The following is a 56,599-nucleotide window of genomic DNA, read 5'->3' on the forward strand; positions in this document are numbered from 1 at the left end:
CGATGCGCCGAGCCGGCCACCAGGCCGGCGGCGATGGGCCGGCTCAGCTCCGGACGCTTCAGGTAATAGGAAAACGCGAAGCTCTGCTGGGAGAAGGTGCGACCGCAGCTGAGGCAGCGGAACCGGGGCACGACCCGGCCGTCGCATCGGCGTCGGTAGGTGCCGTGCGAAAGACAGCGCAAGATCCCATTGCGTCGATGGTGCTCGGCGCACGCGGGCCAGGGACAGAAGGCAGGAACGAAGGATTCCGGGCGCACCAACTCGACGATGACGGCGCGGTCCATGACCGGCATCTATCAAGATGCAGGCCAGAATCGAGCTTACACCGGAACCTGGAGCCGCACCCGAGTATGGCCATTACCCCGTTCGCGGGTGAACACCCAAGACAGGACAGTTCCCGCCCGTGAACGTTTCCCGCTACCATCCCGCTACCACACTCTCGGCACCACTATGTGAGAGATGCTATGATGTGCGGCCCTTGGCGGGTGGTCCCTCTGCCGGAGGCGCGCCCGACGGCGGATGGGGAGAAGGGAAGTGGCATGAAGGCCAGAGATGTGGTGATTCTCGGATCCGGATGCGCCGGGCTGACGGCGGCGGTCTATGCCGCGCGGGCCAACCTGAAACCCCTGCTCGTCGACGGCCACGAGTCGGGCGGGCAGCTGAGCCTGACGACCGACGTCGAGAATTTCCCGGGGTTCCCGGACGGAGTCCTCGGCCCGGAGCTGATCGAAAAAATGCGCCAGCAGGCGGCGCGTTTCGGCACGGAGTACCTGAGCGGGGCGGCCACCGCCGCCGACCTGTCTCAGCGGCCCTTCCGCCTGACGGTCGCCGGCCACGGTGACACGCTCTGCAGGACCCTCATCGTGGCGACCGGAGCGTCGGCGCGGATGCTCGGGCTCGAGTCCGAGCGACGGCTCCTGGGACACGGGGTGTCGACCTGCGCCACCTGCGACGGGTACTTCTTCAAGGAGAAGGACCTGATGGTGGTCGGCGGGGGGGATTCGGCGATCGAGGAAGGGACCTTCCTGACCAAGTTCGCGCGCCGGGTGACCATCGTGCACCGTCGCGACGCGCTGCGCGCCTCCAAGATCATGCAGGACCGGGCCCGCAAGAATCCCAAGGTTGATTTTCTCTGGGACACCGCGGTGGAGGAGGTCCTCGGCAAGGACAAGGTCGAGGGAGCGCGGGTGCGCAACCTGAAATCGGGCGAGGAAACCGTGAAGAAGATCGACGGCCTGTTCGTCGCGATCGGCCACACACCCAACACCCGCCTGTTCGAGGGGCAGCTCGAGCTCGACAAGGCCGGCTACATCGTCACGCACGAGGGGAGCCGGACCAGCATTCCCGGCGTGTTCGCCGCGGGGGACTGCCAGGACCACGTCTACCGCCAGGCGGTCACGGCCGCCGGCAGCGGCTGCATGGCCGCGATCGACGCGGAGCGCTTCCTCGAAGCCGAGGGCCACTGACCCGTGGGCGATCTGATGGAAGAGCTGCTCGAATCGATCGAACGGGCGGTGGTGGTCCTCAAGGCCCGCCCGGAGGCGCGCTACGCCTCGGACGTCGAGAACCTCTTGCGGATCAAGCGCATCCTCCAGGGGCTGGACCCGGAGGAGATCGAAGCCCTTCTGGAAGACGACGACGAGGAAGAGTAGACCCCCGCGGGGGTGAAGTTGGTGCCGGAGGCGGGATTTGAACCCGCATGCCTTTTGGGCGCCACCCCCTCAAGATGGTGTGTCTGCCAGTTCCACCACTCCGGCACGACGGAGCGGCGGCCGCCGCTCCGGGTCATTTCCTATTTCGGGGCCGGGCTGGCCGCCGGCTGAGGCGCCGCGCCGGCGTCGGCCGGGGCCTCGGGCTGGGGCGTCGGACTGGCCGGCGCCGCCTGGGTCGAGGGTGCCGCCTCGTCGAGCACCGAGCCTCCGCCCCGCCGCGACCCGATCAGGGCCAGGCCGAGGGAGGTCATCATGAACAGGATGGCCGCAATGGTCGTCGCCTTGGTGAGGACCGTGGCGGCCCCGCGGCTGCCGAGGGCGGTCTGGCTGCCGCCGCCCCCGAAGGCGCCGGCCAGATCGGCCGCCTTGCCGCTCTGCAGGAGGACCACCATGATCAGGATGAAGCAGACGATGACGTGCAGGACGATCAGCGCGATTTCCATGCTCTTCGACGTGCCTCCCAGAAGAAGACGCTAACCCTAGCACACCGTGCCACAGGCGTTCAATCCCTCAGCGATACGCGGTGATACGGGCAAATTCGTCGGCTTTCAACGACGCGCCGCCGACGAGCGCTCCGTCCACTCCCGGCGTGCGCATCAGCTCGTCGACGTTCGACGAGGTCACGCTTCCGCCGTAGAGGATGCGCACTCCCGAGCCCGCCTCGCCGAACAGTCCCGCCAGCTCCCTGCGAATCAGATCATGCATCTCGGCCGCCTGGGCGGGGGTCGCCGACTTGCCCGTGCCGATGGCCCAGACCGGCTCATAGGCGATCTGCAGGCGGGGAGCGGCGCCCGGTGCCACCCCCTCCAGGCCGCGGGCCAGCTGCGTCTGCACCACCGTGGCCGCCTTGCCCGATGTCCGCTCCATCTCGTCCTCTCCCACGCAGAGCACCGGCGACAGGCCGCAGCGCAGGGCGGCGGCGATCTTGCGGGAGGCTGCGCGATCCGATTCCTCGAGATGGCGTCGTCTCTCGGAGTGCGCCACCAGGACGTAGGTCACGCCCGCCTCCTGGAGCATCGGACCCGAAATCTCCCCCGTATAAGGCCCCTCGTCCTCCCAGAACAGGTTTTGCGCCGCCAGGCGCACCGGACTCCCCTCGAGGAGGCGGGCGATCGCGCTCAGGGCGACGAACGGCGGGGCGAGGGCGATCTCGCGGTCGCCGGCGACTTTCAGGAGGGGCAGGAGCGTCCGCACGTACGCCTGGGCGTCCGAGACCGTCAGGTGCATCTTCCAGTTGCCGATCAGGAGGCGGAGCATGGGCCCCCTCACCGGGCCCGAGCCGCGTCCGGGGCGGCATCGGCCAGCGCCAGGATGCCGGGCAGGTCGACCCCGGACAGGAACTCGAGCGACGCGCCGCCGCCGGTCGACAGGTGCGAGAAGCCCGAGACGAGCCCCAGGCGGTTCACGGCGGCGATCGAATCGCCCCCTCCCACGACCGAGAAGGCCCCCGTCGCCGCGATGGCCCGGGCCAGGGCCCCGGTCCCCTCGTCATAAGGGGGCACTTCGCACAATCCGACCGGGCCGTTCCAGAACACGGTGCGCGCCCTCTCGATCTCCGCGGCGTAAGCGGCGCGCGTCTGCGGCCCGATGTCCAGCCCGACGAACCCGTCCTCGATCTCCGGGCCCGAGGTGGTCCGGCACGGACTGCCGGGCTCGGGGGAGCGGGCGACGACGTGGTCCAGGGGCAGCCGGATGCGCACGCCCGAGTTCATGCCGCGGGTCAAGATGGCGTTCGCGTGGTCGAGGCGATCATCCTCCGATCGCGAGCCGCCGATCGGCACCCCCCGCGCCTTCATGAACGTGTAGGCCATGGCGCCGCCGATCAGGATCGCCTCCACCTTGTCGATCAGGTTGAGCATGAGATCGATCTTGTCCGAAACCTTGGCCCCACCGAGGATCGCCACGTACGGCTTGTCGGGATTCTCCCGCAGGCGGGTCAGGGCCTTGATCTCGCCGTCCATCAGGAGGCCCGAGGCGGGGGTGGCGAGGTGCCGCGTGATGCCGACCACGGAGGCGTGCGCGCGGTGGGCCGTGCCGAACGCGTCATTGACGTACAGATTGGCCAGGGAGGCCAGGCGGCGCGAGAACTCGGCGTCGTTCGCCTCCTCCTCGGGGTGGAAGCGGAGGTTCTCGAGGACCAGCGCCTCTCCGGCGCGCAGCGCCCCGGCCATCTGAGCGGCCCGTTCCCCGACGCAGTCGTCCGCCATCCGCACCTCCGTTCCAAGGAGCGCCCCGAGGCGCAGGGCCACGGGCTTCAGGCTCATCCCGGGCACGATCCGGCCCTTCGGCCGGCCAAGGTGCGAGGCGACGACCGGCAGCCCGCCACGATCGAGGAGCAGCTTCAGGGTGGGGAGGGAGGCGCGGATGCGCGTGTCGTCCGCCACCCCGCCGTCCTTGAGCGGCACGTTGAAATCGGCCCGGACGAACACCCTCCGGCCGCGGACGTCCAGGTCGCGCACCGACACCTTGCGGATCGTCATCCCGACATCCGCGCGCCGCGATCCCCGCGATGCATGTGGCGCACCAGATCGGCCAGGCGCTGCACGTAGCCGCGCTCGTTATCGTACCAGGCGAAGACCTTCAGGAACGTCCCGCCGTCGAGCGACAGGAGCGGCACGTCGATCACCGCGGAGCGCGTGTCCCCCAGGTAGTCGATCGACACCAGCTCCTCGTCGGAGAGCCCGAGGATGCCCCGGAGATCTCCTTCCGCGGCCTGCCGGAACGCGGCGCGCGCCGCCACGAGGTCGGCCGCCTTCTTCAGGACGATGGTCAGGTCGATGATCGACACGGCCGCGGTCGGGACGCGCACCGCCAGGCAGTGCACCCGCCCGGCCAGCTCGGGGAGGACCTGGCCGATGGCGTCGGCCGCCGTGGTCGAGGTCGGGATCATCGACATCCCGGCGGCCCGGGCCCGGCGCGGATCGGCGTGGGGCGCGTCGACCAGCACCTGGTTGTTGGTGTAGCAGTGCACCGTGGTCATCGCCGCCCGCTCGACACCGAAGCTCCGCTGGCTCACCGACAGGATCGCCGCCATGGCGTTCGTGGTACAGGAGGCGTTCGACAGGACGAGATGACGCGCCGGATCGAACAGGTGGTGGTTCACGCCGTAGCACACGGTCAGGTCGGCGTCGGGGGAAGGGGAGGTGATGATGACCCGCCGGGCGCCGGACTCGAGATGCCCGGATGCGGCGGCGCGTGACACGAACCGGCCGGTCGCCTCGAGCACCACGTCCACGCCGTCCCATGGGATGGCGGCCGGATCGGCGACGCGGGTGCAGCGGATGGTGCGGCCGCCCGCGACGATCGCCCCGTCCCGGGCGACCGTTTCGACCTCGAGCCGTCCCGCCAGGGAGTCGTGCCGCAGGGGGTGCGCCAGGATCCCGGGCGCGGCCAGATCGTTCACCGCGACGACCTCCAGGTCGTCGCGCCCCAGCGCCAGGCGCAGGAAGCCACGCCCGATGCGGCCCAGGCCGTTGATGCCGATGCGGATCGCCACGCGCTCCTCCGGAACGCCCCAGTATATCCCGCGCGGTTCTTGACGTGTTGCGCGGGCGGCGTGTAGGATGCGCGGCATCCCCGACAAGTCGAGCCGTAGCGTGGTTATGGAGGTGAATTGATAAGGGACCCTCTGATGACCCTTGGACGCTCCGTTCTGGCGATCGCCGTCGCGGCCGGCGCGCCCTCGGGAGGATGCACCGCGGCGCCGCCGGGGAATGCGGGACCAAGCGCGGCGCCGCAGCAGGCCGGCGGGGCGCCCGCGGAGCCTCGGCGGGACGCACGGCGCGCCGAAGTGCGGTTCCCGAAAGGGCGCGTGCTCAAGGCCGAGATCGCCGACACGCCGGAGCGCTGGGCGCGCGGCTACATGTTCCGCCGCGAGGTGGGGGAGAACGACGCCATGGTGTTCGTTTTTCCCGAGCCGGGCTTTCACCCGTTCTGGATGAAGAACACGCTCGTCCCGCTCGACATCATCTGGATGGACGACAAGGGCGCGATCGTCCACATCGAAGCGGGCACACCGCCCTGCAAGGCGGATCCGTGTCCCAGCTACGGCCCGCTGCGCATGGTGTCGTCCGTTCTCGAGGTGCGAGCCGGGACGGCGGCCGCGGAAGCCCTTCGGACGGGGGATCGTCTGGCGATCACCGTTCCGCAATCCGGCGACTGAAAATCGTCGGTGCGTCAGGAGGCCAACAGCGCGAATAAGCGGACCGTTTCGCCTTGACCCTCCGGCGGATTCGTCGTAAAGGACAGGATACGACTCGGGGTTTCAGGAGGTGACGATGAAGTTTTTCGCGCAAACGCTCTTCGCGATCGCGTCCCTGGTTTTCGGGTTCTTCATGGGAGTGCGGTACCAGGTGCGCATCCACAGCTTGAATGAGGTCAGCGCCCTCGTCCAGGCGCAGAAGGGGAAGATCGACAGCCTGCGGGACCAGAATCAACGCCTGCAGACCGTCATGCTCCTGCGTGACTTCCTCGAGAACGAGCGCATCCGGCTGCCGCAGGAGACGGTGAACGACATTGCCGGCTCCATCCACCAGGCGTCCGTGCGGTACAGCCTGCCGCCGGAGATGATCCTGGCGGTCATCCGGATCGAGAGCGCATTCAACATCAACGCCCTGTCGAACAAGGGGGCGGTCGGCCTGATGCAGATCCTCCCTTCGACCGCCCAGGAAATTGCCCACGATCTGCGCATGGAATGGAGCGGCGAGGATCTCCTGCGCAATCCGCAGGCGAATATCGAAATGGGCGCCTATTACCTCACAAAGATGATCTCCCAGTTCAACGACCTGTCGGTCGCCCTGGCCGCCTACAACCACGGCCCCGGGCGCATCGCCGAGCTCAACGAGGCGAAAGCCGATCTGCCGATGGACTACGCCGAGAAGGTGCTCTCCCACTACACCCCCTGAGGCTCGCCCCTCCCGCGCTGCGGATCGGGCAGTTCTCAGTCACGGGTGGCGGGGCGGGGCGCGGTGCGGCTCATGGCTCGCCGCGTGTACCCTCAGCGACCTTCTCGTCCGGGCAACCGCGTCTCGAAATCGCCACACCGCGCCGCGCCCGCCACCTGAGCCTGACACGCCCCGTCCGCCGCCGTGAAGCGCCCCTCTTGGTGTGTCGTGGAGACACCCTCGCGTGCCGCTCGCGCGCTTCGGCCGCAGGCAGCAGATGAGAAGAGTGACGCCGCGATCCGCCGGGGGAACGCCGGTGTTGGCTGGGAGGCCGGGGCGGGCGTCCGAAACAGGCGTTGTCTCGGCGGGTCGCGGCGTTGACACTTTCCGGCCCGTGGTGCTACCTTACGCCCTCCGTAGCGCCCGCGGCCACGCAAGCGGGCGGTGTGTGTGCCGGGGAGGCGCCGCGTGGTCGAGTACGCTCCCATCCTGATCTTCCTCGCCGTGGCCACGGTCTTCCCGGTGGTCACCCTGGTGGTCGCGCGCCTGCTCCGGCCGGCCCGGTACAACCCGGTCAAGGCCGAGGCCTACGAGTGCGGCGTGCCTCCGAGCGGCGAGGCGCGGGCCCGCTATCCGGTCCGGTTCTACGTCATCGCCGTGCTGTTCGTGGTGTTCGACGTCGAGACGATATTCCTGTTCCCGTGGGCGGTGAAGTTCCGTGCCCTGGGGATGTTCGGGTTCCTGGAGATGCTCGTCTTCCTCGGCATCCTGATCGTCGGGTACGCCTATGTCTGGAAGAAAGGAGCCCTGGAGTGGGTCTGATTGAAGGTGCCTTCGAGCACCCCAACATCATCACGACGACGGTGGACAAGCTCTTCAACTGGGCGCGCAAGTCTGCCCTGTGGCCGATGTCCTTCGGACTGGCCTGCTGCGCCATCGAGATGATGGCGACGGTGGCCTCGCGCTACGACATCGACCGGTTCGGGGCCGGCGTGTTTCGCGCCACCCCGCGCCAGTCGGACGTGATGATTGTCGCCGGCACGGTCTGCGAGAAGATGGCCCCCGTCATCAAAAGGCTCTATGAGCAGATGCCGGATCCGAAGTGGGTCATCTCGATGGGCGCCTGCGCCACCTGCGGGGGGCCGTTCCCGACCTACAGCGTCGTGCAGGGGGTCGACCGAATCGTCCCGGTGGACGTGTACATCCCGGGCTGCCCGCCGCGCCCGGAAGCCCTCCTCTATGGCTTCCTCAAATTGCAGGACAAGATCGACAGGATGACTGTCGCGGGGCGGGCGACCGCCTAGAACAGCTGGCCCTTACGAACACAAGAGCGGCGCGGCCGGCGGGCCGCGGGCGCTTGTGAAAAAAAGCGCGAGCGACGGGGGGCTCGGGCGGACATGAGCGACGAGAAGGACGACAAGCCGCAGCCACCTGCCACCCCTGGGGACGAGCCCGCACAGGCGCCCCAGCCGGCGCCGCCGGCGACCGCCCCCGCATCGCCCGAGGCAGCGCCGTCCGCGCCGGCACCTGCCGCGCCCGCGCCGGCATCTGCCGCTCCCGCACCGGCACCTGCCGCGCCCGCACCGGCTCCTGCCGCCCCCGCGCCGCCCGTCCCCGCGGCGGCGGCTCCCGCGAAGGCGACTCCCGCAGCCCCGCCGCCACCGGCGCCGCCCAAGCCGAACCCCCTCCTGGCCGCGGTGCCGTCGGTTGCGCTCGACCGGCTGAAGGAGCGATTCGCCGATGAGATCATCGAGACGGTGTTCTACGCGGGCGAGGTGACGGTGAAGCTGAAGCAGGAGCGCGCCGAGACGATCTGGCGCTTCCTGCGCGACGAACCCGACCTGCGCTTCGACTACCTGAGCAATCTGACGGCGGTGCACTGGCCGGAGAGGCCGAAGCCGTTCGAGGTCGTCTATCATCTGTTCTCGCTGACCAGGCGCCACAGGCTCAATTTGAAAGTCGACGTCGGAGAAGGGGAGCAGCCGCCGACCGCCTGCCGCGTCTGGCCGACGGCCAACTGGCACGAGCGCGAGGTCTTCGACCTGTTCGGCATCCGTTTCCATGGCCACCCGGACATGACCCGCATCCTGATGACCGACGAGTGGGTGGGGCACCCCCTGCGCAAGGACTACCCTCTCGAGGGGAAGCCCGAAGATCACATGCAGTTCCGGCAGGTGACCACGGCGGAGCACGTCTACACCTACGACAAGTCGCCCATCAAGGGCTTCGGCTGGAAGAAGGAAGTCGAAAAGACCGGGGAGGGCCGGGGCTGATGTTTCGCACCGAGGAGATGGACATCAACATGGGGCCGCAGCACCCTTCGACCCACGGGGTGCTCCGCCTCAAGCTGACCCTCGACGGCGAAGAGGTGGCCGACATGCGCCCGGTGATCGGCTACCTGCACCGCGGGGTCGAGAAGCTCTGCGAGCACCGCACCTACCCGATGATCGAGCCTCTGACCGATCGGCTCGATTACGTGGCGGCGATCTCCGAGAACCTGGGGTACTGCGGGGCGGTGGAGAAGCTGATGGGGCTGACCGTCCCGCCGCGCGCCCAGTACATCCGGGTGATCCTCGCCGAGCTGCAGCGGATCGCCTCGCATCTCCTGTGGCTCGGGACGCACGCCCTCGACCTCGGGGCGATGACCGTCTTCTTCTACACCTTCCGCGAGCGGGAGATGATCCTCGACCTGTTCGAGGCATTCTGCGGCGCGCGCCTGACCTACAACTCGATGCGCATCGGCGGGCTCTACGAGGACCTGCCGGCGGGCTGGACCGGCCGGGTGCGCCAGTTCATCGACATCTTCCCGTCCCGCGAGAAGGAGTACGAGGACCTCCTGACGGTCAACCGGATCTGGCTCGGCCGCACCCGCGGCGTCGGCATCCTCAAGCCCGAGGACGCCGTGGCCCTGGGGGCCAGCGGGCCGACGCTGCGCGGCTCCGGGGTGGACTACGACGTCCGCCGGGCGCAGCCGTACTCCTCCTACGACCAGTTCGAGTTCGACGTGCCGGTCGGGAGGAACGGCGACACCTACGACCGCTACATCGTGCGCATGGAGGAGATGCGGCAGTCCTGCCGCATCATCCGGCAGGCCCTGGACAAGCTGCCCGAAGGGGAAGTGCGCGCCAAGGTGCCGAAGTACATCAAGCCGCCGACCGGCGAGGTGTACCACGTGGTGGAGAGCCCGCGTGGCGAGCAGGGGTTCTACATCGTCCACAAGAGCGGCGAGATGCCGTACCGCATGCGCTTCCGGGCCCCGTCGTTCGTCAATCTGCAGGCGCTGCCGCTCATGTGCAAGGGACTGCTCATCGCCGACATCGTCGCGGTCATCGGCTCGATCGACATCGTCCTCGGCGACGTGGACCGGTAGAAGGGGACCATGGACCAGAACGCGCTCATCCAGACGCTGGTGATCCCGGCCGCCCAGATCCTGGTCGTCGTCATGGTCCTGCCGCTCCTCATCGCCTACCTGCAGCTGGTGGAGCGCAAGGTCCTCGGGTTCATGCAGGTGCGCCTGGCGCCGCGCCGCGTCGGCTGGCACGGGATCCTGCAGCCGATCGCCGACGCCGTGAAGCTCCTGATCAAGGAAGACACGATCCCGGAGAAATCGGACCGCTTCCTGTTCACCCTGGCGCCGGTCGTCACCGTGATCCCGGCGCTGGCCGCGCTGGCGGTCATTCCGTTCGCCTCCGAGCCGTTCACGGTGTTGGGCTACACGGTGCAGCCGTTCATCACCGACATCAACATCGCGCTGGTCTACCTCCTGGCCATCTCGTCCCTCGGGATCTACGGCGTCATCCTGGGGGGCTGGGCGTCGAACAGCAAGTACTCGCTCCTGGGGGCGCTGCGCTCGTCGGCGCAGATGATCTCGTACGAGGTGCCGCTCGGCTTCGCCATCATCGGGGTCATGATGCTGACGGGCACGGCCTCGATGGTCGGGATCGTGAACGCCCAGAAGGCGGCCGGCGTCTGGTACGTCGTCCCGCAGATCTTCGGGTTCTTCTGCTACTTCATCGCGGCGGTGGCCGAGACGAACCGCGTGCCGTTCGACCTGCCCGAAGCGGAGGCCGAGCTGGTGGCCGGCTTCCACACGGAGTACTCTGGGATGAAGTTCGCCCTGTTCTTCCTGGCCGAATACACCAACATGATCGTGGTGTCGTCGATCGCGACCATCCTCTTCTTCGGCGGCTGGCTGCGGCCGTTCCCGAACGTCGCGGCGCTGGACTTCCTCGAGAACGGCTGGCTGGTGCTGGGGCCCCTGGTCGCCGGCGCCTTCCTCGGCTGGCTCCTCGACCAGCGGCTGGGCGGGGGGCTGCGGCTGATGTTCGCGGGAGGGATCGCCGGGGCCGCCCTCGGCTTCCTGATCGCCCGGAACGACGTGCTGGGTCTCGCCAGCTGGCACATGGCGGCGGTGTCCGGGATGTTCTGGTTCTCGCTCAAGGTGTCGTTCTTCCTGTTCATGTACATCTGGTTCCGAGGCACCTACCCGCGCTACCGCTACGACCAGCTGATGGCGCTCGGCTGGAAGTGGCTCATTCCCCTGTCGGTCGTGAACGTCATCGGCACGGGGCTGGCGATCCTGATCACGGGGTGAGCTCGTGGCGAAAATCATGGACGTGAAGCCCGGCTCCGATCTGCGGGAATTCCTGAAGATGTTTCTCCTCCTGGAGCTCTGGGTCGGGCTCTGGGTGACCCTCAAGAACCAGTTCCGGCCGCACATCACGGTCGAGTACCCCAAGGAGCGGGTGGAGCTCTCGCCGCGCTTCCGGGGCGTGCCGCGCCTGCGCTTCCACCCGGAGAACGGCGAGGAGCTGTGCATCGCCTGCCACCTGTGCGAGACCGTCTGCCCGGACGACTGCATCCACATCGTGTCGGAGAAGAAGCCGGACGGGAAGGGGAAGCGGCTGGTGTCGTTCGAGATCAACTACGAGCGCTGCTGCTTCTGCGGGCTGTGCGTCGATCCCTGCCCGACGAAGCCGCTGACGGCCATCTACATGTCCCACGACTACGAAATGGCGGATTTCAAGCGCGAGGGGTTCGTGGCCCCTCTCAAGACCCTCCTGAACGGCGTCGATCCGAAGGACTACAAGGAGTAGGGCGGTGGAACCGGCGGCGGTGATCTTCTACATCCTGGCCTCGATCGCGCTGGTGTCGGCGGTCATGGTGATCGCCGGCCGCAACGTCGTCCACTCCGCCATCTACCTGGTCCTGACCTTCCTGTGCGTGGCGGCCGTGTACATCCTCCTGCGCGCCGAGTTCGTGGCGGCGGTCCAGGTCCTGGTCTATGCCGGCGGGATCGTGGTCCTGTTCCTGTTCGTCATCATGCTGGTCAACCTCAAGGACCTCCGGAGTCCGGGCGTCCGCGTGCACGCGGCCGTCTCGGGGACCCTCGGGGCCGTGGCGATCGGGCTGATCCTGTACCTCTACTCCCGGGCCCCGCTGGCCGCCGACCTGCCGATGCCGGGGCCGCAGGCGGAACCGGCGGGCAACCTCCAGTCGATCGGCATGGCGCTGTACCGGGACTTTCTCCTGCCCTTCGAGATCGCTTCGGTCCTGCTGCTCGTGGCGATGATCGGCGCCATCGTCCTGGCGCGCCAGAAGTACTGAGACGAGGAGGCCATGCCGGTCCCGCCGAATCACGTGCTGGTGTTCAGCCTGCTGCTCTTCGCCGTCGGGGTCCTGGGCGTCCTGACGCGCCGGAACGCCATCATCATCCTGATGTCGATCGAGCTGATCATGAACGCGGCGAACATCAACTTCATCATGTTCAGCCAGAGGCTGCAGAACCTGATGGGTCAGGTGTTCAGCGTGTTCACCATCGCCGTGGCGGCCGGCGAGGTGGCCGTCGGCCTGGCCATCGTCCTGGCCCTGTTCCGGAACCGCGACACCATCTACGTGGACGAAGTCCACATCATGAAAGGCTGAGGGGGACGGGCGTGGCGTGTCTCGGATGGCTCTTCATGATCCCGCTCTTCCCCGCGGCGGGCTTCGTCCTCAACGGACTGCTCGGGCCGCGCATCCTGCCGCGCCAGGCGGTCGGGTACGTCGCCTGCGGCGCGGTGCTGCTGTCGTTCCTGGTCTCCCTGGGAGCCGTCCTCGCGCTGGGGGACGTGGCGCATCTCGCCTCCGTGCCGGGCCTCGCGGTGGACGCGCACGCCCATCGCGTGACCCAGGTGCTCGGCTCGTGGATGCCGATGGGGCGCTCGGAGGGCGGGCAGGAGCTGAGCGTCGACTGGGCCTTCGCCCTCGACCCGCTGTCCGCGGTCATGCTGCTGGTCGTCACGGGCGTCGGCTTCCTGATCCACGTCTACTCGATCGGCTACATGGGGCACGAGCCGCGTCCGGCCCACGCGCGGTTCTTCGCCTACCTCAACCTGTTCATGGCGATGATGCTGACCCTCGTCCTCGGGGCCTCACTCCCGGTGGTGTTCGTCGGCTGGGAGGGGGTCGGGCTCTGCTCGTACCTGCTCATCGGTTTCTACTACGACCGGATGTTCGACGAGAAGACCCGCATGTCGTGCGCCGACGCCGGGCGCAAGGCGTTCATCACCAACCGGATCGGGGACGTCGGATTCGTCCTGGGGATGCTGACGCTGTTCGGGGCCACGGGGACCCTCGACATCCAGGGGATCCTGTCGAGAGTCGGGGGCCTGACCACGGGCGTGTGCACGGCGGCGGCCCTGCTCCTGTTCGTGGGGGCGTGCGGCAAGTCGGCGCAGATTCCGCTGTACGTCTGGCTGCCGGACGCCATGGCCGGCCCGACGCCGGTCTCCGCGCTCATCCACGCCGCGACCATGGTGACGGCGGGCGTCTACGTCACCTGCCGCATGGCGCCGCTGTACCTGCACGCGCCGAATGCGATGCTCACCGTGGCGATCGTCGGCGCCCTGACCGCTCTCTTCGCGGCGAGCATCGGGCTCGTGCAGACCGACATCAAGAAGGTGCTGGCCTACTCGACCGTGTCGCAGCTCGGTTACATGATGCTGGCCGCCGGGGTGGGGGCGTTCTCGGCCGCCGTCTTCCACCTCATGACGCACGCCTTTTTCAAGGCGCTCCTGTTCCTCGGGGCCGGCTCGGTCATTCACGCCCTGTCCGGCGAGCAGGACATCCGCAAGATGGGGGGCCTGAGCAAGCACACCCCCTGGACGCACGCCACGTTCGCCACTGCGACGCTGGCGATAGCCGGAATCGTTCCGTTCGCGGGGTTTTTCTCCAAGGACGAGATCCTCTGGGCGGCGTTCAACGGGAGCCCGATCCTCTGGCTCGTGGGGGCCGTCACCGCCGGCCTGACCGCCTTCTACATGTGCCGGCTCTATATCCTGGTTTTCTGGGGCGAGGAGCGCTTCTCCGAGGAGGCGCGGCATCACCTGCACGAGTCGCCGCGCACGATGACCGTGCCGCTGGCGGCCCTGGCGGTCCTGTCCGTGGTCGGCGGGTGGGTCGGGATCCCGAGAGCGGTCGCCTTGACGGAGGGCATGGCGGATCGCTTCGGACGCTATCTCGCGCCGGTCTTCGAGGCGGGGGAGGGGACGCACGCGCACGTCGCCGCACACTCGCCGGGACTCGAGATCACCCTCATGTTCGTCTCATTGGGCATCGCAATCTTCGGGCTGTTCCTCGGCTGGGTCTTCTACGAGCGCCGCCCGGACACGCCGGCGCGGCTGGCCGAGCGCGCGCGCGGCCTGTACCGCCTCCTGGCCAACAAGTACTACGTCGACGAGCTGTACGGGAAGATCATCCTGGCGCCCTACGACGCCCTCTGCCGATGGGCCTTCCTGTTCGACAAGTGGGCGGTGGACGGTATCGTGAACGCGGCGGGCTACGTCACGCTCGCCACGTCCTACATCTCGGTCGGCTTCGACACGTACGTGGTCGACGGCCTGGTCAACACGGCCGGCTACATCGTGCGCGGGTTCTCCTGGACGTTCAAAAAGCTCCAGACCGGACTCGTGCAATCGTACGCCACGGCCATGGTCTTCGGGATCTTCGTCCTGGTGAGCGTCTACCTGCTCTCCACGGGCCACTGAACGCGGGGGATTGAAAGATGCCTCACTGGTATGTCGACAACGTCCTGAACATCGTCACCTTCCTGCCGCTCGTCGGGGCCCTGGCGCTCCTGGTGGTCGACAAGGAGAAGAAGGGCCCGATCATGCACGCGGCGACCTGGATCGCCCTCGCGGACTTTCTCCTGTCGGTGCCGCTGTTCTTCCTGTACGACGCCGACCGCGGCGGCTTCCAGTTCGAGCAGCGCCTCTCGTGGATCCCCTCGATCGGCGTCCAGTACTACATCGGCATCGACGGCATCTCGCTCCTTCTCCTGCTCCTGACCACGTTCCTGGGCTTCCTCTCCATCCTGTCGTCCTGGACGGCGGTCACCGAGCGCGTCAAGGAGTACTACATCTTCATGCTGCTCCTGCAGACCGGCATGATGGGCGTGTTCATCTCCCTGGATTTCTTCCTGTTCTACATCTTCTGGGAGGCGATGCTGGTGCCGATGTACTTCCTGATCGGCATCTGGGGCGGTCCGCGGAAGCTGTACGCCGCCATCAAGTTCTTCCTGTACACGCTGCTCGGCTCGGTCCTGATGCTCCTCGGGATCCTGGCGGTCTATTTCTACTATCCCCAGATCACCGGCGGCGGGTACTCCTTCGACATCACCGAGTTCATCCGCGTCCTGGGCCCGCTGAACCAGCCGGAGTGGCTCGAGATGCAGAAGTGGATCTTCCTGGCGTTCTTCATCGGGTTCGCCATCAAGGTGCCGATGTTCCCGTTCCACACCTGGCTGCCCGACGCGCATGTCGAGGCGCCGACCGCCGGCTCGGTCATCCTGGCCGGCGTGCTCCTGAAGATGGGCACCTACGGGTTCGTCCGCTTCTCCCTGCCGATGCTGCCCAGCGCCACGCGGCACTACCTGCCGCACATGCTGGCGCTCTCGGTGATCGGCATCCTGTACGGGGCGCTGGTCGCGATGGTCCAGAAGGACTGGAAGAAGCTGGTGGCCTACTCCTCGGTCAGCCATCTCGGCTTCTGCATGCTGGGGGTGTTCGCCCTCAACCAGCCCGGCCTGAACGGCGGCATCCTGCAGATGATCAACCACGGCCTCTCCACCGGGGCGCTCTTCCTGCTCGTCGGCCTGATCTACGAGCGGCGCCACACTCGGATGATCAGTGAATTCGGCGGGCTGTCGAAGCAGATGCCGATCTACGCCACCCTGTTCATGATCATCACTCTGTCCTCGATCGGCCTGCCGACGCTGAACGGCTTCATCGGCGAGTTCACCATCCTGGTGGGCGCCTACGGCATCCCGGCGGGCTACGGGTTCGAGGTTCTGGGCCTGCATGTGGGGGGCAAGTTCTGGGTGGTGTGCGGCGCCCTGGGAATCGTCCTGGGGGCGGCCTACATGCTGTGGCTGTACCAGCGCACCATGTTCGGGAAGCTCGACAACCCCGAGAACGCCACGCTCAAGGACCTCGACTTCCGCGAGATCATGACCCTCGCGCCGATCGTGGTCTGCTGCTTCTGGATCGGGCTGTATCCGAAGCCGCTGTTCCGGATCCTGGAGAAGCCGGTGGCCGAGATCGCCGCACGGGTCTCCTCCGCGGAGGCCGCCGGGCAGACCGCGGCGGCCACGACGGTCGAGGGGGGGACGCCGGGCCGATGACGCCGTTCGACCCGAACCAGCTGCGCCTGATCGGCCCGGAGATCGTGCTCATCCTGAGCGCCTTCCTGGTGCTCGTCCTCTCGACGATCTCCGACAAGGCGAGGACGATCTGGGCGCCGGCGCTCTCGTTTCTGGCCTGCCTCACGACGCTCGTCACGGTCCTGGCCTTCGTCTGGAGCTTCGGTCTCGAGGCCCTGCGCGAGCCGGGGATGACCATCGGCTTCAACGGCATGTACGTCATCGACGCCTTCAGCATCTTCTTCAAGGTGGTGTTCCTCCTCTCGGCGATGCTCACCATCCTGGTGTCGAGCCGCTACCTGGATTTCGAGGGCGCCAACGTGGGGGAGTACTACGCCCTGATCCTGTTCGCCGTCGCCGGCATGATGTTCCTGGCGTCCGCAACCGACCTGATCACGATCTTCGTGTCGATCGAGACGATGGCCCTGGCGTTCTACATCCTCGTGGGGTTCCTGAAGGCCAACCGGAAATCCAACGAAGCGGCGCTCAAGTACTTCCTGCTCGGGTCGTTCTCAACGGGCGTGTTCCTGTACGGCCTGTCCCTCATCTACGGCACGACCGGGACGACGGTCCTCTCGATCATCGGGTATTCCCGCGCGAAGATGGCCCTGGCCTCCGCCGAGGCCCCGATCTTCATCCTGGGCGTGATCCTGGTGATCGTGGGGCTGGGATTCAAGGTCGCGGCGGTCCCCTTCCACATGTGGGCGCCGGACGCGTACGAGGGGGCGCCGACGCCGGTGACGGCGTTCCTGTCCACCGGATCCAAGGCGGCGGCCTTCGTGGTGCTGGCCCGCATGTGCTCCATGAGCTTCCTGCCGCTGGGAGATCGCTGGGCGACGCTCCTGGCGATCCTGGCGGTGGCCAGCATGACGCTGGGCAACGTCGCCGCCATCCTGCAGGACAACATGAAGAGGATGCTCGCCTATTCGTCGATCGCGCACGCCGGCTACGTCCTTCTGGGAATGATCGCGTTGGGGCTCAAGGGCACGGTCGCGACGCGCGAGTACGGGCTGACGGCCGTCCTGCTGTACCTGCTCATCTACACCTTCGTGAACATCGGGGCCTTCACCCTGGTGATCGCGCTGCGGCGCGAGCAGGTGGCGGGGGACCGGGTGGCGGACTTCGCGGGGCTGTCGCGGCGGGCCCCCTGGGCCGCGTTCGCGATGCTGGTCTTCATGCTGTCGCTCGCCGGCATTCCGGCGACGGCCGGCTTCATCGGCAAGTGGTTCCTGTTCGGGGCCGCGATCAAGGCCGGCTACGCGTGGCTGGCGGTGGTGGCGGTGATCAACAGCGCGATCTCGCTCTACTATTACATCCGGGTCGTCGTGAACATGTACATCCGGGCGCCGGAGGATGCCGAGCGCTTCGCGCCGTCCTGGGGACAGCGCGCGGCGCTCGTGGCCTGCATCGCGTTCACGCTGCTGTTCGGCATCTATCCGCAGCCGATCATCGCCTTCGCATCGAAGTCGATCCTGGCCCTGGCGCCCTGGGCCTCGTGAGCCCGGGGCCCGTCGACGATGTGCGGAAGTACGGACAGATCGGCACGATGCTGATCGCCCCGATGGTGGCCTTCGGGGCGATCGGCTGGTGGCTCGATCGGCGGTTCGGGACGAAGCCGTGGTGGATGCTGGCCGGGCTGATCCTGGGGATGATCGGCGGCTTCGTGAATTTCTTCCGGCTGGTCCTCCCGCCAAAGGATCACGGTCCGGGCCGGGGGAAGGGGGCGCCGTGATCGCGCGGTACGCCCTGGGGGTGGCGGCTCTGGCCGCGATCGGGTCGGCCCTCGTCGCCGCCTGGGGCGAAGGCCTGGGCGAGGCGGCGGTGCGCGGGGCGCTCCTGGGCGCCGCGGTGGCCTCGTTGGGGGCGATCGGCGGGATGGCGCTTCTGGCCGGCTCGCTCGAGCGTGGTCCGCGTCGGTTTCTCGGGGCGGTGATGCTGGGCATCCTGGGGCGGATGCTGCTGTTCGGCGCCGTTCTGATCTACATCGGCCTGCGACGGCCGGCGGACTGCAGCCTGGCGGCGGCGGCGCTGTCGATCGTCGGGTTCTTTTTCGCGTTCCAGGCGCTGGAGGTCCGGTTCGTGCTGAAGGGAACGAAAGGGAAGGCGGCATGAGCGTGCCGGCCCACGATGCGGTCGAACAAGCCGGAGAGGCGTGGAAGTTCAACGCCGCGGAGCTGATCGCCCACCACGTCCTCGACTCGCAGACGCTGGAGCTGCCGTTCGTCGGAGAGGTCCACCTGCCGACGCTTCATCTGCTCGGCCGCGATCTGCCGATCACCCGATCCGTCGTGATGATGTGGATCGCGTCGGCCCTGCTCCTCCTCGTCGCCTGGCTCGCGACGCGGCGGCGGACCCTGGCCCCCCGGGGCATGCACAACCTCATGGAGGCGGTCGTGGTGTTCGTGCGGGACGAGCTGGCCCGCAAGAACATCGGTCATCACGGCGACCGCTACGTGCCGTACCTGCTGAGCACCTTCGTGTTCATCCTGTTCTGCAACGGGCTGGGGCTTCTCCCGTACGGCGCCACCGCCACCTCGAACATCGGCGTGACCGCCGGTCTCGCAGGGCTGGCATTTGTGGTGATCCAGATCGGCGGCGTGCGCGAGTATGGACTGGTCGGCCACTTCAAGAATCTGGTGCCGCACGGCATGCCGTTCTGGCTGCTGCCGATCATGATCCCGGTCGAGATCGTCAGCATGTTCACCAAGCCGTTCGCCCTGTGCGTGCGTCTGTTCGCGAACATGACCGCGGGGCACGTGGCGATCCTGTCCCTGTTCAGCCTGGTGTTCATCCTGAAGTCCGTGTGGGTGGGTGTCATACTTTCGGTTCCCCTGGCCCTGTTCATCAGCGGGATCGAGCTTCTGGTCGTCTTCCTGCAGGCATACATTTTCACGATGTTGACGTCGCTTTTCATCGGCATGGCGGTGCATTCACAACACTGAGGGGGGGATCGGGCATGGAGATGGGCAACTCACTGGCGTATTTCGCGGCGGGCATCGGTGCGGGCCTCGCCGTCATCGGCGGTGCGGCGGGGATCGGAAGGCTGGCTGCGGCCGCGATGGAAGGGAGCGCGCGGCAGCCGCAGGCGGCGGGCGACATCCGCACGGGGATGATCATCGCCGCGGCGCTCATCGAGGGGGCGACGCTGTTCGCGCTGGTCATCTGCGTCCTCCTCGCCTTCAAGTAGAGAGGCGGCCGCCATGGGCTCGCAGCTGATCACCCCGGACCCGGGGACCATTATCTGGACGATCATCACCTTCGCCGTCCTGGCGTTCCTCCTGGGCAAGTTCGCCTGGAAGCCTCTCTTGCTGACCCTCGAGGAGCGGGAGAAGACGATCAAGGAGTCGCTCGATCAGGCCCAGAAGGCCCGGGCCGAGGCCGAGGAGTCCGCGCGCCGGCACCAGGAGACCCTGGCGCAGGCGCGGCGCGAGGTCGCGGCGCTCATCGAGCAGGGCAAGCGCGAATCCGAGATCGTGCGCGCCGAGATCCTGGCCAAGTCCCGCAAGGAGGCCCAGGATCTCGTGGAGCAGGGGAAGAAGCAGGTCCAGTACGAGCAGAAGAAGGCGATGGAGGATCTCAGGCGTCAGGTGGCCGATCTGGCGATCCAGGCGGCGGAGCGCCTCATCTCGCGCTCCCTGGACGACAGCCACCAGCGCGAACTCGTGGACGGCTACGTCCGGGACCTCAGCGCCATCGGGCAGGGAGAAACGCGGTAGGATCCCTCCTGTGATCCGCGTCCCGATCCATCTGCGCCGCGTGGCGGACGAGTCGTACGACGTCCGCATCGGGCGGGGCCTCGCGCCCCGGCTGACCGTCGCCCTGCGCAAGCGCCCTCTGGGACAGCGCTACATCATCGTCACCGATTCCCACCTGCACCGCCAGGGTGAATCGCTCCTCGCGGCGTTCCGGCGGCGCGGCCTCTCCGCCGATCTGGTCTCCTTCCCCGCCGGGGAGGGGAGCAAGTCGCGCCGGGTTCGCGACGAGATCGAGGACGGCATCATCCGCCTGGGGGCCGGACGCGACACGGCGCTGGTGGCCCTGGGCGGGGGCGTCGTCGGCGACCTGGTCGGTTTCGTGGCGGCCACGTTCAAGCGCGGCGTCCCCTGCGTCCAGATCCCGACGACCCTGCTCGGCATGGTCGACTCGGCGATCGGCGGGAAGACCGGCATCAACCACCCGGCGGGGAAGAACCTGATCGGCGCGTTCCACCAGCCGGCCGCCGTGTACATCGACGTCGATTACCTGAAGACCCTTCCCGCGCGGCAGTACACCTCCGGCCTGGCCGAGGTGATCAAGTACGGCGTCATCGCCGACCGCGGCTTGTTCGCGTCCCTGGAGTCGCACCTCGATCGGATCCTGAAGCGCGAGCCGGACGTGATGGCGCGCGTCATCGAGGCCTGCTGCCGGATCAAGGCCCGGGTCGTCAGCACGGACCCGCGCGAGTCGAACCGGCGCAAGATCCTGAATTTCGGCCACACCATCGGCCACGCCGTCGAGACCCTGTCCGGCTTCCGCCTGGCCCACGGCGAGGCGGTGTCGATCGGCATGGTGGCGGAAGCGCGCCTCGCCGCGCGCGCCAGGATCCTGGCCCCCGCCGCCGCCAGGCGGATCCAGACGCTGTGCGAGAGGGCGGGGCTGCCGACCGCGATCCCGCCCGCGTTCTCGCCGGCCGCCCTCCTCGAGGTGGCCCGTCACGACAAGAAGAACCGGCAGGGCCGGATCGCCTACGCTCTTCCAGGGCGGATTGGCAGCATGACCAGCGTCCGGGGGGATTATGCCGTCCAGGTGGACGACGCTCTGGTGATGGAGATCCTCACGGACCTCAGGCGGGTGCGGTCGCGGCCGCGTCCCCTCATCGCGGCCGAGGCCTGAGATGACATTCTCCGGTCGCCCCAGCGGGCCGGGCTCCGCCGTGTGGCCGATCACCTTCCAGGACGTCCTGGCCGCGCGCGAGCGCCTGAGCCCGTTCCTGCCGAAGACCCCCCTCCGCTCGTACCCGGCGCTCGACGAGGCCGTCGGCGGCGGCATCCGGGTCCTCGTCAAGCATGAGAACCACAACCCGACCAATTCCTTCAAGGCGCGCAACGGTCTGTCCCTGGTGAGCGCCTTGCCCGAGGCGACGCGGCGGCGCGGCCTCGTGGCCGCCACGCGCGGCAATCACGGGCTGGGGCTGGCCTGGGCGGGGAGCCTCCTCGGCGCCCGGGTCACGATCTGCGTCCCCAAGGGGAACAATCCCGAGAAGAACGAGGCGATGCGCGGCTTCGGGGTCGAGCTGATCGAAGGAGGGCGCGACTACGACGAGGTGGTGCGCACCGCCGACGCGCTCCGGGCCGAACGGGGCCTGCACCTGGCCCATTCCACCAACGACCCGACGGTCATCGCCGGGGCCGCCACCCTGACGCTCGAGATCCTGGAGGAGACCCGGCGGATCGACGCCCTAGTCATCGGGGTCGGGGGGGGATCGCAGGCGGTCGGCGCCATGGTCGCGGCGCGCGAGCTGCGCCCGAACCTGAAGGTCTACGGGGTCCAGGCGGAGAGGGCCTCCGCCATCCATGACTCCTGGCACCAGGGGCACCCGGTCTCCCGGGACTCGGCCGACACGTTCGCGGACGGGCTGGCGACGCGCAACGCGTACGAGATGACGTTCCCGGCCTTGCGGGCCGGGCTGGAAGGGTTCGTGACCGTCTCGGAGGCCGAGATCGCCGCCGCCCTCCGGCTCCTGCTGCGGACCACGCACAACCTCGCCGAGGGAGCCGGCGCCGCCGGCCTGGCCGGCCTGATCCGCCTGCGGGAGGCGCTCGCGGGACGGACCGTCGGCGTCGTCCTGTCGGGAGGGAATATCGACTCCGGCACCCTCCGCCGCGTTCTCACCGGGGAGCTGTAGGCGAACCGGTCCCGCACCGACCCGCCCCGTGTCAATTCCTTGGCGGCGTAGACCCTCCTTGCGATGCGCCGCGGCAATCCTATATTGCCCGAGGGAACTTTCGTCTGCCGTAGCAGGCCCGCAAGAGGGCCGGAGGCTCGATCGCATGGCCAGGAAAACTTCCGGAGCGAACACGGACGAGAAGGATCGGGAGAAGGGGCGCGCGAACATGGCGCGCGGCGGCGAGTTCCGCGCCGCGCGGGCCCGCGCAGCGCGCGCCTCTGCTGAGCCCCCTGCCGAGGGGGCGACGGAGCCGGGCCTCGAGAAGTTCGATCTCGGCGCCGCGCTCCTGGTGGTCGATCGATCCGGATGGGTCGTGCGCTCGAGCGGCTGGGAGGCGGCGCTGCGCCGGCCGGTTCCGGCGCGCGTCCCGCCGGACGAAGAGGATCTCGACGTCCTGCTCGAGGGGATCGCCGCCGCCATCGACGACGCGCGGCGCCTGTCCGCCCGGGCCCATCGTCTCGTCTCGGTCGTCCTGGAACGGCAGCGCTTCTACTCGGTCTCCGTCGTCCCGATCGGGGCGGCGCGCGACGGGAGCATGGCCGTCCTGGTGATGGAGATCACCGAGGTGTTCGGTCTCGGGCCGCGCGAGGGGGACGCCATTCGCCAGCTGTCGCACGACCTGCGGACGCCTTTGACTTCGATGAGCGGCGCGGTCGAGCTCCTGGAGTCGGGGCGGCTCGGCAGGCTCACGGACGAGCAGGTGCGCCTCCTCGACATGCTCGGCAAGGGCCTGCAAATGATGCTCTCTCTTCTCGACGACGCCTCGGCGCGCGCCAGGGCGGCGCAGGCGGCCGAAGGCCGCGGTCGGGCGACAGCCTGATGCGGAGACTCGATCATGCCCTCTAAGATCCTCATCGCCGACGATTCCCCGAACATCCGCGAGATCCTGAGGATGAGTCTCGAGACCGACGGCTACGCCGTGGTGCTGGCGGAGGACGGCGAGCAGGCCCTGGCCATGGTCCGCGACGAAAAGCCCGACCTGGTGATCATCGACGTCATGATGCCGAAGGTGAACGGCTTCCAGGTCTGCCGCCGGGTCAAGACCGATCCCGCCACCCATGGCGTACCGGTCATCATGCTCACCGCCAAGAGCGGCCAGCAGGATGTCTTCTGGGGGAAGGACTGCGGCGCGGACGAGTACATCACCAAGCCGTTCAGCACCAAGGACCTTGCCAGGTCGATCGCCCGGCTGCTGGAGCTCCGGAAGGAGCGCCAGGGCCACGCCCAGGGGGTCCTGGAAGAGCAGCGGCAGAGACGCGCCCGCGGCGAGGAGAGCCAGATCGTGAACCTCGAGTGGAACCCGCGCGCCATGGACGTCTTCCGGAAGAAGTACGGCGAGTTCAAGGTCAGCGAGGCGTACAGGCAGTTCACCAGCACGGTCGAGGAGTACCTGCGCGACCACAAGGATCCGGGGCCGGTCGAGCTGCACGACGTGATCGGCCTGACCTTCGTCCTGCACGGAACGGTCGCCGAGGCGCGCCAGGAGGCCGCGAAGATCGCCGGCCGGCTGAACCAGATCGCCGCGACCCTCTACGCCAAGGAAGATCGCGACCGCGGCTTCATCCCCTTCCGCGATCCCCGCACCTCCCAGGAAGAGAAGCTTCCGCTCCTGACGTTCAGCCCGACCGTGCTTCCGGAAAAAGCGGCCTGAATGCATGAAGGAGGCGCGCCCTTCCGCCGGCCCCGAATCGGGCGGATTCTCGGCTGTTGTGCTCTTCTCTCCCTGGGCCTTCCGGGCGTGGGGCTCCCCCAGTCCGACCTCCCCCCGGCCGTCGAGAGCGAGATCAAGGCGCACTTCATCTACACGCTCGCGAAGTTCGTCAAGTGGCCTCCGCGCTCCTTCCCCGGCATCGGCTCGCCGATGATTTTCTGCGCTCTCGGGGAGGACCCGCTCATCGACGCGTTTCAGGGCACCGTGGAGGGGAAGACGGTCAACGGACGGAAAGTCGCGTTCCGGAAGATCGCCAGGGCGTCCGATGCGGAAGCCTGTCACGTGCTCGTCGTCGGCTCCTCGGAGGCCGCGCACCTGGCGGAGGTGCTGGGCCGGCTTCGAGGGTCGAGCGTCCTGACCGTCGGAGAGGCGGCGGGCTTCACGGGTCTCGGGGGGATCGTTCGCCTTCGCCTCCAGGAGGGCATGGTCCAGTCGGAGATCAACGTGCCGATGGCGCGGCGTGCCGGGTTGCAGATCAGCTCCGAATTCCTGAAGCTGTCCGGAATTGTCAAGATCAAGAACCAGGGAGGCTCCTAGCATGCCGAGCCTGCGGGACCTCTCCATCAGGAAGAAGCTGACGGTCATCATCCTGCTCAGCACGAGCGTCGCCTTGCTGCTCGCCTGCGGGCTGTTCCTGGCCTACGACCTGTACAACCGTCGCGAGGCGATGCGGCACCGTCTCGTGATGCTGTCGGGCGTCGTGGAGGCCAACAGCCGGGCCAGCCTGGCCTTCCAGGATCGGTCCTCCGAGGAGGAAACGCTCGCGACCCTGCGGGCGCAGGAGCCGATCATCTGCGCGGCGATCTACCGCGCTGACGGCAGCCTGTTCGCCTGGTACAGCCGCGAGGGAGGCGGTTGCGAGGCGCCGCCTGCGTCCCCCGGACAAGCCGACGGAGCCCGGTTCGAGCAGGGGCGCCTGATCCAGTTCAGCCCGATCGTCCTGGACGGGCAGCGTATCGGCACCGTCTTCCTCGCTTCCAACCTGGATGAGCTGAGCCACAGCATCCGCGTCAATGCGGGCATCGCCCTGCCTCTGATGGCGGGCGCGCTCGGCGTGGCCCTGCTCCTGGCGTCGAGGCTGCAGCGCGTGATCTCCGGTCCACTCGCCCGCGTGGCGCAGACCGCCCGGCTCGTCGCCATGGAGAAGAGCTTCACCGTGCGCGTGGAGAAGGAGGGGAAGGACGACATCGGCCTGCTGATCGACGCCTTCAACGAGATGCTCTCCCAGCTTCAGGAGCGGGACGAAGCCCTGAAGACGATGCACGCGGAGCTCGAACAGCGCGTGCAGCAGCGCACCCGGGAGCTGTCCGAGGAGATCGCGCAGCACAAGCGCGCCAAGGCGGAGCTCGTGTCGGCGAAGGAGGCGGCCGAGGCTGCGAATCGCGCCAAGAGCGAGTTCCTGGCCAACATGAGCCACGAGATCCGGACTCCCATGAACGGCATCATGGGAATGACGGACCTGATCCTGGACTCGAAGCTGGGGTCCGAGCAGCGGCGCAATCTGCTGGTGGTGAAGGGTTCCGCCGACGCCCTGCTCACCGTCATCAACGACATTCTCGACTTCTCGAAAATCGAGGCGGGGAGGCTGGATCTCGACCCGATCGATTTCCGGCTCCGGGATGCGCTTGGGGAGACGTTCAAGGCGCACTCCCAGAAGGCGCACGCCAAGGGGATCGAGCTGGCCTACCACGTGGCCTCCGACGTGCCGGACGCGCTCGTGGGCGACCCGGGCCGGCTGCGGCAGGTGCTCACGAACCTCGTCGGCAATGCGATCAAGTTCACCGAGCGGGGAGAGGTCGTGATCCGGGTGGTCCGCGAATCCAAAGGCGAACCTGAGGACCTGCTGCATTTCACGGTCCGCGACACCGGGATCGGCATCTCCGCGGCCAAGCAGGAGCTCATCTTCCAGCCCTTCACGCAGGCCGACGGATCCATGACCCGTCGGTACGGGGGGACCGGGCTGGGCCTGACGATCTCCGCTCAGCTCGTCGGGTTGATGGGGGGGCGCATCTGGGTGGAGAGCGAGCCGGGAAAGGGGAGCGCCTTCCAGTTCACGGCCCGCTTCGGCCGGGGCGCGGTGCAGGAGCGTGACTCGGACCAGCCCGTGCCCGCCCTGCGCGGCATGGACGCTCTCATCGTGGACGACAATGCCACCAACCGGATGATCCTGACCGAAATGCTCTCGAACTGGGGTGTCAAGCCGACCGCGGTCGACGGAGGACCGGCGGCCCTCGAGGCGGTGGAGGCTGCCACGCGGACCGGACGGGGCTATCGCCTGGTCCTGCTCGATGCGTGCATGCCCGACATGGACGGGTTCTCCGTCGCCGGGAAGATCAAGCGCAATCCCAGGCTCGGGGGACCGTCCCTCATGATGCTGACCTCCGGCGGCCAGCGAGGGGACGCCAGCCGCTGCCGCGAGCTCGGGATCGCCGCCTACCTGACCAAGCCGATCAGCCAGTCGGAGCTCCTGGACGCCATCATGACGACCCTGGGGAAGCAGGTCGCCAAAGGCCCGGAGGCGCCGCTGATCACGCGCCACTCGCTGCGCGAGAAGCGGCCCCGGTTCCGGGTCCTCCTGGCGGAGGACAACGAGGTGAACCAGCAGGTCGCCACGAAAATCCTCGAGAAGGCCGGCCACACCGTCGCCATTGCGGGGAACGGGAAGGAGGCCCTGGCGCTGCTCGACAACGAGGCGTTCGACGTCGTCCTGATGGACGTCCAGATGCCCGTGATGGGGGGTTTCGAGGCGACCGCGAGGATTCGCGAACGGGAGAAGGCCGGGGGGACCCGGGTGCCGATCATCGCCATGACGGCCCACGCCATGAAGGGAGATCGCGAGCAGTGCCTGAAGGCCGGAATGGACGACTATGTGTCCAAGCCGATCCGGACGCAGGAGCTGTTCGCGGCGATCGGTCGCCGCCTGGGCTCCAGGGCGAAGGCTTCGCCGGACGACCGGGGGAAGGCGCGACCCGATGGCGCCTTCGACAGGGAGGAGGCCCTGGCGCGATTCGACGGCGACCAGGAGATCCTCATGAGCGCCGTGGTGGGGTTCCTCGCGGAGTCTCCCAAGTGGTTGCAGGAGATCCGGGCGGCGGTGAAGGCGCGCGACTCGGGCCGGATAGGGAAGGGGGCGCACTCCCTGCGAGGCGCCGCGATGAACGTGAGCGCCCCGCACGTGGCCCGCGCGGCGATGGTCCTGGAGGACATGGGTCAGGGCGACTCCGTGGACCGGGCCGACGAGGCCATGGCGGTTCTGGAGAAGGAGATGGCGCGCCTCGAACCGGTCCTGCAGTCCTTCTCCAAGGCCCACGCCGCGTAAGCCTCCGCCGCGCAATAGCCCGCATCTCGCGCTTCTGCTATCCTCGGCAGCCCGCGGACGCGGTCCGGCCCGTCCGTGAGGCTCGACCATGAAGCTCATCGCCCTGGGTGACATCCACGGAAACCTGCCCGCCCTCGAGGTCGTCCTGCGCGAGTGCCGGGCCGAGGGGTACGACCTGATCGTGCACACGGGAGACCTGGTCGGGTTCGCCCCGTTCCCGAACGAGACGGTCGAGCTGGTGAGAGTCGAGAAGATCGAGGGCGTGCGCGGCAACCTCGACGAGAGCGTGTCGGCCGGGGCGGAGGACTTCGGCGGCCACGGCGAAGACGCACGCACCCGCAGGCTGGAGAATCTCGCCTATGCCTGGACGCTGGAGCGCACCGAACGGCGGGCGCGCGCCTTCCTGGCCGACCTGCCGTTCGAGCAGCGGCACGAGCCGGCGGGCCGGCGGACCGTGGTGGTGCACGCCAACCCGATCGATCTGTCGGCCTGCATGTGGGAGGACCGGGACCCGGACTATTTCCGCGAGATGGGGGAGGCGGCCGACGCCGACGTCCTCGTCTTCGGCCACACGCACCGGCCGTACCATCGCATCGTGGACGGCCGCCACTTCGTGAACGCGGGCAGCGTCGGCTACCCGAAGGCGGACGACCCGCGGACCGGCTACGTGGTGATCAACGTCAACGGCAGCGTCGAGGTGCAGTACCGCCGGTTCCCTTACGACGTCGAGCGGCTGATCCGCGCGATGCGCGATCGCCGCTTTCCGCACGACGCGGAGCACCTGTTCAAGGGGTAGCGACCGTCCGCGTCTGTCCGTCCCGCCAGATCGTGAAGGACTTGATCTCCCGCCCGCTGCTGCCGCGGAATTCCGCCAGGTGGGGGACCGGCTGCCCGTCGAGCGCCTCGAGGATGTCGCCGCGCTGCAGCCCGGCGCGCTCGGCGACGCCCCCCTTGAGGACGCTGGCGACGAGGACGCCCCGGACCGCCTCGGCCCCCAGGGACGCCGCCAGATCGCGGTCCAGCTCCTGCACGGTCAGCCCGAGACGCTTTTCGGCGTGAATCGTCCGTTCCGGATCGGAGCCGTCGAGAGGCTTCAGGAGAGCGGCCGCCGAGAACATCGGCGCGTTCAGGCGCACGGCGAGCGCGATGGCGTCGGAGGGGCGCGCGTCGATCGGATGGACCTTGCCCCCCGCCCGCAGCGAGATCTCCGCGAAGTAGACGTCCGCCTTCAGCCCCGTCACCGTGATCTTTTCGATGACCGCCCCCAGGACGCCCAGGATGGACGCCAGCAGATCGTGCGTCATCGGGCGCGCCGTCTCCGTCTTCGTCTTTCCGAGGTAGATGGCGATTCCCTGGTCCCGGCCCACCGCGATCGGCACGGCCCGCTGCTCGCTCTCGTCCGCCAGGATCAGCAGCACCTGATCGGGCCCGGTCTGCCGGATCCCGGCGACATGCACGGGGACCGGCCCGTCGGGACGTTCGGGGACGGCCGGCGACTCCTGGGCGCTCAGCTCCGGGCTCGCCAGGAGCGCCAAGACGGCGAGCATAGCGGCTCTCGGAGTGTGGAAACGACCACCATTATCAAACGTCAAGCCAGCCCCCATTTCACACTGGAACTCATCACACTCTCGGCGCCACGATGTTCAATATTAAGCCCGTTGCCGGTCCCGACGCGGCCCGGTATGGCGCAAATTGATGAAAATCAAGAAGATAGCCCTGAAAAACTGCGATCGTGGCCGGTTTGACAGGCCCCCGGTGCGACACTAAAATACTCTACTGTGGTCACTTACGACGACGTCCGGTGCCTTCCGCGGGCCCGTTTCCATCGGGTCCCCTGATCCCCGTCCGGGGCGAGCGGTCGATGAATCTGAAGAAGCTGGGCCGCTTCGAAATCATCCGTGAAATCGGCAGGGGGGCGATGGGCCGGGTCTTCCTGGCCGACGATCCCAAGATCGACCGCAAGGTCGCGATCAAGACGATCGTCCTGCCGCCCGGGACGTCCGACGAAGAGGCGCGCGAGACGAGCCACCGCTTCCTGCGCGAGGCGCAGGCGGCGGGCAAGCTCCTGCACCCGAACATCGTCACGATCTTCGACGTGGGGGAGGAGGACGGCGTCTCGTTCATCGCCATGGAGTTCATCGAAGGCGAGACGCTCGAGAAGCACACGCGGCCCGAGACGCTTCTGCCCCTGAGGCGCGTCCAGGAGCTGATCGCCCAGGCGGCCGCGGCCCTCGATCACGCGCATCAGAATCACATCATTCACCGGGACATCAAGCCGGCCAACCTGATGGTCCTGAAGGGCGGCGTCCTGAAAGTCACCGACTTCGGGCTGGCCAAGAGCCCGTCCGCGAACCTGACGCAGGCCGGCGTGCTTCTCGGCACGCCGAGCTACATGTCGCCGGAGCAGATCCAGGGGAACGAGCTGGACGGCCGCAGCGATCTGTTTTCCCTCGGCGTGGTGCTGTACGAGCTCCTGACCGGCACGCGGCCGTTCGAGGGGGACTCGATCTCGACGATCATCTACCGCGTCCTCTACGAGGATCCCCGACCGCCCGCGGCGCACAATCCGGCGCTCCCCCCCGAGGTGAACGGCATCCTGGAGAAGGCGCTGTCGAAGGAGCCGGAGAGACGCTACGCCACCGGGGGGGACATGGTGGCCGACCTGGTGAGGGCCTTCTCGGTGCTGCCGCAGGACACGCTGTCGCGCCCCTTCCCGGTGACGGCCCGGCAGGCGCCGGCCACCCGTGCGATGGCGCAGCCGGGGACCACGGCCAGGGGAAGCCGCAACGGGCGGGACCGCGGCGGCCGTCGCGCCGGCCGGCCAAGCGATGCGGCCGGGCGCGAGGACGCGGCCGTCCGGCCGGAACCGGGTTTCGGTGCGCGGCATTCCCTGAAGATTGCGGCGGTGGTCGTGATCGCCGGCTTCGGTCTGGTTCTCTTCCCGCGCCTGGTGAACCGCCACGAGCAGGCGCCCGGGCGGGTCGCCGAAGCCGGCGGGACGTCCGGCGGCGGCAACCTCGCGGGCGGGACGACCACGCTGGCGGCGGCCGCGGGGGGCGGGCCGGGAGCGGCGGGAATGGTCGCGATCGACGTGTCGACCATCCCGCACGGCGGGGCCATCTCCCTCGACGCGACCCCTTTGGCCGAGCCCCGGGTCGTCCTGTCCCTGTCCGATCCGAAGCCGCACAACATCGTGGCGGAGGCCGGCTGCCGGCGCGCCGTGGCGGAGATGACCGCCTCCGACCTGGCGTCCTTCAAGGGGAACCTGGTGCTCGAGCTGAAGCCGCGCCTCGAGGAGGTGATGGTGGCGTCCGATCCTCCGGGGGCGCGCATCCGGCTCAACGATCATGACACCGGCAAGATGACGCCCGCCGTCCTGGCGATCGATGGCTGCGAGAGCCGCTCCCTGACCCTGCAGCGCGAGGGCTACCGCCCCTGGACCGCCTCCTACGACGCCGACGCCGACTTCGACGCCATGGTCGAGTCGCTCAAGAAAGTGAAGCTCGACCCCGTGCCGTCCGGCACGTTCATGGTCAAGAAGCCGGCCGACTACGACGTCGAGATCTACGCCGGCGACCGGCGGATCGGCAAGGCGGGGGAGACCCTGGCGCTCCAGGAAGGAAAGCACGCGCTCACCTTCAGGAACGACAAGCTGTTCGTCAAGGAGAGCGCGCAGGTGACGATCGAGGGGGGCAGGGCCTCGACGCCCCTCATCACCTTCCCGGCCGTCGGCAGCCTGACCGTGCAGGCGCAGCCGAGCAACTGCAAGGTCTTCGTGGACGGCGTCTACGTCGACGTCACCCCGGTCCTCAGCCTGCCGATCGCCTCCGGCGGGCACCGCGTCAAGGTCGTCTTCGTGCCCAACGGCGCCGAGCAGGAGGTCAACGTGGCCGTGTCGGGCGGGAAGGACGCGCTCGTGACGGTGAAGTTTTGAGCCGCGGCCCGCTCGTCCCGCAGGCGTCCGTCCTCGTCCTCGCGGTGTTGCTCGCGGCGTTCGCGACCCTGACGGCCGCGGCCCCGCCGGCTGCCCCCGCGCCCGCCGCGACTCCGCCGGCCGCTCCCCCGGACGACGATGACCGTCCGCTCGACGCGCGCACCTACGCCAGGGGGATCGAGGCCCTCAGGCAGGGGCGGCGCGAGGAGGCGGTCCAGACGCTGAAGAAGGTCTTCCAGGACTTCCCCGACAGCCCGCACGCCCCGCAGGCGCTGCTCAAGGTGGCGGACCTGATCTACCCGGCGGCCGCCTGGACGCAGATCGGATCGGCCTCGCCCCAGGCGGTCAAGGAGGCGGGCGACCTCCTGGCGACGCTGGCGCAGAAGTACCGCTCCTCCCGCGAGGCGCCCCGCGCCCTGATCAAGCTCGGCTACATCCTGCTGGAGCCGGCCAACCCGAAGGCCGATCTGGACGAGGCGTGCGCCCGGTTCGCCTCCGCCGCGCAGATCTATCCCGACAGCGACGCGGCCGATGACGCCTATTTCGGATCGGGGATGTGCGAGACGATGCGCGCGCACCCGGCGCTGGCGGCCGACTTCTTCTCGCGCCTCATGGACGAGAGCCCGGCCAGCCCCCTGGCCGCCGAGGCGCTCTACCGGCTCGGCCTGGCGCTGTCGCTGCTCGACGACCCCGCCGAGGCGGCGCTCGTGCTCGAGCGCGTCCGCACGCGCTACCCCGAGTCGCGCTTCGCGCCCCGCGCCCTGGAGCGCATCACCCTCATCCACCGCCTGCGGCTGCAGCCGGCGTTTCTCCGGGCGCAGGCCGCGGCGAAGACCTCCGCCGCCGCGAAGGCCCAGCGCGTCTCGGACGGGCCGGCGGCGGCGCCGCCCGAGCCGGACCTCTACAGGCTCGACGAGACCTACGGAGCCCCGGCCCCCGGCCGCGGGACGACCGCCAAGGCGGAGGAGACGTTCCGCGGCGCGTCCGACATCGACATCGACGCCCAGGGCCTGGCGGTCGTCGCGTCCCCCAGGTCGCCGGGGGTGTTCCGGCTGGATCCGAAGGGGAAGGTCGTCGAGCGGATCGCCAATCCCCTCCCGGGGTACGTGGGAGTCGGGGAAGGGCTCGCCGTCTACATCTCGGGGTCCAACCAGATCGCGCTGAACTCCAAGAACTGGGGCGGAGCGGATCTCAAGGGTCCGGACGGCCGTCCGCCGCGCGAATTCGGCCCGGTGGCCGCCGACGCGTCGGGGCGCGTCTATCTGCTCGACCCGCGCGAGAACGCCGTCCTGGCCTTCGATCGCTCGCGACGCCTGGTCGCGACGCTCCGGCCCGACGTGAAGGACGGCCGGTTCGTGGACATCGCCCGCAGCGAGAACGGCGTGGTGTACGCGCTCGAGGGTCGCCTGAAGATCGCCGTGGAGCTGAACCAGGGGAAGGCGACCCGCAAGATCAACCTGGGCGGGCTGGGACTGACGGAGCCGATCGCCTTCGCCGCCGACGGCCTGGGGGACCTGTTCGTCCTGGACGGCCGGTCCGGCTGGGTCTACGTCGCCTCGCCGTCGGGCGAGCGGCTCGCCATCATCCGCCCGTCCAAGGAGGCGGCCGCGCGGCTCGGCGAGCCGTCCGCCGTGGCGGTGGACGCGATCGGCCGCGTCTACATCTCCGGACGCAAGGGCGCCACCATCCTGAGGTTCCGATGAGAGGCCCGGCGCGGATCCGCCGTCCCGGCGCGGCCCGGCTCGCCGCGGCGCTCGGCCTGGCGCTCCTGACGCCGCCCCTCCTGGCATGGACGGCCCGGCCGCTCCTGGCGCAGGAGGAGGAAGACCTGACCGCCGCCCTGAAGTCGATGCGCGCCGCATTCAACCGGGCGCGGGAGCGGATCGAAAACCTCGACTTCACCGGCGCGGCGCGCGAGCTCTCGACCATCATCGAGCCGCGCAAGGCCGCGAAGGCCGCCGACCTGAGCGTCGAGGAGATGAACCTCCTGTGCGCCGCCTACGACATGCGGGCGCGCGCCCTGTTCAACCTGGGAAACGTCAAGTCGGCGGAGGGGGACTTCGCGGCGCTCCTGAAGCTCAATCCCGGCTACGCCATCGACCGCCAGACCCTGTCTCCGAAGGTCGTCGATCTCTTCGACCGGGTGCGGGGGAAGATCGCCGGCCTCCTGATCCTGCATCTCGATCCCCCCAGGGCCCGGCTCCTGGTCGACGGCGATCCGGTCGAGCGGCAGGGGGTCGGAACGATCGCCGTCCTGTCGGGAAACCACATGCTGCGCGCCGAGGCCGACGGCTACGACCCGTTCGAGGAGATGATCGCGGTGGTCGCCGGCGCCGAGACCCGCAAGACGATCACCCTGCGCCCGAACCGGCGCACCCTCCAGTTCGTCACCGTGCCGCCCGGAGTGAGCGTGTCGGTCGACGGCGGCCCCGCCGTCCTGTCCGCGGGCCCGGCGACGCCCGAGTCGGAGGCGCTGGCGCAGCAGGGGGGCTTCGATCCCAAGAACGCCTCGGCCCCGCTGCTCATCCCGATGGTGACCGCCGGCGATCACAAGGTGACCTTCGAGAAGAGCTGCTACCAGTCCCGCGCCCTCGCCATCAAGGTGAGCCTCGACCTCGAGCAGAACGCCCCCATGAAGTTCACGCCGGTGGTCCTGCAGGACGCCAAGAGCGAGCTGCGCCTGACCTCGACCCCCTCCGGCGCGGACGTGTTCGTGGACGGGGAGAAGAAGGGGACCACGCCCCTCGTGCTCCCCGGACAGTGCGGCGGGGAGCGCGACCTGGCGGTGATCAAGCCGGACGTCGGCTCCTGGTCCGAGCGCATCCGCCTGTCCGCCGGCGAGGTGAACACGCTCGACGTGAAGCTGCGCCCGACCCTGGCCTACGTCGGCACCTTCCGGCTCGACGAGTGGGGCCGCGCCGTCTGGAGCGACGAGGACAAGCCGCTTCTGGACGAGCTGGCGAAGGGGCTCAAGACGCTCAACGTCGTGCGCACTCCCGCGACCCTGCAGGCGCTGCGCGACTCGATCATCAAGTGGATGATCACCGAGCCGGAAGAAGTGCGGGCCGGCACGCTCCTGCCGCCGGCCATCCTCGAGGAGGCCGCCTCGAGCGCCAGGGCCGACCTCGTGCTCGCCGGCCTGACGCTGGGAGGAGACAACGAAAAATCGTGGACGCTGGCCCTTTATTCGGTCCAGCACCCGGCGCCGGATGTCGTGCGCCTGCGGCTCGACCAGCCCGAGGGGGTGCGCGAGTTCGTGAAGCGGCTGGACACCGCCCCGCCCAGCCGGGGGCCGTGGTGGGGGATGGGCCTGGTGGACAGCCTCCTCGACGGGCAGGGCGATCCCGACGGCCCGCTCGTGGTCCGCGTCCTGCCGGGCGGCCCCGCGTCCAAGGCCGGCCTCCGCGAGGGGGACCGGATCCATGCCGTGGGCAATCGCAAGACGCCGGGGGTGCGCGACGTGAACCAGGCGATCGCCGCCGAGATGTCCCGCCCGGGAGGGCTGAAGCCGACCCTCGTCCTGGCGGTGGAGGACGCGTCGGGGCCGCGCACCGTCCGCCTGACCCCGGACGAGGGGCCGATCGTCACACCGCTCAGCGATCCGTCCCTCCTGTACAACCGGGCCCTGGCCGAGTTCCGCCTGCGCTCGAGGGCCGCCACGGAGGACGGCGATCGCGGCGCGTCCCTTCTGAACCTGGGGGTCGCCTACATGCACTTCCGGGTGTACGACAAGGCCGAATCGGAGGGGTTCGCCCGGGCCGGCCTGCCGACCGTCACCGGCGTGTCCCAGGGGACCGTTCTGTACTATCGCGGCCTGTGCGCCCTGCGTCGCGGCAACCCCGCCGCCGCCCGGAGCGCGTTCGAGCAGGCCCGGGCGCAGGCCGGCAGCACCCTGGACAGCGGGGACGGCCCGTCGGCCGCGTCCGCGGCGTCCAGGATGCTCAAGGCGATCGATTGACACCGATTGACACCGGCCCGACCGGACACTACATTTCCGAATTATGAGTGGGTCCGCCCAGGCATCGCACTCTCCCGTCCCGCCGCCACGCGCCTCCCGCGACGGGGAGATCCGCTCGACGACGATCCCCAAGCTGTTCCACGAGATGTCCGCCACGCGCGCCACGGGCCTGCTCACGGTGACCGACGGACCCATAAGGAAGTCGGTCCAGTTCAAGAACGGCGCCGTGCTGTTCGCCTCCTCGAACCAGCGCGACGACCGCCTGAACCAGTTCCTGCTGTCGGCCGGCATCGTCGGGTTGACCGACCTGATGAAGGCCCTCGAGGTCATGGTGGCGACCAAGGACCGGCTGGGGGAGGTCCTGGTGCGCTACAAGATGCTGACCCCGGATCAGGTCGAGAAATACGTGCGCACGCAGGTCTGCGAGATCGTCTACTCGACCTTCCAGTGGACCCGCGGGCGCTTCACCTTCGAGGAGAAACCGCCGGCCTCGGAGAACATCACCATCGGCCTCACGGGCGACGCGATCGTGATCGAGGGGGTCAAGCGGATCGCCTCGTGGGCGCGGGCCTACGAGGAGATCGGCGGCCTGAACTCCGAATACCGCACCACCCGCGAGATGCCGGCGATCGTCAAGGACCTCCCGCTGTCGGCGGGGGAGAAGGAGCTCGTCAAGCAGTGCGACGTGCCGACGTCGCTGGAAGAGATGTGCGAGTCCTCCAAGCTCCCCGACCTCGACGTCTGCCGCTCGGTCTGGGCCCTCCTGCTCGTGGGCGCGTTGATGAAGGCGTAGCCCGGCAAATCCCATCTGCTCTAACGTTCCATCGTGATCCTGCCGAAACACCCAGTGTTTGAGGGGTCTTCCGCCTATTGACTAAACCGCCCCATTTCAATATATGTGCGTGTGATCGTTCTGCGGATGGCGCCTCGCGCGCGCAATCTCTGAATCCCTGTGTGCCCGACACCGCAAGCTTTCGAGGGAGGGAGAAATGGCGACTCGTAGGCCCGCAACGGCGCGCCGGACCCTGGCCGTCGCTGTGATGATCTGCCTGGCTTTCGGTCCTGGATCCATCGCACCGCTTCAGGCGCAGTCGGCCGCGGAGGAAATCGGGCACGGCTCGATTCGCGGGACGCTCTTCCAGTCCGACGAGAAGACGCCGCTCTCCGGCGCGAAGGTCATCGCGATCAACGTCCGGACCGGCCGGCAATTCACCAGCGAGCCCACGACCGAGGGGGGATCCTACGCCGTCACCGGGCTGACCGGCGGGACGTACGACGTGGTCGTCGAGGTGGGCGGCAACCTGTTCGTCGTCGACAACATCGTCGACATTTCGCCCGGCGAGGGCGTGTCCCGTTCGTTCGCGGTCCAGCCCCAGAGGCCGGCGAACCGCAAGATCGCCAAGATGGCGATGCCGCAGGGCAGCGCCACGCCCATCGGCGAGGCGACGGCGACGCCGCATTTCTGGACCAGCACGAGCGGCAAGGTCCTGATCGGCGTGCTCTCGGCCGGCGCGGCGGTCGCGCTGTACAACGGCCTCAAGAACGACGATAACGCGAGCCCCTCGTCGCCCTAACCACCAGTCCCTAAACGGTGAGACATCCTGGCCTGAAGGGCAAGCCTCCATACCGGTGTATTGCCGCACTGGTCGCCCTCCTGATGCCCGCCTCCGTGCGCGCCGCGCAGCCGGCCTCGGACGGGCCGCCGATCGACCCCGATCTCTCGACCGAGAAGATGGTCCGGGCCGGTCCCTTCCATATCCGCCCCTTCGTCCTCTTCAAGGACATCGGCTACGACGACAACGTTCGTTTCGAGGCGCAGGCGCGTGAAGGGGATGCCACCGCGACCGCCGGGGGCGGGCTCGACGCCCTGGTCCTGGCCGGGGATCGGGGCGGTCTGAGGTTGTTCCAGGAGTTCGACTACGTCGCGTTTCAGAGCCAGACCACCCTCAACCACTGGAACGGCACCGCGCGGGCGCGAGGCATCCTGCTGCTCAAGCGGCTTCAGCTGTCGCTCGAGGACCATTTCCGATCCGAGCGCGAGAGGCCGAGCGCCGAGATCGATCAGCGGCTGCGCCGGGAGACCAACGCGGTCACGGCGGCACTCAAGTCGATTGGCCTCGGCCGGCTGGGACTCGAAGGCTACGCGCGCGGAGAGCGGATCGACTACGCGACCGAGAACGCGGCCCTGCAGCAGGCGGTCGACCGGCTGAACCGTGACGAGGCGACGCTGTCCGTCACCAGCCAAGTGCGGCTCCTGCCCAAGACGACCTTCCTCCTGGAGGGCCGCGTGTCACGCATCCTCTTCGAGGACCGAAGCATGGGCCGCGACGCGCGCAAGCGGGCGATCCTGCCGGGAGTCCGGCTTCAGCCCTCCGCATTCGTGCAAGGCGAGCTGCGTGCCGGGCCGCTGGTCCTCGAGGCGCGCGACCGTCCCGGCAGCGACTACCGGGGCATGGTCGGTGAAGGTAACCTGGCGACCCGCCTCGGCCGCGCCGCCCGCCTCAAGGGATCATTCGCCCGCGACGTCCAGTTCTCGACTCTGACGGACAATCTCTTCTACGTCGGAACCTCCTGGTCGGGCGCCTTCGAACAATTCTTCTCGCGTCGCCTGAGCGGCGAGATCTCCTACGGCCGCTCGTTGAACCATTACCCCAAGGACGTGACGCGCAGCGGGCCGAATCCGTTCCAGGGGATCCGGGACGACCGCTTCAGCGACTACCGCGCCACGGTGCGCTATCGGCCGAACCCCAGGATGACGATGGAGGCCAGCGCCTGGCGCCTCGATCGGGACTCGACGGACGACTTCTACGACCGGGTGCGCAATTTCTTCACCATCGGATCGACTTACAGTTTCTAGGTGACGCCATGAGGCGACTCAGACTTCTCTTCGCGTGCGGGGTGCTTGTCGGGGCGCCGGCCGTCATTCACGCCGACGCCCCTGTATCGGTGGCCAGCGTCGCCGTGCCCGGCGTCGCCATGGGGGATCGGCCGGTCGGGGCCGAGGACCTGCTGGAGATCAACGTGTTCGAGATCCCCGAGCTGAACCGGACCGTCCGGGTCTCCGAGAAGGGGACCATCTCTCTGCCGCTGCTCGGGGAGATGACGGTGAACGGTCTGACCACCGTCCAGCTCGAGGACCGGCTGCGCGGATCGCTGAGCGAGAAGTACGTGCAGGACCCGCAAGTATCGGTCTTCGTCAAGGAGTTTGGCGGCAAGAAGGTGTCGGTCATCGGAGCGGTCGGCAAGCCCGGCGTCTACCCGATGCTCGGTCCGCGCACGCTGCTTCAGGTGCTTTCCGAGGCCGGCGGCCTGAGCAAGGAGATGGGCTCCCATCTGTATCTGATTCGCGCCGGCTCCGCCGGCTCGAACGAGACGATTCCGATCAACTTAAACGACCTGATGATGAACCGCGACCCGGCCCTCAACCTCCCCGTGAACCCGGGAGACGTCATCAGCGTTCCGATCGATCGGCCGGTCTCCATCTTCGTGGACGGCGCGGTGCGAACGCCGGGGCGCCTGGAGGAGGTGGCCAGCCGGCCGATCACCCTCCTGCAGGCGATCGCCAAGGCGGGCGGCGCCACCGACCGGGCCAGCCTGAAGGCCGTGCAGATTCTAAGGCGGGGCGAGGACCAGACGAAATCGACCGCCCGGTTCAACCTGAAGCGGATTCGCCAGGGGAAGGACCCGGACCCGATCCTCGAGGACGGGGACGTCGTCGTGGTTCCGGAAACGTTCTTCTAGAGGACACGGATGAAAGAGGCACAGGAGCGCGACAGCCACCTGCTCGACTACTGGAACGTCCTCCAGAAGCGACGCTGGGTGATCTACACGTCCTTGACCGTCCTGACGGTCACAGTGACGCTCGGGTCGCTGCTGATGCGGCCGATCTACACGGCCACGACCCGCCTGCAGATCGAGCCGGCCGCGCCAAACATCCTGCCGTTCCAGGACGTGATGGCGACCGCTCCCGACCAGCGGAACGACTTCTATCAGACGCAGTACGGGCTCATCCAGAGCCGCCGGGTTGCCCGCGAGGTCATCGCCTCCCTCGGGCTGGACAAGCATCCCGACTTCAAGGCCAATAGTGCTCCGGTAGAGGACCTCGTGGAAGGGAAGCGGATCGATCGCTTCCTCGCAAACCTCAAAGTGGCGCCGGTGCGCAACAGCCGACTGGTGGACGTGTCCTTCTCCTCGCACGATCGCGCGCTTGCCGCCCGGGCGGCGAATCGGGTCGCGGACACCTACATCGCCTTCAACACCAAGGCCGAGTACAACACGTCCGAGCGCGCCACTACCTCGCTCACGCATCAGATCGCCAACCTGCAGGACGAGATCGACGCCAAGGAGAAGGAGCTGCAGGCGTACGCCAAAGACATGGGGATCTTCGTCCTGAACGAGAAGCAGAACATCATCCTGAAAAACTTGAACGACATGAGCGACACCTTCGCACGCGCCCAGGCGGACCGGATCGACAAGGAGGCGCGCTTCGCCGCCCTGCGGCAGGCCAGCCCGGTTGACCTTCCCGAAGTCATGGACAGCAAGCTGATCCAGGACCTGACCGCCAAATCCGCCGAGCTGACCCGGCGGCATGCCGAGTTGTCGAAGAAATACAAGTCGGACTGGCCTGAGATGACCCGGCTGCGTGGCCAGAGCGAGGAGACCGACGCGCGCTTGCAGGCCGAGCGCCGGTCGATCTATGACCAGGTGCTGGGGGCGGCGGAAAGCGCCTACATGGCGGCGCGCAACAAGGAAACCTACCTGGCCCGGGCGATCGAAGACCTCAAGCGCCAGTCGCAGGAGTTTGGGCTCAAGGAGATCCAGTACAACAACCTGAAGGCGCAGGTGGCCAACAAGCGCGGCACCCTCGAAGCGCTGGTGCGTCGCCAGAGCGAAACCAGCTCGTCGGCTGGCCTCAATGATCTCGTTTCCGGCAACGTGCGAATCGTCGACCCTGCCGAGTTGCCGGCGCGGCCCAGCTCCCCCAGGATCCTGCTCAATATCTTCCTGAGCATCGTCACAGGCCTCGGTCTCGGAGTCGGCCTGGCGTTCTTCTTCGAGTATCTCGACAAGTCGGTCAAGACAGCGGAGGAGATGCACGAGGCGACGGGCCTGCCGACCATCGGCCTGGTCCCGAGCCTCCAGACGGAGGGGGGGCGGCTGCGGATCATTAGGGCCAACGGCAAAGAGCCGCCCCCGGGTGTGCACGTCGAGCTCATCTCGCGCGACGATCCCAAATCGAAGATCGCGGAGGCGTTCCGGGAAATCCGGACCGCCCTCCTGGTATCCCAGCCGGGCGGGGCGCCGCGCACCATCCTGATCGCCAGCACGCAGCCGGGGGAAGGGAAGACGGCCGTCTCCCTGAACCTGGCGATCACCCTGGCGCAGATGGGGAAGCGGGTCCTTCTCGTGGACGGCGACCTGCGTCGCCCTAGGCTCCACAAGCTGCTGGAGGTGGAAAACGTCCGGGGGCTGTCGAACTACCTGAGCGGGGCCGGTACGATCTGGCCGGAGCCGTGCAACACGGGCGTTCCCGGCCTCGACATCATACCGAGCGGCCCCATTCCGCCCAACCCTGCGGATCTGCTCGACACCGAGCGCTTCGGTCAGTTGCAGTCCGAGCTCGAGGCGCACCGATACGACCATGTCATCTACGACTCGCCCCCTATCCTGGCCGTGGCCGATCCGGCCATCATGGCCGGCCGGATCGAAGCCGTGCTGGTCGTCGTGCACGCGGGGGTCACGGGGAAGGACGCCCTGGGCCACGCGGCCCGCAAGCTCGCGCAGGTCAAAGCCAAGGTCCTCGGGTGCGTCCTCAACCAGGTCGATCTGTCGCAGCAGGGGTACTACGGATACGGATACAAGCGTTACTACGGAGAAGAAACCGACAAGCTTCCGGCGCCTCGGCCTGAGGTCCAGCGCAGGCCGCCGGAGCAGACGCTTCAAGGCTGAGGATCACGAAACACCGGGGCCCTCATGTCGATCCAGCGGATCCTCACCTACGGTCTATGCGCGGTCCTGATCCTCGCGCCGCTGCCGTTCGGCTCGGTTCAACCTGGCCCGACGGCCCTGCTGGTCGCGGCCTGCTGCCTGCTGGGGATTCTCTGGATCGTGTGGAGGACCCGGCGCGGGCTCGCGCCGGTCCCCTGGAAGGACCCGGTCCTCGCCGCCGGCGCCCTGATCGCCCTCCTGGGCGTGCTTCAGACCATCCCGCTTCCCCGTCCAGTCCTCAAAGCGATTTCACCGCGCGCGGTTGAGTTTCGCCAGCGCTACGAGCCGGCGTCTGCGTCTTCCGAGGGTGACAGCAGCCGGCGGCCGGTCTCGCTGTACCCCTGGGCGACACGGCAGGCGATCCTCAAACTCGCCGCCTTCTGGCTGGTGCTGCTCGTGACCATCGACCTGGCCGCGGTGGGCCCGGCACACCGCACCCTGGCCGCGGTGCTCGTCGCCAGCGGCGGTTTCCAGGCGATCTATGGTCTCGCGGAGTATTTCAGCGACCATCAGCACATCTTCGGCTACGCCAAGAAGTATTACACCAACGTCGCGACCGGCACGTTCATCAACCGCAACCACTTCGCCGGGTATCTGGAGCTGACCATTCCTCTGGCGATTGCCCTGGCGGCTACCGCGTTTGCGCGGCTGAAGACCAACGGACTGGGTCTTGGACAGCGCCTTGCGACCCTTCCCGGCCAGCAGCTTTTCAAGATTGGCACCCTGCTGGTGCTGGCCCTCACGATGGCCACAGCTCTCGTCTGCTCGGGCTCGCGGATGGGGATCGCCAGCACGCTCCTGGCGCTGCTCTCCGTGGGGCTCGTTCTCGCCTGGCGCGGGCGCGGCAAGGGGTTCATCGTGGCGGCCTTCGCGGTCGCCGGCGCCACGCTCCTGCTGTTCAGCCAGGGGGACGCCGGCGGTTCGATCGTGGGTCGCTTCGTCGGCATCGGCGCGGATCTGAGCCATGGAGTGGGGCGCTGGGGAATCTGGACTCAGGCGCTTTCGATGGTCCAGGCGTTTCCGATCGCCGGAGTCGGCTTGGGCGTCTTCCCGGACGTTTTCCCGGCGTTTCGAAGGTCCGGTGAAGGAATCTACCTGGATCACGCGCACAATGACTTTCTGGAGTACGCGGCCGAGACGGGTGCCGTCGGCTGCGTCGTTCTGGCGGTGGCGGTGCTCCTCGTCATGCTGGCCGTGCTCCGCCGGCCCGCCGGCCTGCGAGACTTTGGCCTCTTCGGTTACGCCGCCATCGGGTCGGTCCTCGCGATCGCGCTTCACTCGATCACCGACTTCAATCTCGCCATCCCGGGCAACGCGCTCACCGTGTCGGTGCTCCTCGGCATGGTGATCTGCTGGACCAGGCCGCCGTCGCTCGTCCTGGCGCTCGACCGGGAGCCCCCCCGACCCTGGTTGGCGAAGAGCCTCCTGCCGGCGGCCGTGATCTCCGGCCTGGCCTGCCTGGCGCTCTCACCCTTGCGGCCCGACGTCACTCTGCAGGACACCAGCCGCGAAGATGAATCACCTGGGGCGCTCGCTTCGTTCACGGACCCGCATTCCGAGAGGCCAGGAGGGGCCGAGGCAGTCACCTCCGGAGGCAACGCCGAGCGGATGTTCCGGGCAGCATCCAATCTCGGTGCTGGCGCGACGCAGGACCTGCAAGTTCTCATCAGGGCGAAGTCAGAGGGCCAGAAGACCTCGGAGGTCGCAGCGCGCTACATCGAGGCCCGGCTGCGGAATGCCATCGATCTGCAGAGGCTCGGACTGCGGCAGCTGCCGACGTCGTCGGGCGGACATGTGGCGCTCGGGCATCTGCAACTCAGTCGCTGCGCGGCCGAGGCGCTCCTGAGCCAAGCTGAGGTCGACTGCGTGCAGCAGGCCATGCCCGAGTTCCTGCGGGGGTTGGAGCTGAATCCCGTCGGCGCCACGACCCATGCCGGAGTGGCCTCGATCCTCCTGGCCGCCTGGCCCGCGATGAACCAGGCTCAGCGCGCGAACGCACGTCCGGTCATCGAGCGGGCCGTCACCATGAACAGGGGTAACCGCGAGTTGCGACAGCAGGCGGCTTCGATCGAGACGATTCAGAGGCCCGTGCCATGACACGCTCCGGGGGGCCCGGGGTGGCTACATGAAGATTCTCCTCGTCAACCGCTATCTCTACCGCAGGGGAGGAGACACAACCTACACGATATCCTTGGCGCGACTCTTGCAAGATCGCGGTCATCAGGTCCTCTGCTTCGGGCTGGATTCTCCGGAGAACGATCCTGCCCTAAACGCTCCTATCCTGTTGAAGCCGATCGACTTTCCCGAGCTTTTCGATCGCGGAAGCATCGCAGCTGGCATCAAAGTGCTTCGCCGCACGATCTACTCGAGAGAGGCGGCCACGAGCATGGGTGAGCTCCTGGACGCGCAACGGCCGGACATCGTCCACCTGCAGAACATCCACCATCACCTCAGCCCATCGGTGATTGTGGCCGCATCCACGCGTGCCATCCCAGTGGTGTGGACGCTTCACGACTTCTCTGTGATTTGCCCTAACGGCAATCTGTTCACCCGCGGTCGTGTGTGCGATGAGTGCCGACCGGTTCGCTTCCACCGCATGGTAGTGAACCGCTGCAAGCGCGGGTCGCTCCCCGCCAGCGCCGTCGCAGCCCTCGAAAGCGCCGTGCACCGCGCCATGCGGCTGTTCGACTCGGTCGATCTGTTCCTCACCCCCAGTCGCTTTTTGGCGGACAAACTGCGCGAATTCAATTTCTATCCCAGGAAAGTGGTTCACCTGGACAACTTCTTGGTAACCCCATCTGTAAATGTAAACGAAGCGTTGCCTACGTCTTCGACAGACGAATCGCGGCGTGATTTCGGTTACGTCCTGTACGCTGGACGACTGACAGAGGACAAGGGTATTCACACCCTTCTAGCATCAGTCCCCAAGTGGAGAGATGTCAGCTTAAAGATAGCCGGGGACGGCCCGATGCGACAAGCCGTCATTGAAGCTTGCGAGCGTCAACCGCGAATACAGTATTTGGGCCAGGTCAGAGAAGAAACAGTCCACCAATTGCTACTGGGGTCCATAGCGGCTGTGGTCCCTTCCGTGTGTTACGAGAACCAGCCCTACGCCGTACTGGAGGCATTTGCCGCGGGGAGACCTGTGGTCGGTACTGGTCACGGATCTCTACCGGACCTGATAAGCAACGGACAACACGGACTGACGTTCGAAGCAGGAGATCCTGATGATCTGGCGCGCGCCGTCATTCATCTTGCTGGTGATCCTAAGGCCGCGATTGCGATGGGCGCGGCAGGGCGTCTGCTCGTCGAAACCCGCTTCTCACCTCAGGCACACTATGAACGCCTGATGGCACTGTATGACCGGGCGCGCTCCAGGGGGGTGACTGATGCGGCCTGAGCTGAAAGACCTAGTCATTGAAGTCATCGACACCTGTAATGCGCGCTGCGTGATGTGCAACATCTGGAAGAACGAAGACGAGCACCGAGTTCCCGATGTGGCGGTCGAGCAGTTGCCCACAACGCTTACCAACATCAATATTTCTGGGGGCGAGCCATTTCTGCGCGCCGACCTCTCACAACTTGTGGCGCGCATCAAGAAACGCTGCCCAAAGGTGCGGATCATCATCTCGAGCAACGGTTTCCTCCCAGAGCGAATCGAATCACAGATGCGCGACATTCTGAAAGTCGATCCGGAGGTTGGCGTGGGAATCTCGATCGACGGGCGCGACGGGCTGCACGACCGGATCCGAGGAATTCCGAATGGCTTCAGAAAATGCATGGAAACGGTCCGCCGCCTTAAGGGCTTGGGTGTGGGTAGCCTTCGTCTCGCCTTCACCGCCACGGAAGCCAATGTGGCGGGGCTCGCCGAGGTGCACCGTCTCGCGAAGGAAGTCGGGGCCGAGTTCTCCTGCGCGGTGGCGCACAACTCGGGGATTTACTTCCGGACGAACGAGAACAATACGCTTGACGCCGAAGTCCTGCGCGGCCAGCTCAACGCCATTGGGGCGGACGACCTCCGAGGATGGAAGATCAAGCGCTGGGTGCGTGCCTTCTTCTACCAGGGCCTTCTCGACAAAGCGCGGGACCTTCCGCGCCGTATCCCCTGCACCGCCGCGGGCAAGTCGGCCTTTCTCTCCTCCTCCGGGCACTTGCACCCCTGCAACATGCTGGAGACGCGCCTGGGCGATCTCAGGACGCAGTCGTTCGAGGATATATGGAGCTCGGAGAATACCGAGGAGGTCCGGCGCTTCGCCCCGACGTGCAGCGTCAACTGTTGGATGGTATGCACGGCGCGCGAGTCGATCAAGGCGCATCCTCTCGCGGTCATGCGCTGGGTTGCCGCCGGCAAGATGCGTGCGCACACGGGAAGGGAGATCTACCAATGAAGATCGCCATGCTGGGCTCGCGGGGCCTTCCGGCCACCCACGGCGGCGTCGAGAGGGCCGTGGAGGAGCTAAGTGCGCGCCTGGCGGACCGCGGCCATGACGTCACGGTATTCTGCCGGCCCGCCTATTGCGCAGAGCGATTGCCAACTCACCGTGGCGTGCGGCTACGCCGCCTGCCCGCCATCCCGACCAAGCACCTAGAGGCAGCGAGCCACACCTTCCTGGGAGCGTTGGCGGCCGCCGTAGGGGACTACGACGTTGTGCACATCCACTCGATCGGCCCGGCGCTGTTCGGCTTGATCCCGCGCTTGGCGGGCAAGAGGCTGGTGGTAACCGTGCACGCCCTCGACTGGAAGCGCCGCAAATGGGGCCTTCTGGCGCGACTGGCGCTGCGCGCTGGCGCGCGCTCGGCAACGCTGTTCCCCCATGCGACCATCGCCGTTTCACGCGCAGCGCAGCGTCATCTCAAAGAGGCCTACCGCAGGGAGCCTCTCTATCTTCCAAATGGGGTCTCTTTCCACGGCAACGGCAGGCAAGTAGCCTCAGCTGAGGCCGCGCCAGGGCAGCCACCATATCTACTGTTCCTGGGCCGTCTGGTCCCCGAGAAACGAGTGCACGATCTGATCGCTGCGTTTCGGGCTTGGGATACGGAGGCGCGGCTCCTAATCGCCGGAGATGGGCAGTTCAGCAACGGTCACGTAGGGTCGCTGCGCCGACAGGCTTCCGGAGACTCCCGCATTGCGTTCACAGGGGGCGTGTACGGCGAACGCAAGGAGGCACTCCTGGCCGGCGCCGCCGCCCTGGTGAACCCTTCCGAGCTGGAAGGGCACCCGATCGTGGTCCTTGAGGCGCTGGCGCATGGCTTGCCCGTCGTCGTCAGTGACATCGAGGAGCACCGAGAGATCCTAGAGGCCGAGGAAGGAAACGGTTTCCTGGGCCTGACCTTCCGTACTGGCGATCGTGTCGATCTCCGTGGCGCATTGGCCAGGTCCCTCTCCCTGGACGGCGATCCGGACGCCCCCGCCGCCCGCCGGCGGTTCGTGGCGGAACGCTTCGAGTGGGGCCGGATCGCGGCCGCCACCGAACAAGTGTACCGAACCATAGTCCTTGGCCGACGTCGGCCATGCTGAAGGAACGCGCGAGGCAGGTCTCCATCGTGGTAGCCGGCCTCGACCTTCTGCTCCTGGTGGTCTCGTACCTCGGGGCGTACCTAATCCGGACCTCCCTTCTGCCGCGACACTTCCCCTATCTCGAGTACGTCCCGATCACCCCCTACCTCTGGATGCTGCTCGTGTCGCTTCTGCTGTTCCACCTGCTGTTCCGGAGCCTTCGCGTCTACGACTCGATCCGTACTATGTCATTCTCCGGCATCGTCCTCCTGATCTCACGGCCGTTTCTGATCGCTGGGCCGATCCTGGGCAGCCTGATCTTCCTGGTACAGGACAAGACCTACAGTCGCTCGATTTTCGTCGGTTTCCTCGGCATCTATTTCGTCCTCATCCTGCTGGAAAAACTTTGCATCAAGGCGGTGCAGAACCAGGTCCGCCTTCGTGGCCTCAATTATCGCAACATCCTGCTGGTGGGAGTGGGCGAGGACGCGGCGCATCTCGGTCGTCTCCTAGAACGGCACGCCTACCTGGGGATGCGGGTTACGGGACACGTGACGCTCGAAGGTGAGCCCGAAGCCCGCGGTATACCGGGGCCAGTCCTCGGCACCGTTGAGGACCTCCCCGGCATCCTCGATCGGCACGTCGTGGACGAGGTGTTTTTCGCCGTCAGGGCGGAAGATCTGCCCGGGCTGGAGCGCCACATCTGGGCCTGCGAGGAGGTTGGCGTGCGGGTCCACCTGAAAGTCGACTTCGTGAGCACGCTTCTGTCGCGGACGTACGCCAGCGACGTCGAGGGGATTCCGATCTTGACCTTCAGTTCGACCCCCCACACCGCCGGAGCAGTCGTGATCAAGCGAAGCATCGATGTCGCCCTGTCGCTCGCCGGACTTCTCGTGCTGAGCCCCGTTTTCCTATTGATCGCCCTAGCGATCAAGTTGACCAGCCCGGGCCCCGTGCTCTACCGCCAAGTGCGAGCCGGGCTGAACGGCCGTACCTTCGTCCTCCTGAAGTTCCGCTCCATGTGCCGCGACGCCGAGGCCGGCCGTCAGACCCTGGCGGCCTTCAATGAGATGACCGGGCCGGTCTTCAAAATGAAGCACGACCCGCGGGTTACCTCGGTCGGCAGATTCTTGCGCTGGTTCAGCCTGGACGAGTTGCCGCAACTTTGGAGTGTCCTGAAGGGCGATATGAGCATCGTCGGCCCGCGCCCGCCCCTCCCGGAGGAAGTGGTCGCCTACCGACGCTGGCAGCGCCGCCGCCTTAGCATGAAGCCGGGCCTGACCTGCCTCTGGCAGGTGAACGGCCGCAATCAGATCGATTTCGAGGAGTGGATGAAGCTGGACATGGCATACATCGACAACTGGTCGCTTTCTCTCGACTTGAAAATCCTGGCACGCACCGTCTCCGCCGTTCTCCTAGCGCGCGGGGCGCGCTAACCATGACACTTCTGCCGTCTGCACTCGAGGTGACGGAGGTCGATCGACAATCCGCCAGGGACTATGAACACCTGCGTGCTCCCGAGGTCTACGCGGCGTCCTTCCGGCTCGTGGAACCGTATTTCCTCGGCAGGCGCACGCTGGATCTGGGATGCGGCACCGGTGTCTACCTGAAGCGCCTAGCGCCCGGTTCCGTGGGTATTGACTACTCAGTCCCCAATCTCCGGGAGTCTCAATCCATCGGGCTCTCGGTCATTCGGTGTGACCTGAACGATCGACTGCCATTCGCGAACGGTTCCTTCGAGGGCGTGTTGATCTCACACACGTTAGAGCACGTCGATGCACCAATTCGCCTGCTGCGGGAAGCGGCACGTGTGCTCATGCCAGGTGGTGTGCTGGCGATCGCGCTTCCCTTCGAGCGCAGTCTCGTGAGGCTGGCGCTCAGGGATGATTACTTCCGAGGCCACCCGACGCATTTTTACTCATTCAGCGTGCCCTGTCTCGATCAACTGACGTCGGCATGCGGCCTGCGGCGCATCAGGATCGTCCTCGATCCACCGCTCATCAGAAGGCTCCGGATCTGGCCCGTCCTCAATTTCTTCCAGGTCCTGCCATTCTCAATTGCCCGTTGGTTCTGCGGCAATTTCTGGTATCTTGCCCGGAAGGCCGGGACATAGGATGCCGTGTTAAAGGTTGCTGTCGTCCAGCGTTTCTGTGCTCCCTACCGCATCCCCGTTTTCCGGGCGCTTGCATCACGGCCAGGCATCGATCTCACGCTGTTTTACGGCCGCGGGGCCAATGGAGGACAGTGGCAGCAGGCGTCCGTGGATACAGGCGTGAGTTCCGTGCGCCTGTTCACGCTTTCAGCCAGATTTGGCCTCGATGAGCGACACTACCTCCTCGCAGTTCACCCCGGGCTACTGCGACGCCTGGCAGGTGGCGCTTTTGATGTCGTCCTCGCGGAGGGCACGACCAACATCCTGGACAATGTTGGTCTGGTTGCATGGTGCCGCCTCTCAGGGACGCCTCTTGTGTTCTGGGACTCGGGACGCCCCCCGTCTGAACCGAAGCGCCTAGGCAGAAGAATCATCGACCCCCTCGCCCGATGCCTATTGCGCAGAGCGGACGCAGTGGTCACATACGGGCGATCTACGGTCCTGTATTTCGAGAGAATTGGACTCGAGCCTGGCGCAGTCTTTGTGGCCCCCAACACGGTGGATTTACGGCCCCTGGAAGTGGAGCATGATGCGTGGGAAGGCCGAAAAGAAGAACTGACCGCCCTCAAGCAAGGATTGAATCTGGAGGGGCGCAGGGTCCTCCTGCACATAGGCTCGCTGCAGAAGGGCAAGCCTCTCGATTCATTGATGGACGCCTATGAGGAGCTCTCCACTGTTTCGGGGGCGCTTGGAATGATCGTCATCGGCGATGGCGACGATAGAACACGCCTCGAGAAGGTGGTTGGGGACCGCGCGCTCGAAGGGGTCCGATTCCTCGGCCGACAGATCTCGGGGCTCGCGAAGTATGCCTTGATTTCGGATGTGGCAGTGTTCCCGCACGGAGCGACTCTGGGGATCATCACCACGTTGGCGCTTGGCTTGCCGGTCGTAGCAGCGTGTGGACGAAGCCCCGAGCACGAAGCCATCGTGGAGGGTGTCAATGGATCGTTGGCGGCGTTAGGGGATACTGCCGATTTGGCGCGCACTCTGGGAGACATTCTCAGCGGCAGAGTCCGCTTTGCTTCTTCTCAACAGATCCGGGCGATGGTTCATCGCGACTTCTCATTGCACAGAATGGTGGACGGCTTGGAGAGTGCTCTTCGATATGCAGTTGCCACCAAGGCCACCAGCGTTCCCTCGATGGACAAACAAATGCGGGGGCCCAAGTGACACAAGAGAGCCAGACGGAAGATCAGACCGAGCGAGCGGTGACCTCGCCGCTCCACGTGCTGGTTGTCCTGCCCGGCCTGGAGATGGGCGGAAGCGAGAAGGCAACCTGCCGCCTTCTGAATGCGATCGACAGGAAGCTGATTCGGATGTCGGTTGCTGTGTTCAAGAGCAGTGGGGCCTGCCTAAGGCTCGTGCCCGAGGATGTCCCCGTCCACATCCTTGGTCCGCATTCCGGCCTGAAAAGGATCAGGACTGTCCTGAGACTGGCACGTCTCGTTCGCCGCGAGCGCGTCGAAGTCGTTTATGCAGTCCTGGACAGCGCAAATATCGTTGCTTTGTTCGCCCGGCTGCTGGGCATCCTCCCAACCCCGCTGTTGATCGGAGTTCGCTGCAACTACCGTTGGGGACTGGGAAAGGGCGTGCGCTGGAGACGGGTCAAGAGACTGCTGGTCCGGCTTCTTTATCCGCGAGCCGACCGAATTCTCTGCGTCACGGATGAGGCACTGCGTGTGATTGCCGAGGATTTCGGGGTGCCCAAGAACCGTTGTGACGTCCTGGGAAACGTCGTCCCCAGTGTCGGTCGTCCTTCTCACCCGAGCGACGGCGCAGATGCTCTAGGCGATTGGCTGTCGGGCGCTGTCCCACTGTTTCTGGCCATAGGACGGCTGATCGAGGTCAAGCAGTTTGACAAGCTCCTTGAGGCATTCCAGCTTGTGCGGAACGAGACTGCCGCCCGTCTTCTGATCATCGGGGAAGGTCCCGACCGCCCCCGTCTAGAGTCCCTGGTTCATAGACTGGGGTTGTCTGATCAGTGCCGACTGCCAGGCGAGATTCTCGATCCGATGCCCTGCATGCAGCGCGCCGCCAGTCTTGTGGTCACTAGTCGTGCCGAGGGGTTCCCAAACGTGGTGGCCGAGGCACTGGCCTGCGGTCTGCGGGTGATCAGTTTCGATTGGGCGGAGCCTGTGGTGAGAATGATCGAGGCGACCAAGCTCGGAGAGGTCGTACAGCGCGATAACCATGAAGCGCTTGCCAGCGCCATGCTCCGAGTATTGCAGGTAGGACCCGCGTTCGGGGAAGATGGGGTAAACGGGCCCTACCTCACGAATCACAGTATGGGCACCGAGCCTGGCGCATACGAACGCGTATTTGTCTCTGTGGCTCGGGCCGGGGTCATCAGGAGTCGTGGCCCGGTCCGCGCATTCGCCGAGCGATGAACACAACAATCTCGAGAATGGTTCTCCTGCATCCGTCCAGACGACGGCAGGTGCTGTCGCTTTCGGCTCAGCTCGGCCTAATTCTCCTGGCCGCATACGCCCATCTTCGCTCGCCAATCGTCACCACTGGCCTGGTGTTGCTGGGCCTTCTGTCGCTCGCTTTCATCGAGTCTCCGAGAGTTCTCGCGCTGGGGTTCCTTGCGTGTTTACCCGTTCTTCAGACCTTCGGAACGCAACTGTCAGTTTATGGTGAGGGCAGCGACTTGTTGCTGAACGTGATGGGAGCCTGCAACCTTCTCCTGCTTGGCGCGGGAAGTCTCGCTCTCTTTTGGCGGAGATCCGAGGTGGAGTGGAGGCGTCTGGGTCCGATCATCGCGTTCACCGGATATCTTTTGCTGACCATCGCCTCCTCACCCGAGCCTCAGCTCAGCGTTCGGAACTGGATTGCCTACGCCGTTCCGCTGTACCTGGCACTGCTCATCTCCGCTGACAGGGACCCCGCTCGGCTGGTGACGAAGGGAATCGTGGCGCTGGCGGTGTGTGCTGGAACGTCCGGCTTGATGGGACTCTGGCAAGTGGCGACATGGAACCTGACGTATCAGTTCAACGGCATGCCCAGAATCCCCGGTGGTCACGGATACCCCAACGCTTTCGCCATGTTTCTCGTCCTGTGCATCATGGCTTCGCTACTGATGACGTCTCGATCGAGGGTGGCAGGTAGAACCGCGCTGTCCATGGCAACCCTTGGGCCGCTGTTCGCCCTCCTGCTGTTTACATTCTCACGCACGGGATGGATCGTATTGCTGGCTTGCTTGATAACCTGCTGGCTGATGCTGGGCAAGAAGCTCGCGAGCTCGCTCCTGCTTTGGTCTCTCTTTCTGGGCCTTCTCTCCAGCTATCTCGTCCCGATCGTAATGAATCGATTTCAGCCTGACAGCTCTTATTACCAGCGCTTTGTATTGGCTCGGATCGGCTGGGACCTGTTTAAGGATGCTCCACTGATGGGTCACGGGGTGGGTTCGTTCCAGGTCATGTCGCGCGAGTTCCTCGGAACTGTTGTGGAGCGTCATGGCGTGCCCTTGGGCCTCGTGCCGCACAATGATGTGATCCGCTTCATGGTGGAGGGGGGCCTCGTCGGGCTGGCTCTGTACTTCGGAGTTCTCGCTCGTTGCGCGAGCATCGGGTGGCACCTTTTTAGATCAGGTGACGAAAGGAATCGACTGTTCGGCGCGTTTCTCGTCAGTGCGACAACAGGGACATTCGTCTTTGGGCTAGGAGGTCAGGGCCTGGCGTATGCGGCTCCGTATCTTTTGGCCGCGACAGGCCTTGGTGCAGGGCTGATGCGGCACCAGAAGGTCGTCTGAGTCCTGAATCCCGTGTCTAAGCTGACCATCACGTCTGCGCCGCGCGGCTGCGTTCTCAGTCCGGTACATGGTCTGCGCGCTGGGCCATCTGCAGGCCTTCAAGGACAAGCTCGACTCGATTTGCGAGGGAGGCGACCGTAAAGTCTGACAATCGGTCCTCGCGAAGGATGCCCCCCCGCGTGTTCCCCATGATGGTCAATATGGCCTCACGTAATGCCCGCGCATCGGACGGGTCGACGACGATTCCGGCTCCGAGGTGCCGGATGAGCCGACCCGCTTCAGAATTGTCTGGAGCCAGGCAGAGTATGGGGCGCTCGGTCGCAAGATAATCGTAGATCTTCGCTGGGATGTCGGCGGAGTGCTCTGGCGCCACGACTATCAGAAGTGCGCGAGCCATCTGCATCCTAGGTCGGATCCGGGTATAGGAAAGAGGCGCCTCGACACGCAGATAGGACCTTGCCTGGGGCGATACCTCAAGAAATGCCTGCGTGGTGCGATCCAAAGTCCCTCGGACCTCCACAATGAGATGTCGTGGTTCGAGAAGAGCTTCTCGTTCGAGGGCCTGGAGTGCGTTGAGCACGGGAATGAGCGTTCTGCCACCATAAAGATTGCCCGCGTGGAGAATGAAGGGAGTCTCACCGGAAGCCGACTGGGATGTCAGGTGGGCATGAGGCTCATCGATTGCATTCGGAAGCCAGGAGACTTTCGACGGCGATGAAGGACAAATCGAGTCTTGGTAATGCTGGGCCCGTGTCGGGCTGGCGAAAAAGACGTGCGTGGCTCTGCGGGCGATGGCTCTCTCGAGGAAGCGCTCAAGAGGTCGCCGGAACAGTGGCGGGCGAGACCGAGGATCGGTCTGGCTCGTCCAAGGGTCACGATAGTCAAGGATGAGACTGCAGCCACTCCGGAGGGAGAGAAGCCAGCCAATCACCAATGACGAAAACGGCCTCGCCATGGCAAAGATAGCGTGGGGCCGCTGTTGCTGAACGAGTTTGAGAGCCGCGGGCAGAACGAAGGGAGCCCAGCCGATCAAGGGATCGGGGAGGCACATTTCCCTGATGACTCTGCCCCGCAGGTGACGGATCCGTGCCGCGACGATTGCGCCCTCTTCGGTACGTGAAGTTGGGCCGTGCAATCCTATTGGTGGTACTCCCGGCAGCCAGGCTTTGACACGCACGATGTTCAATGCCTCTGTCCCTTCCAACAGGGTTTCATCGGTGAATTCGCTCAGCCGTGCCGAGGATTGCAGATCCAAAGTGAGGATGGTCATTCTCCAACCAATTGCTGCAAGGCGACGCGCAAGGCGCAGCGCACGCTTCGCCCCGACTCTCCCGGATGGGGGAAAATAGGGAGCCAGCATCAGTACATTCTTGGACCCAGAGGGAATCACCGCACGATGCTCCTAGGTTGCCCGCTCGTAGAGTGCCACGATCCATCCAGCGGCAACACGCCATCGCGGCGTCGTTCGGGCGAGGAGCTTGATGGTGCGCAGCATCCAGACCTGCGCTCTGGTGGGAGAAAAATTGGTCCTGCGACACCGAGGGCAGGTGGCATTCGGTGCCCACGTGTAGCAGTCCAGGCCCATGGTGCGAAGCCAGACGGGCAGACGTTCCGCAACTGAATGGGTGTGCGATGTCTGGGCTATGTGCTTGAGACGTGCTCCGGGGACCAATTGGGCCATGTCACCGGAATCAAAAGCCCTGAGGTGGTTGTAAACGTGAAAAGGAGAGTGACACGCAGGGCAGCGCGTGAGTCGGGCCTGTAAATCCTCACCGTTAGGCACAGAAATGAGGATGTGCTGGCGGGAGACCCGGGCGATTTCTGCGCAGGCCTTTTGTCCCAGTTCCAGCGGAAGGTGCTCAAGGACCTCGAACGCGGTGACCAGATCAAATGACCTTTCCTTGAAGGGAAGGTGAGTCAGGGAGCCGCAGACACCGGGCAGCCCGAGGTCACGCAGACCCTTCCTGCTCGTGTCACACCCCACGACCCATCGTTGTGAAGCAATGCGCCGTGTAAGTACGCCATTACCGCATCCGGCGTCGAGGACGGTTGAACCGGTTGCAGGAACCAACGACAGCGAAAGCGAAGCTCTTTCTTCTTGCTTGGGATCGATTGAGAGATCCCAACGCGCACTGTGTTCGAAGATCGTGGAGTCGTATTCTCGCGCTCCACCAACCCCGGGGGGCGTGGTCATGAGAACACCCTCAAGGTAAGCCAGCGCCGGGCAAGGGCCCAGTCCTCGTCATCGGCCAGTTTGAAGGCCATCGCCAGACCGATGAACGCAAGCATGAAACCTGCGATTCCAGCGACAATCGACCATTCGTGGACAGAAGTGAGATGAGCCGCTGCCAACGCCGGGAGAGCGGCAAACCCTGCGGCACCGAACAATTTGAGAGTCTTTATCCAGGGCCAGAGGTCTCTCCAGGAACATTCGAGGCGCAAGCGTATCCTTTGCAACAAATAGATGATGAGCACGACCTGCGTCACCACAGCGCCGACCGCCGGCCCATACCACCCCATAGGATAGATGAGCAAGACTCCGATTATGCCCGCCAGAATCACCGTGAGAATCGTTCCGTAGAGTACTCCGCGGGAATCACCCGTGCCCTGAAGAATCGCACCATAGGATGTGAGTCGCAACGGCAAAAGAAGCAGGTAAATCCGAAAAATCCCCGCCGCTTGGCCGTAGTCTGGACCGTAGAGCCAGGACACCATGTCGGGAGCGATGGCAAAACAAATAAAGAAGATGGGTAGCAAGAGCAACCCCACCTTGATGATCGATCGGTGCCACAAGGGGAGGATCTCTGCCTTTCTTCCGGAACGGTGTAGTTCGGCGAACCTGGGTATAAGAACACGCCCAACCGTATACGGAAGAACCGGTACGACCGGCAGCTCGAGCGCGCCAACGGAGTACACCGCGAGAAGGGCGGGGTTGTAGTAAAGCGAGATGAGGAATCTGTCGAGTTTCTGGTAGACGGTCCCCAACATTGAGTTGGCTCCAAGGGGGAGCGAGTATCCGAGCAGGTCACGCGTCACACCCGTAGGGCTACTGAGATTCAAGCCGCCACTGCAACGCCGCGCGATGACGAGAGTAGCCCCAAGCATCAGGCCCGACAATGCGCTCACGATCCAAACGATAGTGCGCAAACTGGCCCCGCACAGCGCCGGTACCACGATAACGATTCCGTTGATGAGCCCCAGCAGTACGCTGACCAACGCGGCCTGAGCATGCCGGTTCAGGGCGATCAAGAGGAAAGGCAGACATTGTGTCGCCGCTTGGGCTAACGGGTAAAGGCACCCGATCCAGAGCAGAGACCGTAGATCGGAATTGTTGAAGGCATCTGAGATCCAGCCGCCCAATAGCGCGACGGCTAGGACGGCAGCTGTGGTGGTGCCGAGGATAAGGGAGAATGTTCGCCTGATGTATTGAGGTGCGTCGATCTCGATGCGCTTGGGAACGAAGTAGAGGAGACTTTGGGGGAGGCCAAGACTCGTCAAACCTACGAGCGTCCCGAATATCAGTAGGAACTGGCGGTAGGATCCGAAATCCTCTTGGCTTATCGTGCGGGCGAGAGTGACGCCCACCACGAGATCGACGGCGGATTTGATGGCGGTCCCGAAAACTACCAACAGCGTCTTATCCGCCTGGCTCAGGACCATCGGGCGCGTCACTAGGTCTCGGGAGATCATCGGCGCGGATTCTATCCGGAGCGCCGGGGCGATACAACGATTCCTGGGACGCGTCTCGGGCCAGACCCTGCGGACAATGGTCACGAAGTGGAGCATCGTGTTGCCGCCGCCGATTGCCTGGGTCGTGCAACTGGCAATCGCTTCAGCGGCCTTGGTAAGCACGCTGCATCGGTGTTCGATGGAGTCTACTGATCGGCCGGGGAAAAAGGGGCTGGAAAAAGAACCACGTCCATTTTTCTCCTGGTCGATTCCTCTCCTACCGACTAGAATCGATCTCTCGCAAATGCAACCAGGAGGTGCCTGATGAGACAACGCGAGTCGATCGTGAAGGGAATCATCGTCCTGGCAATAATCACAATCGCAGAAGTCGGTGCGGCCCGGGCCCAGGATGCCGCCGGC

General features: G+C 66.4%; 52 protein-coding genes and 1 tRNA gene. 44 read left to right on the forward strand and 9 right to left on the reverse strand.

The genetic code is table 11. The features are described from left to right. Positions 1 to 284 (reverse strand): hypothetical protein (locus VGV60_09045; protein HEV8701402.1); only part of this gene is annotated, 284 nt, incomplete at its 3' end. Between the two features lie 255 nt (positions 285 to 539). Here VGV60_09045 and trxB point away from each other — a divergent pair. Continuing rightward, on the forward strand, positions 540 to 1,466 hold the full coding sequence (gene trxB, locus VGV60_09050; GenBank protein HEV8701403.1) for a thioredoxin-disulfide reductase: 927 nt from the start codon (positions 540 to 542) through the stop codon (positions 1,464 to 1,466). A gap of 3 nt (positions 1,467 to 1,469) precedes the next feature. After that, complete coding sequence (locus VGV60_09055) at positions 1,470 to 1,652, forward strand: hypothetical protein (protein HEV8701404.1); 183 nt, start codon at positions 1,470 to 1,472, stop codon at positions 1,650 to 1,652. Positions 1,653 to 1,671: 19 nt separating this feature from the next. Here VGV60_09055 and VGV60_09060 read toward each other — a convergent pair. From VGV60_09060 to VGV60_09080, 5 genes are all read right to left on the reverse strand, one after another. Then, positions 1,672 to 1,757, reverse strand: a tRNA-Leu gene (locus VGV60_09060). Between the two features lie 35 nt (positions 1,758 to 1,792). Further along, the gene (secG, locus tag VGV60_09065) at positions 1,793 to 2,155 is read right to left on the reverse strand and encodes a preprotein translocase subunit SecG (GenBank protein HEV8701405.1); all 363 of its coding nucleotides are present in this window, start codon (positions 2,153 to 2,155) and stop codon (positions 1,793 to 1,795) included. Between the two features lie 67 nt (positions 2,156 to 2,222). After that, positions 2,223 to 2,969 (reverse strand): triose-phosphate isomerase, encoded by a 747-nt coding sequence (gene tpiA, locus VGV60_09070; protein HEV8701406.1) that lies wholly within the window; start codon positions 2,967 to 2,969, stop codon positions 2,223 to 2,225. A gap of 8 nt (positions 2,970 to 2,977) precedes the next feature. Further along, complete coding sequence (locus VGV60_09075; protein ID HEV8701407.1) at positions 2,978 to 4,192, reverse strand: phosphoglycerate kinase; 1,215 nt, start codon at positions 4,190 to 4,192, stop codon at positions 2,978 to 2,980. Then, positions 4,189 to 5,208 (reverse strand): glyceraldehyde 3-phosphate dehydrogenase NAD-binding domain-containing protein, encoded by a 1,020-nt coding sequence (locus VGV60_09080; protein HEV8701408.1) that lies wholly within the window; start codon positions 5,206 to 5,208, stop codon positions 4,189 to 4,191. Before VGV60_09080 ends, VGV60_09075 begins: the two co-directional genes overlap by 4 nt. Positions 5,209 to 5,343: 135 nt before the next feature. Here VGV60_09080 and VGV60_09085 point away from each other — a divergent pair, with 135 nt between their 5' ends. The 25 genes from VGV60_09085 to VGV60_09205 all read left to right on the forward strand — a co-directional run bounded on the left by VGV60_09085 (position 5,344) and on the right by VGV60_09205 (position 28,026). Then, positions 5,344 to 5,874 (forward strand): DUF192 domain-containing protein, encoded by a 531-nt coding sequence (locus VGV60_09085; protein HEV8701409.1) that lies wholly within the window; start codon positions 5,344 to 5,346, stop codon positions 5,872 to 5,874. Between the two features lie 115 nt (positions 5,875 to 5,989). Further along, the gene (locus tag VGV60_09090) at positions 5,990 to 6,616 is read left to right on the forward strand and encodes a lytic transglycosylase domain-containing protein (GenBank protein ID HEV8701410.1); all 627 of its coding nucleotides are present in this window, start codon (positions 5,990 to 5,992) and stop codon (positions 6,614 to 6,616) included. A gap of 447 nt (positions 6,617 to 7,063) precedes the next feature. Next, positions 7,064 to 7,417 carry an NADH-quinone oxidoreductase subunit A gene (gene ndhC, locus VGV60_09095; GenBank protein ID HEV8701411.1) on the forward strand — a complete coding sequence of 118 codons (354 nt, stop codon included), beginning with the start codon at positions 7,064 to 7,066 and terminating at the stop codon, positions 7,415 to 7,417. Further along, positions 7,408 to 7,899, forward strand: a complete 492-nt coding sequence (locus tag VGV60_09100) for an NADH-quinone oxidoreductase subunit B family protein (protein HEV8701412.1) — start codon at positions 7,408 to 7,410, stop codon at positions 7,897 to 7,899. Before ndhC ends, VGV60_09100 begins: the two co-directional genes overlap by 10 nt. A gap of 93 nt (positions 7,900 to 7,992) precedes the next feature. Then, positions 7,993 to 8,868: an NADH-quinone oxidoreductase subunit C gene (locus VGV60_09105; GenBank protein ID HEV8701413.1), complete on the forward strand. Its 876-nt coding sequence runs from the start codon at positions 7,993 to 7,995 to the stop codon at positions 8,866 to 8,868. Then, complete coding sequence (locus VGV60_09110; GenBank protein ID HEV8701414.1) at positions 8,868 to 9,965, forward strand: NADH-quinone oxidoreductase subunit D; 1,098 nt, start codon at positions 8,868 to 8,870, stop codon at positions 9,963 to 9,965. The genes VGV60_09105 and VGV60_09110 overlap by 1 nt, the downstream gene beginning before the upstream one ends. 9 nt (positions 9,966 to 9,974) lie before the next feature. Continuing rightward, positions 9,975 to 11,189 carry a complex I subunit 1 family protein gene (locus tag VGV60_09115; protein ID HEV8701415.1) on the forward strand — a complete coding sequence of 405 codons (1,215 nt, stop codon included), beginning with the start codon at positions 9,975 to 9,977 and terminating at the stop codon, positions 11,187 to 11,189. Between the two features lie 4 nt (positions 11,190 to 11,193). Then, a complete protein-coding gene (locus VGV60_09120; protein HEV8701416.1) occupies positions 11,194 to 11,691 on the forward strand; it encodes an NADH-quinone oxidoreductase subunit I in 498 nt (165 codons plus the stop codon). Between the two features lie 4 nt (positions 11,692 to 11,695). Next, the gene (locus VGV60_09125; GenBank protein HEV8701417.1) at positions 11,696 to 12,202 is read left to right on the forward strand and encodes an NADH-quinone oxidoreductase subunit J; all 507 of its coding nucleotides are present in this window, start codon (positions 11,696 to 11,698) and stop codon (positions 12,200 to 12,202) included. Positions 12,203 to 12,214: 12 nt separating this feature from the next. Continuing rightward, a complete protein-coding gene (nuoK, locus tag VGV60_09130; protein ID HEV8701418.1) occupies positions 12,215 to 12,520 on the forward strand; it encodes an NADH-quinone oxidoreductase subunit NuoK in 306 nt (101 codons plus the stop codon). 35 nt (positions 12,521 to 12,555) lie between these two features. Next, entirely contained in the window at positions 12,556 to 14,622 is a 2,067-nt protein-coding gene (gene nuoL / locus VGV60_09135) for an NADH-quinone oxidoreductase subunit L (GenBank protein ID HEV8701419.1), read from the forward strand. Positions 14,623 to 14,639: 17 nt separating this feature from the next. Beyond that, a complete protein-coding gene (locus VGV60_09140; GenBank protein HEV8701420.1) occupies positions 14,640 to 16,256 on the forward strand; it encodes an NADH-quinone oxidoreductase subunit M in 1,617 nt (538 codons plus the stop codon). Further along, entirely contained in the window at positions 16,253 to 17,773 is a 1,521-nt protein-coding gene (locus VGV60_09145) for an NADH-quinone oxidoreductase subunit N (GenBank protein ID HEV8701421.1), read from the forward strand. The genes VGV60_09140 and VGV60_09145 overlap by 4 nt, the downstream gene beginning before the upstream one ends. Beyond that, positions 17,770 to 18,006, forward strand: coding sequence for an AtpZ/AtpI family protein (locus tag VGV60_09150; GenBank protein HEV8701422.1), 237 nt, complete (start codon positions 17,770 to 17,772; stop codon positions 18,004 to 18,006). The genes VGV60_09145 and VGV60_09150 overlap by 4 nt, the downstream gene beginning before the upstream one ends. Then, positions 18,003 to 18,386 carry a hypothetical protein gene (locus VGV60_09155; GenBank protein ID HEV8701423.1) on the forward strand — a complete coding sequence of 128 codons (384 nt, stop codon included), beginning with the start codon at positions 18,003 to 18,005 and terminating at the stop codon, positions 18,384 to 18,386. The genes VGV60_09150 and VGV60_09155 overlap by 4 nt, the downstream gene beginning before the upstream one ends. After that, positions 18,383 to 19,216 carry a F0F1 ATP synthase subunit A gene (atpB, locus tag VGV60_09160; protein HEV8701424.1) on the forward strand — a complete coding sequence of 278 codons (834 nt, stop codon included), beginning with the start codon at positions 18,383 to 18,385 and terminating at the stop codon, positions 19,214 to 19,216. The genes VGV60_09155 and atpB overlap by 4 nt, the downstream gene beginning before the upstream one ends. A gap of 20 nt (positions 19,217 to 19,236) precedes the next feature. Then, positions 19,237 to 19,461: an ATP synthase F0 subunit C gene (gene atpE, locus VGV60_09165; GenBank protein ID HEV8701425.1), complete on the forward strand. Its 225-nt coding sequence runs from the start codon at positions 19,237 to 19,239 to the stop codon at positions 19,459 to 19,461. Positions 19,462 to 19,474: 13 nt separating this feature from the next. After that, on the forward strand, positions 19,475 to 19,990 hold the full coding sequence (gene atpF / locus VGV60_09170; GenBank protein HEV8701426.1) for a F0F1 ATP synthase subunit B: 516 nt from the start codon (positions 19,475 to 19,477) through the stop codon (positions 19,988 to 19,990). A gap of 10 nt (positions 19,991 to 20,000) precedes the next feature. Next, a complete protein-coding gene (aroB, locus tag VGV60_09175) occupies positions 20,001 to 21,146 on the forward strand; it encodes a 3-dehydroquinate synthase (protein ID HEV8701427.1) in 1,146 nt (381 codons plus the stop codon). A gap of 1 nt (position 21,147) precedes the next feature. Next, on the forward strand, positions 21,148 to 22,158 hold the full coding sequence (locus VGV60_09180; protein ID HEV8701428.1) for a threonine/serine dehydratase: 1,011 nt from the start codon (positions 21,148 to 21,150) through the stop codon (positions 22,156 to 22,158). Between the two features lie 145 nt (positions 22,159 to 22,303). Beyond that, entirely contained in the window at positions 22,304 to 23,020 is a 717-nt protein-coding gene (locus VGV60_09185; GenBank protein HEV8701429.1) for a histidine kinase dimerization/phospho-acceptor domain-containing protein, read from the forward strand. 15 nt (positions 23,021 to 23,035) lie between these two features. Continuing rightward, positions 23,036 to 23,851, forward strand: a complete 816-nt coding sequence (locus VGV60_09190; GenBank protein HEV8701430.1) for a response regulator — start codon at positions 23,036 to 23,038, stop codon at positions 23,849 to 23,851. 87 nt (positions 23,852 to 23,938) lie between these two features. Then, positions 23,939 to 24,448, forward strand: coding sequence for a YfiR family protein (locus VGV60_09195; GenBank protein HEV8701431.1), 510 nt, complete (start codon positions 23,939 to 23,941; stop codon positions 24,446 to 24,448). Between the two features lies 1 nt (position 24,449). Then, positions 24,450 to 27,230, forward strand: coding sequence for a response regulator (locus VGV60_09200; GenBank protein ID HEV8701432.1), 2,781 nt, complete (start codon positions 24,450 to 24,452; stop codon positions 27,228 to 27,230). An 88-nt stretch (positions 27,231 to 27,318) separates the two neighbouring features. Then, complete coding sequence (locus VGV60_09205) at positions 27,319 to 28,026, forward strand: YfcE family phosphodiesterase (GenBank protein ID HEV8701433.1); 708 nt, start codon at positions 27,319 to 27,321, stop codon at positions 28,024 to 28,026. On the opposite strand, the gene VGV60_09210 is transcribed toward VGV60_09205, so the two are convergent. Then, positions 28,016 to 28,777, reverse strand: a complete 762-nt coding sequence (locus tag VGV60_09210) for a bifunctional nuclease domain-containing protein (GenBank protein ID HEV8701434.1) — start codon at positions 28,775 to 28,777, stop codon at positions 28,016 to 28,018. The genes VGV60_09205 and VGV60_09210 overlap by 11 nt on opposite strands. A gap of 314 nt (positions 28,778 to 29,091) precedes the next feature. On the opposite strand from VGV60_09210, the gene VGV60_09215 reads away from it, so the two are divergent. The 17 genes from VGV60_09215 to VGV60_09295 all read left to right on the forward strand — a co-directional run bounded on the left by VGV60_09215 (position 29,092) and on the right by VGV60_09295 (position 52,510). After that, the gene (locus VGV60_09215) at positions 29,092 to 31,164 is read left to right on the forward strand and encodes a serine/threonine-protein kinase (protein HEV8701435.1); all 2,073 of its coding nucleotides are present in this window, start codon (positions 29,092 to 29,094) and stop codon (positions 31,162 to 31,164) included. Continuing rightward, positions 31,161 to 32,867: a tetratricopeptide repeat protein gene (locus tag VGV60_09220; protein HEV8701436.1), complete on the forward strand. Its 1,707-nt coding sequence runs from the start codon at positions 31,161 to 31,163 to the stop codon at positions 32,865 to 32,867. The genes VGV60_09215 and VGV60_09220 overlap by 4 nt, the downstream gene beginning before the upstream one ends. Beyond that, positions 32,864 to 35,122, forward strand: coding sequence for a PEGA domain-containing protein (locus VGV60_09225; protein ID HEV8701437.1), 2,259 nt, complete (start codon positions 32,864 to 32,866; stop codon positions 35,120 to 35,122). The genes VGV60_09220 and VGV60_09225 overlap by 4 nt, the downstream gene beginning before the upstream one ends. Positions 35,123 to 35,165: 43 nt before the next feature. Continuing rightward, positions 35,166 to 35,915, forward strand: a complete 750-nt coding sequence (locus tag VGV60_09230) for a DUF4388 domain-containing protein (GenBank protein HEV8701438.1) — start codon at positions 35,166 to 35,168, stop codon at positions 35,913 to 35,915. Between the two features lie 196 nt (positions 35,916 to 36,111). Continuing rightward, positions 36,112 to 36,696 carry a carboxypeptidase-like regulatory domain-containing protein gene (locus VGV60_09235; protein HEV8701439.1) on the forward strand — a complete coding sequence of 195 codons (585 nt, stop codon included), beginning with the start codon at positions 36,112 to 36,114 and terminating at the stop codon, positions 36,694 to 36,696. A 95-nt stretch (positions 36,697 to 36,791) separates the two neighbouring features. Beyond that, a complete protein-coding gene (locus VGV60_09240) occupies positions 36,792 to 37,979 on the forward strand; it encodes an outer membrane beta-barrel protein (protein HEV8701440.1) in 1,188 nt (395 codons plus the stop codon). Positions 37,980 to 37,987: 8 nt separating this feature from the next. After that, on the forward strand, positions 37,988 to 38,863 hold the full coding sequence (locus VGV60_09245; protein ID HEV8701441.1) for a polysaccharide biosynthesis/export family protein: 876 nt from the start codon (positions 37,988 to 37,990) through the stop codon (positions 38,861 to 38,863). A 9-nt stretch (positions 38,864 to 38,872) separates the two neighbouring features. Then, a complete protein-coding gene (locus VGV60_09250; GenBank protein ID HEV8701442.1) occupies positions 38,873 to 41,071 on the forward strand; it encodes a polysaccharide biosynthesis tyrosine autokinase in 2,199 nt (732 codons plus the stop codon). Between the two features lie 24 nt (positions 41,072 to 41,095). Further along, positions 41,096 to 43,207, forward strand: a complete 2,112-nt coding sequence (locus VGV60_09255; protein ID HEV8701443.1) for an O-antigen ligase family protein — start codon at positions 41,096 to 41,098, stop codon at positions 43,205 to 43,207. Between the two features lie 28 nt (positions 43,208 to 43,235). Beyond that, complete coding sequence (locus VGV60_09260; GenBank protein ID HEV8701444.1) at positions 43,236 to 44,510, forward strand: glycosyltransferase family 4 protein; 1,275 nt, start codon at positions 43,236 to 43,238, stop codon at positions 44,508 to 44,510. Further along, positions 44,500 to 45,498, forward strand: a complete 999-nt coding sequence (locus VGV60_09265) for a radical SAM protein (GenBank protein HEV8701445.1) — start codon at positions 44,500 to 44,502, stop codon at positions 45,496 to 45,498. Before VGV60_09260 ends, VGV60_09265 begins: the two co-directional genes overlap by 11 nt. Then, positions 45,495 to 46,628, forward strand: a complete 1,134-nt coding sequence (locus VGV60_09270) for a glycosyltransferase family 4 protein (protein ID HEV8701446.1) — start codon at positions 45,495 to 45,497, stop codon at positions 46,626 to 46,628. Before VGV60_09265 ends, VGV60_09270 begins: the two co-directional genes overlap by 4 nt. Further along, complete coding sequence (locus VGV60_09275) at positions 46,622 to 48,043, forward strand: sugar transferase (protein HEV8701447.1); 1,422 nt, start codon at positions 46,622 to 46,624, stop codon at positions 48,041 to 48,043. The genes VGV60_09270 and VGV60_09275 overlap by 7 nt, the downstream gene beginning before the upstream one ends. Before the next feature lie 2 nt (positions 48,044 to 48,045). Further along, complete coding sequence (locus VGV60_09280; GenBank protein HEV8701448.1) at positions 48,046 to 48,720, forward strand: class I SAM-dependent methyltransferase; 675 nt, start codon at positions 48,046 to 48,048, stop codon at positions 48,718 to 48,720. Positions 48,721 to 48,726: 6 nt separating this feature from the next. Beyond that, the gene (locus VGV60_09285; protein HEV8701449.1) at positions 48,727 to 49,929 is read left to right on the forward strand and encodes a glycosyltransferase; all 1,203 of its coding nucleotides are present in this window, start codon (positions 48,727 to 48,729) and stop codon (positions 49,927 to 49,929) included. A gap of 38 nt (positions 49,930 to 49,967) precedes the next feature. Next, the gene (locus VGV60_09290; protein HEV8701450.1) at positions 49,968 to 51,146 is read left to right on the forward strand and encodes a glycosyltransferase; all 1,179 of its coding nucleotides are present in this window, start codon (positions 49,968 to 49,970) and stop codon (positions 51,144 to 51,146) included. A gap of 17 nt (positions 51,147 to 51,163) precedes the next feature. Beyond that, complete coding sequence (locus VGV60_09295; GenBank protein HEV8701451.1) at positions 51,164 to 52,510, forward strand: O-antigen ligase family protein; 1,347 nt, start codon at positions 51,164 to 51,166, stop codon at positions 52,508 to 52,510. A 55-nt stretch (positions 52,511 to 52,565) separates the two neighbouring features. Here VGV60_09295 and VGV60_09300 read toward each other — a convergent pair whose 3' ends face one another. Beyond that, a complete protein-coding gene (locus VGV60_09300; protein ID HEV8701452.1) occupies positions 52,566 to 53,870 on the reverse strand; it encodes a glycosyltransferase in 1,305 nt (434 codons plus the stop codon). Between the two features lie 830 nt (positions 53,871 to 54,700). Next, a complete protein-coding gene (locus VGV60_09305; protein ID HEV8701453.1) occupies positions 54,701 to 56,362 on the reverse strand; it encodes an oligosaccharide flippase family protein in 1,662 nt (553 codons plus the stop codon). Positions 56,363 to 56,599: the final 237 nt, after the last annotated feature.

The sequence above is a fragment of the Candidatus Polarisedimenticolia bacterium genome (assembly GCA_036001465.1).
Lineage (GTDB): Bacteria > Acidobacteriota > Polarisedimenticolia > Gp22-AA2 > Gp22-AA2 > Gp22-AA3.

Excerpts from the sequence above, each read along its gene's own strand:
- trxB (HEV8701403.1), top strand. The coding sequence starts at position 540 with ATGAAGGCCAGAGATGTGGTGATTCTCGGATCCGGATGCGCCGGGCTG.
- secG (HEV8701405.1), bottom strand. The coding sequence starts at position 2,155 with ATGGAAATCGCGCTGATCGTCCTGCACGTCATCGTCTGCTTCATCCTG.
- tpiA (HEV8701406.1), bottom strand. The coding sequence starts at position 2,969 with ATGCTCCGCCTCCTGATCGGCAACTGGAAGATGCACCTGACGGTCTCG.
- VGV60_09075 (HEV8701407.1), bottom strand. The coding sequence starts at position 4,192 with ATGACGATCCGCAAGGTGTCGGTGCGCGACCTGGACGTCCGCGGCCGG.
- VGV60_09085 (HEV8701409.1), top strand. The coding sequence starts at position 5,344 with ATGACCCTTGGACGCTCCGTTCTGGCGATCGCCGTCGCGGCCGGCGCG.
- VGV60_09090 (HEV8701410.1), top strand. The coding sequence starts at position 5,990 with ATGAAGTTTTTCGCGCAAACGCTCTTCGCGATCGCGTCCCTGGTTTTC.
- VGV60_09105 (HEV8701413.1), top strand. The coding sequence starts at position 7,993 with ATGAGCGACGAGAAGGACGACAAGCCGCAGCCACCTGCCACCCCTGGG.
- VGV60_09110 (HEV8701414.1), top strand. The coding sequence starts at position 8,868 with ATGTTTCGCACCGAGGAGATGGACATCAACATGGGGCCGCAGCACCCT.
- VGV60_09115 (HEV8701415.1), top strand. The coding sequence starts at position 9,975 with ATGGACCAGAACGCGCTCATCCAGACGCTGGTGATCCCGGCCGCCCAG.
- nuoK (HEV8701418.1), top strand. The coding sequence starts at position 12,215 with ATGCCGGTCCCGCCGAATCACGTGCTGGTGTTCAGCCTGCTGCTCTTC.
- nuoL (HEV8701419.1), top strand. The coding sequence starts at position 12,556 with ATGATCCCGCTCTTCCCCGCGGCGGGCTTCGTCCTCAACGGACTGCTC.
- VGV60_09140 (HEV8701420.1), top strand. The coding sequence starts at position 14,640 with ATGCCTCACTGGTATGTCGACAACGTCCTGAACATCGTCACCTTCCTG.
- VGV60_09145 (HEV8701421.1), top strand. The coding sequence starts at position 16,253 with ATGACGCCGTTCGACCCGAACCAGCTGCGCCTGATCGGCCCGGAGATC.
- atpB (HEV8701424.1), top strand. The coding sequence starts at position 18,383 with ATGAGCGTGCCGGCCCACGATGCGGTCGAACAAGCCGGAGAGGCGTGG.
- atpE (HEV8701425.1), top strand. The coding sequence starts at position 19,237 with ATGGGCAACTCACTGGCGTATTTCGCGGCGGGCATCGGTGCGGGCCTC.
- atpF (HEV8701426.1), top strand. The coding sequence starts at position 19,475 with ATGGGCTCGCAGCTGATCACCCCGGACCCGGGGACCATTATCTGGACG.
- VGV60_09180 (HEV8701428.1), top strand. The coding sequence starts at position 21,148 with ATGACATTCTCCGGTCGCCCCAGCGGGCCGGGCTCCGCCGTGTGGCCG.
- VGV60_09185 (HEV8701429.1), top strand. The coding sequence starts at position 22,304 with ATGGCCAGGAAAACTTCCGGAGCGAACACGGACGAGAAGGATCGGGAG.
- VGV60_09190 (HEV8701430.1), top strand. The coding sequence starts at position 23,036 with ATGCCCTCTAAGATCCTCATCGCCGACGATTCCCCGAACATCCGCGAG.
- VGV60_09200 (HEV8701432.1), top strand. The coding sequence starts at position 24,450 with ATGCCGAGCCTGCGGGACCTCTCCATCAGGAAGAAGCTGACGGTCATC.
- VGV60_09205 (HEV8701433.1), top strand. The coding sequence starts at position 27,319 with ATGAAGCTCATCGCCCTGGGTGACATCCACGGAAACCTGCCCGCCCTC.
- VGV60_09210 (HEV8701434.1), bottom strand. The coding sequence starts at position 28,777 with ATGCTCGCCGTCTTGGCGCTCCTGGCGAGCCCGGAGCTGAGCGCCCAG.
- VGV60_09215 (HEV8701435.1), top strand. The coding sequence starts at position 29,092 with ATGAATCTGAAGAAGCTGGGCCGCTTCGAAATCATCCGTGAAATCGGC.
- VGV60_09225 (HEV8701437.1), top strand. The coding sequence starts at position 32,864 with ATGAGAGGCCCGGCGCGGATCCGCCGTCCCGGCGCGGCCCGGCTCGCC.
- VGV60_09230 (HEV8701438.1), top strand. The coding sequence starts at position 35,166 with ATGAGTGGGTCCGCCCAGGCATCGCACTCTCCCGTCCCGCCGCCACGC.
- VGV60_09235 (HEV8701439.1), top strand. The coding sequence starts at position 36,112 with ATGGCGACTCGTAGGCCCGCAACGGCGCGCCGGACCCTGGCCGTCGCT.
- VGV60_09245 (HEV8701441.1), top strand. The coding sequence starts at position 37,988 with ATGAGGCGACTCAGACTTCTCTTCGCGTGCGGGGTGCTTGTCGGGGCG.
- VGV60_09250 (HEV8701442.1), top strand. The coding sequence starts at position 38,873 with ATGAAAGAGGCACAGGAGCGCGACAGCCACCTGCTCGACTACTGGAAC.
- VGV60_09255 (HEV8701443.1), top strand. The coding sequence starts at position 41,096 with ATGTCGATCCAGCGGATCCTCACCTACGGTCTATGCGCGGTCCTGATC.
- VGV60_09260 (HEV8701444.1), top strand. The coding sequence starts at position 43,236 with ATGAAGATTCTCCTCGTCAACCGCTATCTCTACCGCAGGGGAGGAGAC.
- VGV60_09265 (HEV8701445.1), top strand. The coding sequence starts at position 44,500 with ATGCGGCCTGAGCTGAAAGACCTAGTCATTGAAGTCATCGACACCTGT.
- VGV60_09270 (HEV8701446.1), top strand. The coding sequence starts at position 45,495 with ATGAAGATCGCCATGCTGGGCTCGCGGGGCCTTCCGGCCACCCACGGC.
- VGV60_09275 (HEV8701447.1), top strand. The coding sequence starts at position 46,622 with ATGCTGAAGGAACGCGCGAGGCAGGTCTCCATCGTGGTAGCCGGCCTC.
- VGV60_09280 (HEV8701448.1), top strand. The coding sequence starts at position 48,046 with ATGACACTTCTGCCGTCTGCACTCGAGGTGACGGAGGTCGATCGACAA.
- VGV60_09295 (HEV8701451.1), top strand. The coding sequence starts at position 51,164 with ATGGTTCTCCTGCATCCGTCCAGACGACGGCAGGTGCTGTCGCTTTCG.
- VGV60_09300 (HEV8701452.1), bottom strand. The coding sequence starts at position 53,870 with ATGCTGGCTCCCTATTTTCCCCCATCCGGGAGAGTCGGGGCGAAGCGT.